Source organism: Variovorax sp. FW305-3-2-15-B-LB1, assembly GCF_058787635.1.
This window is the reverse complement of record NZ_JBYSZY010000021.1, coordinates 1-57,395: the sequence shown is the minus strand read 5'-3', so window position 1 is coordinate 57,395 and position 57,395 is coordinate 1. Positions and strand designations below refer to the sequence as shown.

General features: G+C 64.3%; 52 protein-coding genes (1 of these 52 running past the window's edge). 30 read left to right on the top strand and 22 right to left on the bottom strand.

Annotated elements, in window-relative coordinates; genetic code table 11:
- On the top strand, positions 1–772 hold the end of the coding sequence (locus AC3WQR_RS15335; protein WP_492742610.1) for a methyl-accepting chemotaxis protein. It extends 1,556 nt beyond the left edge of the window; only the last 772 of its 2,328 coding nucleotides appear in the window; its start codon lies off the left edge, out of view; its stop codon occupies positions 770–772.
- Between the two features lie 31 nt (positions 773–803).
- Complete coding sequence (locus AC3WQR_RS15330; RefSeq protein ID WP_492742608.1) at positions 804–6,824, top strand: hybrid sensor histidine kinase/response regulator; 6,021 nt, start codon at positions 804–806, stop codon at positions 6,822–6,824.
- 68 nt (positions 6,825–6,892) lie between these two features.
- Here the strand turns inward: AC3WQR_RS15330 and AC3WQR_RS15325 are convergent, their stop codons facing one another.
- A complete protein-coding gene (locus tag AC3WQR_RS15325; RefSeq protein ID WP_492742606.1) occupies positions 6,893–8,395 on the bottom strand; it encodes a cryptochrome/photolyase family protein in 1,503 nt (500 codons plus the stop codon).
- Between AC3WQR_RS15325 and AC3WQR_RS15320 the strand changes: the two genes are divergently transcribed.
- From AC3WQR_RS15320 to AC3WQR_RS15295, 6 genes are all read left to right on the top strand, one after another.
- On the top strand, positions 8,396–8,995 hold the full coding sequence (locus tag AC3WQR_RS15320) for a YqgE/AlgH family protein (RefSeq protein WP_095948042.1): 600 nt from the start codon (positions 8,396–8,398) through the stop codon (positions 8,993–8,995).
- A complete protein-coding gene (gene ruvX, locus AC3WQR_RS15315; protein WP_159272906.1) occupies positions 8,992–9,450 on the top strand; it encodes a Holliday junction resolvase RuvX in 459 nt (152 codons plus the stop codon). Before AC3WQR_RS15320 ends, ruvX begins: the two co-directional genes overlap by 4 nt.
- Complete coding sequence (gene pyrR, locus AC3WQR_RS15310) at positions 9,447–9,944, top strand: bifunctional pyr operon transcriptional regulator/uracil phosphoribosyltransferase PyrR (protein ID WP_139704795.1); 498 nt, start codon at positions 9,447–9,449, stop codon at positions 9,942–9,944. The genes ruvX and pyrR overlap by 4 nt, the downstream gene beginning before the upstream one ends.
- Positions 9,944–10,906: an aspartate carbamoyltransferase catalytic subunit gene (locus tag AC3WQR_RS15305; protein WP_056577783.1), complete on the top strand. Its 963-nt coding sequence runs from the start codon at positions 9,944–9,946 to the stop codon at positions 10,904–10,906. The genes pyrR and AC3WQR_RS15305 overlap by 1 nt, the downstream gene beginning before the upstream one ends.
- 139 nt (positions 10,907–11,045) lie before the next feature.
- On the top strand, positions 11,046–12,329 hold the full coding sequence (locus AC3WQR_RS15300; protein WP_307637999.1) for a dihydroorotase: 1,284 nt from the start codon (positions 11,046–11,048) through the stop codon (positions 12,327–12,329).
- Between the two features lie 56 nt (positions 12,330–12,385).
- Complete coding sequence (locus tag AC3WQR_RS15295; protein WP_095948045.1) at positions 12,386–13,132, top strand: lysophospholipid acyltransferase family protein; 747 nt, start codon at positions 12,386–12,388, stop codon at positions 13,130–13,132.
- 304 nt (positions 13,133–13,436) lie between these two features.
- Here the strand turns inward: AC3WQR_RS15295 and AC3WQR_RS15290 are convergent, their stop codons facing one another.
- Positions 13,437–14,234 (bottom strand): IclR family transcriptional regulator, encoded by a 798-nt coding sequence (locus AC3WQR_RS15290; protein WP_492742604.1) that lies wholly within the window; start codon positions 14,232–14,234, stop codon positions 13,437–13,439.
- A 191-nt stretch (positions 14,235–14,425) separates the two neighbouring features.
- On the opposite strand from AC3WQR_RS15290, the gene AC3WQR_RS15285 reads away from it, so the two are divergent.
- From AC3WQR_RS15285 to AC3WQR_RS15240, 10 genes are read left to right on the top strand one after another with little or no spacing between them, the layout of a single operon-like run.
- Entirely contained in the window at positions 14,426–16,180 is a 1,755-nt protein-coding gene (locus tag AC3WQR_RS15285) for an FAD-dependent oxidoreductase (RefSeq protein WP_492742602.1), read from the top strand.
- 33 nt (positions 16,181–16,213) lie between these two features.
- On the top strand, positions 16,214–16,990 hold the full coding sequence (locus AC3WQR_RS15280; protein ID WP_139704791.1) for an SDR family NAD(P)-dependent oxidoreductase: 777 nt from the start codon (positions 16,214–16,216) through the stop codon (positions 16,988–16,990).
- A 60-nt stretch (positions 16,991–17,050) separates the two neighbouring features.
- Positions 17,051–18,250, top strand: coding sequence for an ABC transporter substrate-binding protein (locus tag AC3WQR_RS15275; RefSeq protein ID WP_492742601.1), 1,200 nt, complete (start codon positions 17,051–17,053; stop codon positions 18,248–18,250).
- A 58-nt stretch (positions 18,251–18,308) separates the two neighbouring features.
- Positions 18,309–19,232, top strand: a complete 924-nt coding sequence (locus AC3WQR_RS15270) for a branched-chain amino acid ABC transporter permease (RefSeq protein ID WP_062469725.1) — start codon at positions 18,309–18,311, stop codon at positions 19,230–19,232.
- Positions 19,229–21,010: a branched-chain amino acid ABC transporter ATP-binding protein/permease gene (locus AC3WQR_RS15265; protein ID WP_492742600.1), complete on the top strand. Its 1,782-nt coding sequence runs from the start codon at positions 19,229–19,231 to the stop codon at positions 21,008–21,010. The genes AC3WQR_RS15270 and AC3WQR_RS15265 overlap by 4 nt, the downstream gene beginning before the upstream one ends.
- A 20-nt stretch (positions 21,011–21,030) precedes the next feature.
- A complete protein-coding gene (locus AC3WQR_RS15260) occupies positions 21,031–21,741 on the top strand; it encodes an ABC transporter ATP-binding protein (protein ID WP_492742598.1) in 711 nt (236 codons plus the stop codon).
- 28 nt (positions 21,742–21,769) lie between these two features.
- Complete coding sequence (locus AC3WQR_RS15255; protein WP_095746773.1) at positions 21,770–22,738, top strand: MBL fold metallo-hydrolase; 969 nt, start codon at positions 21,770–21,772, stop codon at positions 22,736–22,738.
- 1 nt (position 22,739) lies between these two features.
- Positions 22,740–23,663: a DMT family transporter gene (locus AC3WQR_RS15250; RefSeq protein ID WP_492742596.1), complete on the top strand. Its 924-nt coding sequence runs from the start codon at positions 22,740–22,742 to the stop codon at positions 23,661–23,663.
- Between the two features lie 9 nt (positions 23,664–23,672).
- On the top strand, positions 23,673–24,857 hold the full coding sequence (locus AC3WQR_RS15245; RefSeq protein ID WP_492742595.1) for an NADH:flavin oxidoreductase/NADH oxidase: 1,185 nt from the start codon (positions 23,673–23,675) through the stop codon (positions 24,855–24,857).
- A complete protein-coding gene (locus AC3WQR_RS15240; protein ID WP_492742594.1) occupies positions 24,854–25,573 on the top strand; it encodes an EthD domain-containing protein in 720 nt (239 codons plus the stop codon). The genes AC3WQR_RS15245 and AC3WQR_RS15240 overlap by 4 nt, the downstream gene beginning before the upstream one ends.
- Here the strand turns inward: AC3WQR_RS15240 and AC3WQR_RS15235 are convergent.
- Positions 25,536–25,937 (bottom strand): hypothetical protein, encoded by a 402-nt coding sequence (locus tag AC3WQR_RS15235; protein ID WP_492742593.1) that lies wholly within the window; start codon positions 25,935–25,937, stop codon positions 25,536–25,538. The two genes, AC3WQR_RS15240 and AC3WQR_RS15235, sit on opposite strands and share 38 nt — an antisense overlap.
- Positions 25,938–26,126: 189 nt before the next feature.
- Between AC3WQR_RS15235 and AC3WQR_RS15230 the strand changes: the two genes are divergently transcribed.
- A complete protein-coding gene (locus AC3WQR_RS15230) occupies positions 26,127–26,663 on the top strand; it encodes a hypothetical protein (RefSeq protein WP_492742592.1) in 537 nt (178 codons plus the stop codon).
- Between the two features lie 69 nt (positions 26,664–26,732).
- Entirely contained in the window at positions 26,733–27,116 is a 384-nt protein-coding gene (locus AC3WQR_RS15225; protein WP_307696962.1) for a hypothetical protein, read from the top strand.
- Between the two features lie 1,190 nt (positions 27,117–28,306).
- Here AC3WQR_RS15225 and AC3WQR_RS15220 read toward each other — a convergent pair.
- A complete protein-coding gene (locus AC3WQR_RS15220) occupies positions 28,307–29,029 on the bottom strand; it encodes a ThiF family adenylyltransferase (RefSeq protein ID WP_492742590.1) in 723 nt (240 codons plus the stop codon).
- A 149-nt stretch (positions 29,030–29,178) separates the two neighbouring features.
- Positions 29,179–29,511 (bottom strand): hypothetical protein, encoded by a 333-nt coding sequence (locus tag AC3WQR_RS15215; RefSeq protein ID WP_492742588.1) that lies wholly within the window; start codon positions 29,509–29,511, stop codon positions 29,179–29,181.
- 432 nt (positions 29,512–29,943) lie between these two features.
- Here AC3WQR_RS15215 and AC3WQR_RS15210 point away from each other — a divergent pair, with 432 nt between their 5' ends.
- Positions 29,944–30,585 carry a hypothetical protein gene (locus AC3WQR_RS15210; protein WP_492742586.1) on the top strand — a complete coding sequence of 214 codons (642 nt, stop codon included), beginning with the start codon at positions 29,944–29,946 and terminating at the stop codon, positions 30,583–30,585.
- Between the two features lie 17 nt (positions 30,586–30,602).
- On the opposite strand, the gene AC3WQR_RS15205 is transcribed toward AC3WQR_RS15210, so the two are convergent.
- From AC3WQR_RS15205 to AC3WQR_RS15165, 9 genes are all read right to left on the bottom strand, one after another.
- Positions 30,603–31,298 carry an Nmad2 family putative nucleotide modification protein gene (locus tag AC3WQR_RS15205; RefSeq protein WP_492742585.1) on the bottom strand — a complete coding sequence of 232 codons (696 nt, stop codon included), beginning with the start codon at positions 31,296–31,298 and terminating at the stop codon, positions 30,603–30,605.
- Between the two features lie 24 nt (positions 31,299–31,322).
- The gene (locus AC3WQR_RS15200) at positions 31,323–32,174 is read right to left on the bottom strand and encodes an Nmad3 family putative nucleotide modification protein (RefSeq protein WP_492742583.1); all 852 of its coding nucleotides are present in this window, start codon (positions 32,172–32,174) and stop codon (positions 31,323–31,325) included.
- A 155-nt stretch (positions 32,175–32,329) separates the two neighbouring features.
- Positions 32,330–33,634: a 5-methylcytosine restriction system specificity protein McrC gene (locus AC3WQR_RS15195; protein WP_492742581.1), complete on the bottom strand. Its 1,305-nt coding sequence runs from the start codon at positions 33,632–33,634 to the stop codon at positions 32,330–32,332.
- A gap of 4 nt (positions 33,635–33,638) precedes the next feature.
- The gene (locus AC3WQR_RS15190; RefSeq protein WP_492742579.1) at positions 33,639–34,814 is read right to left on the bottom strand and encodes an AAA family ATPase; all 1,176 of its coding nucleotides are present in this window, start codon (positions 34,812–34,814) and stop codon (positions 33,639–33,641) included.
- 515 nt (positions 34,815–35,329) lie between these two features.
- Positions 35,330–37,561, bottom strand: coding sequence for an Eco57I restriction-modification methylase domain-containing protein (locus AC3WQR_RS15185; protein WP_492742577.1), 2,232 nt, complete (start codon positions 37,559–37,561; stop codon positions 35,330–35,332).
- Entirely contained in the window at positions 37,558–38,652 is a 1,095-nt protein-coding gene (locus AC3WQR_RS15180) for a DNA adenine methylase (protein WP_492742575.1), read from the bottom strand. Before AC3WQR_RS15180 ends, AC3WQR_RS15185 begins: the two co-directional genes overlap by 4 nt.
- On the bottom strand, positions 38,649–38,888 hold the full coding sequence (locus AC3WQR_RS15175) for a hypothetical protein (RefSeq protein WP_492742573.1): 240 nt from the start codon (positions 38,886–38,888) through the stop codon (positions 38,649–38,651). The genes AC3WQR_RS15180 and AC3WQR_RS15175 overlap by 4 nt, the downstream gene beginning before the upstream one ends.
- A 298-nt stretch (positions 38,889–39,186) precedes the next feature.
- On the bottom strand, positions 39,187–40,764 hold the full coding sequence (locus AC3WQR_RS15170) for a protein NO VEIN domain-containing protein (RefSeq protein WP_492742572.1): 1,578 nt from the start codon (positions 40,762–40,764) through the stop codon (positions 39,187–39,189).
- A 131-nt stretch (positions 40,765–40,895) separates the two neighbouring features.
- Complete coding sequence (locus AC3WQR_RS15165; RefSeq protein ID WP_492742570.1) at positions 40,896–41,537, bottom strand: hypothetical protein; 642 nt, start codon at positions 41,535–41,537, stop codon at positions 40,896–40,898.
- A 250-nt stretch (positions 41,538–41,787) separates the two neighbouring features.
- Here AC3WQR_RS15165 and AC3WQR_RS15160 point away from each other — a divergent pair, with 250 nt between their 5' ends.
- The 8 genes from AC3WQR_RS15160 to AC3WQR_RS15125 all read left to right on the top strand — a co-directional run bounded on the left by AC3WQR_RS15160 (position 41,788) and on the right by AC3WQR_RS15125 (position 50,349).
- Positions 41,788–43,602 (top strand): 3'-5' exonuclease, encoded by a 1,815-nt coding sequence (locus AC3WQR_RS15160; protein WP_492742568.1) that lies wholly within the window; start codon positions 41,788–41,790, stop codon positions 43,600–43,602.
- Positions 43,599–44,291 (top strand): PIN domain-containing protein, encoded by a 693-nt coding sequence (locus tag AC3WQR_RS15155; protein ID WP_492742566.1) that lies wholly within the window; start codon positions 43,599–43,601, stop codon positions 44,289–44,291. The genes AC3WQR_RS15160 and AC3WQR_RS15155 overlap by 4 nt, the downstream gene beginning before the upstream one ends.
- Position 44,292: 1 nt before the next feature.
- Complete coding sequence (locus AC3WQR_RS15150) at positions 44,293–44,880, top strand: GIY-YIG nuclease family protein (protein ID WP_492742564.1); 588 nt, start codon at positions 44,293–44,295, stop codon at positions 44,878–44,880.
- A gap of 68 nt (positions 44,881–44,948) precedes the next feature.
- Positions 44,949–46,367, top strand: coding sequence for an HNH endonuclease (locus AC3WQR_RS15145; protein WP_492742562.1), 1,419 nt, complete (start codon positions 44,949–44,951; stop codon positions 46,365–46,367).
- Complete coding sequence (locus AC3WQR_RS15140) at positions 46,364–46,954, top strand: hypothetical protein (protein ID WP_492742560.1); 591 nt, start codon at positions 46,364–46,366, stop codon at positions 46,952–46,954. Before AC3WQR_RS15145 ends, AC3WQR_RS15140 begins: the two co-directional genes overlap by 4 nt.
- Before the next feature lie 27 nt (positions 46,955–46,981).
- Positions 46,982–47,131, top strand: a complete 150-nt coding sequence (locus tag AC3WQR_RS15135) for a hypothetical protein (RefSeq protein ID WP_492742558.1) — start codon at positions 46,982–46,984, stop codon at positions 47,129–47,131.
- Between the two features lie 132 nt (positions 47,132–47,263).
- Positions 47,264–49,078 (top strand): ATP-dependent nuclease, encoded by a 1,815-nt coding sequence (locus AC3WQR_RS15130; RefSeq protein ID WP_492742556.1) that lies wholly within the window; start codon positions 47,264–47,266, stop codon positions 49,076–49,078.
- The gene (locus AC3WQR_RS15125; protein ID WP_492742554.1) at positions 49,075–50,349 is read left to right on the top strand and encodes an ATP-binding domain-containing protein; all 1,275 of its coding nucleotides are present in this window, start codon (positions 49,075–49,077) and stop codon (positions 50,347–50,349) included. The genes AC3WQR_RS15130 and AC3WQR_RS15125 overlap by 4 nt, the downstream gene beginning before the upstream one ends.
- Positions 50,350–50,711: 362 nt before the next feature.
- On the opposite strand, the gene AC3WQR_RS15120 is transcribed toward AC3WQR_RS15125, so the two are convergent.
- The 3 genes from AC3WQR_RS15120 to AC3WQR_RS15110 form a co-directional block, all read right to left on the bottom strand.
- Positions 50,712–51,779 carry a helix-turn-helix domain-containing protein gene (locus tag AC3WQR_RS15120; RefSeq protein ID WP_492742552.1) on the bottom strand — a complete coding sequence of 356 codons (1,068 nt, stop codon included), beginning with the start codon at positions 51,777–51,779 and terminating at the stop codon, positions 50,712–50,714.
- 6 nt (positions 51,780–51,785) lie between these two features.
- Positions 51,786–52,427 carry a hypothetical protein gene (locus AC3WQR_RS15115; protein ID WP_492742550.1) on the bottom strand — a complete coding sequence of 214 codons (642 nt, stop codon included), beginning with the start codon at positions 52,425–52,427 and terminating at the stop codon, positions 51,786–51,788.
- Between the two features lie 339 nt (positions 52,428–52,766).
- Positions 52,767–52,889: a YgjP-like metallopeptidase domain-containing protein gene (locus AC3WQR_RS15110; protein WP_492742549.1), complete on the bottom strand. Its 123-nt coding sequence runs from the start codon at positions 52,887–52,889 to the stop codon at positions 52,767–52,769.
- Positions 52,890–53,275: 386 nt separating this feature from the next.
- Here AC3WQR_RS15110 and AC3WQR_RS15105 point away from each other — a divergent pair, with 386 nt between their 5' ends.
- The gene (locus tag AC3WQR_RS15105; protein WP_492742547.1) at positions 53,276–53,554 is read left to right on the top strand and encodes a DUF3303 domain-containing protein; all 279 of its coding nucleotides are present in this window, start codon (positions 53,276–53,278) and stop codon (positions 53,552–53,554) included.
- 934 nt (positions 53,555–54,488) lie between these two features.
- Here the strand turns inward: AC3WQR_RS15105 and AC3WQR_RS15100 are convergent.
- The 5 genes from AC3WQR_RS15100 to AC3WQR_RS15080 all read right to left on the bottom strand — a co-directional run.
- A complete protein-coding gene (locus AC3WQR_RS15100) occupies positions 54,489–54,992 on the bottom strand; it encodes a TubC N-terminal docking domain-related protein (protein WP_492742546.1) in 504 nt (167 codons plus the stop codon).
- Entirely contained in the window at positions 54,992–56,197 is a 1,206-nt protein-coding gene (locus AC3WQR_RS15095; protein ID WP_492742545.1) for an AAA family ATPase, read from the bottom strand. The genes AC3WQR_RS15100 and AC3WQR_RS15095 overlap by 1 nt, the downstream gene beginning before the upstream one ends.
- Positions 56,194–56,616, bottom strand: a complete 423-nt coding sequence (locus tag AC3WQR_RS15090) for a hypothetical protein (RefSeq protein ID WP_492742544.1) — start codon at positions 56,614–56,616, stop codon at positions 56,194–56,196. Before AC3WQR_RS15090 ends, AC3WQR_RS15095 begins: the two co-directional genes overlap by 4 nt.
- A complete protein-coding gene (locus AC3WQR_RS15085; RefSeq protein WP_492742543.1) occupies positions 56,603–57,049 on the bottom strand; it encodes a hypothetical protein in 447 nt (148 codons plus the stop codon). Before AC3WQR_RS15085 ends, AC3WQR_RS15090 begins: the two co-directional genes overlap by 14 nt.
- A 4-nt stretch (positions 57,050–57,053) precedes the next feature.
- Positions 57,054–57,395, bottom strand: a 342-nt coding sequence (locus AC3WQR_RS15080; protein WP_492742542.1) for a helix-turn-helix transcriptional regulator, incomplete at its 5' end; no start/stop codon positions are given.

Genomic DNA, 57,395 nt, shown 5'->3' with positions numbered 1-57,395 from the left:
ACTGCTCGCCGCCTCGACCGAACAGCTGCGCGAAATTCGCGAAACCGGCCAGTCGGTGCTGACCATGGCCGAGCGAATCAACGGCGTGTCCTCGCAAGCGCAAGAGTCCGCCACGGTGGCGCGCCAGTCGCTGCAAGCCGCATCGTCGGGCCTGCAGGCCGTGCAGAACGCCATCGGCGGTATGAACTCCATCCGCGACCAGATCCAGGAAACCTCCAAGCGGATCAAGCGCCTGGGCGAATCGTCGCAAGAGATTGGCGAAATCACCGAACTGATCTCGGACATTACCGAACAGACCAACGTGCTGGCCCTGAACGCCGCCATTCAAGCGGCATCCGCCGGTGAAGCCGGCCGAGGCTTCTCGGTGGTGGCGGAAGAAGTTCAGCGACTGGCCGAACGCTCCGCAGACGCCACGCGCCAGATCTCGGCGCTGGTGAAGGCGATTCAGACCGACACGCAGGACGCGGTGGGCGCCATGGAGCGTTCCACGCAGGGTGTGGTCGAAGGAGCGAAGCTGTCCGACAACGCGGGTACCGCGCTGTCCGAGATCGACCGCGTGTCGCGCCGACTCGCTGACCTCATCGAGCAGATTTCGCAGTCCGCCTCCCGCGAGGCCGATTCGGCCAACGTGGTGGCCGCCAACATCCAGCACATTTTTGCGGTGACGGAGCAGACCGGAGAAGGCACGCGGACCACGGCCCAGCAGGTGCGCGAGCTCTCGCAGATGGCCGAAGAACTGCGTCGCTCCGTGGCCCGTTTCAAGATCGCGTGACAACAGATAGATAAGAACGGCGAGCAACCACGTGTCGATTCAAACCCCTGCCACGGCCCCCCTCGCCGGCAACATGCCGGCCACCGAAGACCTCGGGCCGCTGGCCTGGGTGCTGGGAGAAATCCAGAAGTCCCTCGACGGTGTCGGCAAGTCGCTGCGGCGTTTCGTGCGCGACGTGGGCAGTGCCACGGAGCCCGAGAGCGGTCCGCTGCAGATGGCCCGCCAGCAACTGCACCAGGCCGTCGGCGCGCTGCAGATGGTCGGCCACAGCTCGCCCGCCCTCGTGCTCGGCACCATCGAATTCGCGGTGCAGGGCTTCATCGCCGAACCGCAGCGCTGCACCGAGAGTGCCGTGCACAAGATCGAGCGTGCCGGCTTCGCCGTCACCGATTTCCTCAGCGCACTGCTGGCCGGCAAGGCCGTGTCGTCGGTGGCGCTGTTCCCGCAGTACCGCGACGTGCTGGAGCTGGGCGGCAATGAGCGCGTCCACCCGGCGGACCTGTGGAGCACCGCCTGGCGGTGGGTCGAGGTCAAGCCCGCGCTCACGCAGGCGGCCCTGGCCTACGACCCGGCCGTGCGTTCGCGGCTCGACCGCGAGGTGCTGCAGCTGGTCAAGAGCGGCGACGCGCAGGCCGCGCGACGGCTGCATGCGCTGTGCCTGGGGCTCGGGCGCGGTGCGCTGCTGCCGCGCGTCGCGAGCTTCTGGACGCTGGCCGCGGGCTTTTTCGAAGCCCTTGCGCTGGGCCTGATTCCCGCCGACACCTACGTCAAGCGCGCCGCCTCGCGCGTGCTGCTGCAGTACGCCACGCTGGCGCGCGGCGACAGCGTCGTGTCCGACCGCCTCGGCCAGGACCTGCTCTTCTTCTGCGCCCAGGCCGTGCCCGGCGCGCAGGACGACGCCGCCACGCTGCGCACCGTGCGCAGCGCCTGGGGCGTGACGCAGGAGCCGCGCGTCGACTACACCGTGGTGCAGTTCGGTCGCTTCGACCCGCTGGTGCTCTCGCAGGCGCGCAAGCGCATCGAGACCGCCAAGGAAATGTGGTCGGCGCTCTCGGGCGGCGACATCACGCGCACGCGGCAGGTGGCCGACACCTTCGCGCAGCTCGGCGAATCGCTGCTGAAGCTGCACCCGCCGAGCCAGCCGATGGTGCAGGCGCTGACGCACGCCGTGGACGCCTCGGTGCGTTCCGGCCAGCCGCCCGACACCGAACTGGCGATGGAAGTCGCCACCTCGGTGCTGTACCTCGAAGCCGCGCTCGAAGACCTCGATCCCAGCGATCCGCAGCTCACGGCCCGCACGCTGCAGCTGGCCGGCCGCATCGAACGCGTGCGCGACGGCGGCCGCTCCGAGCCGCTCGAGCCGTGGATGGAGGACCTGTACCGCCGCGTGAGCGACCGCCAGACCATGGGCACCGTGGTCGACGAGCTGCGCAGCCACCTGAGCGAACTCGAGAAGTCGCTCGACCAGTATTTCCGCCGCCCGGCCGAAAAGCCGCTGCTGCGCACCGTGCCCACCCAGCTCATGCAGATGCGCGGCGTGTTCTCGGTGCTGGGGCTCGAACAGGCCGCGCACACCGTGCAGCGCATGCGCGACGACGTCGAGCAGATGCTGCAGGTCAACCGCTCGCCCGTCGAGGAAATGGCCACCTTCGACGCGCTCGGCAACAACCTGGGCGCGCTCGGTTTCCTCATCGACATGCTGGGCTACCAGCCCGCACTGGCCAAGCGCCTGTTCGTGTTCGATGCCGAAGCGGGCGAACTCAAGCCGCTGATGGGCCGCCAGGCCATCGACGCCGCGGCCCCGGCCGAAGGCGCTGCCGCACCGGCCGCCGAGCCCGTGCTCAGCATCGAGGAAGTCGACGCACAGATCGCCTCCAAGCTCGCCGCGCTGGCCACGCCCAACCGCAAGACCAAGCCGTCGCCGCTGGAGGAATTCAGCCGCAAGGCCGAGAGCTGGACCACCAAGATCACGGGCCCGTCGGCGCTGCCCGACACCGAGGTCACCGAGCTCGAAGAAGACGACCTGCAGAACATCTTCCTGGACGAAGCCCGCGAAGTGGTGGGCAACGGCCTGGCCGCCATCGCCGCGCTCGGCAACCGTCCCGGCGACACCGAAGAACTCACCATCCTGCGCCGTGCGTTCCACACGCTCAAGGGCAGCTCGCGCATGGTCGGCCTCACCGACTTCGGCGACGCCGCCTGGTCGCTCGAGCAGGTGCTCAACACCTGGCTGGCCGACCAGCGCGATGCCACGCCCGAGCTGCTGTCGAGCACCGAGCGCATGCTGCGCGATTTCAGCCAGTGGGTCGAGGCCATCGCCGCCGGCGATGCGGGCACCTGGCACTCGGCACCGTTCAGCCGTGTGGCCAACGCGCTGCTGGCCGGCGAGCCCGTGCCCGCACCGGTGCGCGTGGCCGACGCCGAAGCGCTCGCGGTGGCCGCGCGCCACATCGCCGCGGAGCCGGCGCCGATCCTGCTGCCGGAGCTGCCTGAGCTCCCCGACCTGTCGCTGACGCCGCAAGATGTCGCAGCCCCTGACGCCACGTTGGATTTCTCCGATTGGCAGCAGGCGCAAGAAGCGCCACACGCACCGACCAAGCCTGTCACACCTGAGCCCGACGACGATTTCGCCTCCACCGACTTCCTTGACTTCGAAGGCAAGCAGAGCACCGCACCCGCGCCGCTCGAAGCGCTGCCCAGCGGCGACGATTTCGATTTCCTCGCGCCCCCGAAGACGCATGCACCGGCCGAGCCCGCCGTGTCGCACGCCGAGCCCGAGCCCGCCCCGGAAATCGAAGCGACGGTGCCGACCGCGTCGGGCCTGCCCGATCTCGAATGGGCGCCCGAGCCGCTGCCGCTGGCTGCTGCTGAGCCTGTCGCCGAGACGGTGGCACCTGTCGAGGTCATCGAAGCGGCCGAAGAACTGCCGGCGCTGGAAGTGCCGGTCGAACTGCAGCCGGAGCCGGAACCTGTGTCGGCGGCCGTCGAAGCCGCCCCCGAGGTCCCTGCTGTCGTCGAAGAGCTGCCAGCCGCCGTCGTGGCCGAACCGGAGCCCGTGTCAGAGCCCGAGCCCGTGCTGGCCGAGGCGGTTCCCGAGCCCGAGTCTTCCATCGCCCCGAGCGCCGAAGACCAGGTCAAGGTGATCGGCCCGCTGCGCATCGGCATCGCGCTGTACAACGTCTACCTCAACGAAGCCGACGAATGGTCCCGCCAGCTGGCGACCGACGTCGGCGAATGGGCGCTCGAAACCCACGAGCGCCTGCCCGACTCGACCATCGCGCTGGCGCATTCGCTGGCCGGCAGCTCGGCCACCGTCGGCTTCCACAGTCTGTCGGGCATGGCCCGCCTGCTCGAATCGGCGCTGCAGCACCTGCAGATGCAGGGCAGCGGTACGCGCGAGCAGGGCGTCGTGCTGGTCGCCGCGGCCGACGAGCTGCGTCGCCTGTTGCACCAGTTCGCCGTCGGCTTCCTGCGCGATCCGTCCGAAGCCACGCTGCAGGCGTTGCGCGAAATCGCCGCCGCGCCGATGCCGCCCGAAATCGCTGCGGCCCGCTTCGAGACGCTGCTGCCCAAGCAGGTCGTCGCCAACGACGCCTTTGCCGACGTGGTACTGGACGACAACGAAGACGCCATCGACCTGGCCGACGCGGTCGACGTCGACCTGTTCCCGATCTTCGAGGAAGAGGCTGCCGAACTGATGCCCCAGCTGGGCGAGGCGCTGCGCCAGTGGTCGCACCACCCCGACGACGCCGCGCCGCGCGCCTCGGTGCTGCGCACGCTGCACACGCTCAAGGGCAGCGCACGGCTGGCCGGCGCCATGCGCCTGGGCGAGCGCGCGCACCGCATGGAGTCCGAGATCGAACTGCTGGGCTCCCAGGGGGCGGAGCGGGCCGACATCGAGAAGCTGCTCACGCGCCTGGACACGCTGCAACACACCTTCGACGCCCTGCGCGCGGCCGACGACGCCGCCCAGGTCGAAGTGGCCCAGCTGATCGCCACCGCCAGCCCGACCGCACCCGCCATCCAGCGCGTGCAGGCGGCGCCCGAGGTGCGCGAGTCGGCGAACGACGACCAGGCCGAAGCGGCTTCTGCCGAATCCGCCGTGGAAGCCCCGTCGTCCCTGCTGCCGCGCCCCGCGCCGGCCCTGCTCGCGCCGCTGCGTGCAGCGTCGGGCCAGGCGGTGCGCATCCGCACCCAGCTGCTCGACCGCCTGGTCGCGCAGACCGGCGAGGTCATCATCACGCGCTCGCGTCTCGAGGCCGAACTGGGCCAGCTGCGCGGCTCGCTCGCCGACCTCACGGGCAACCTCGACCGCCTGCGCCAGCAGCTGCGCGACATCGAGGTGCAGGCTGAAAGCCAGATGCAGTCGCGCCTGGCGCAAGCCAAGGATTCGCAGCAGAGCTTCGACCCGCTCGAGTTCGACCGCTTCACCCGCGTGCAGGAACTTACGCGCATGATGGCCGAGTCGGTGAACGACGTGGCCACCGTGCAGCGCACCTTGCAGAAGACCGTGCAGGCCACGGAAGACGACCTGAGCGTGCAGGCGCGCCAGACCCGCGAACTGCAGCGCGGCCTGCTGCGCACGCGCATGGTGGAGTTCGAAGGCATCTCCGACCGCCTGTACCGCGTGGTGCGCCAGGCCTCGAAGGACACCGGCAAGCAGGTGCGCCTGGACATCGTCGGCGGCTCCATCGAAATGGACCGCGGCGTGCTCGACCGCATGACGCCCGCCTTCGAACACCTGCTGCGCAACTGCGTGGCGCACGGCATCGAGGATGTGGCGGCGCGCGAGAAGGCCGGCAAGGACGCCAGCGGCCTCATCGTCATCGACCTGCACCACGAAGGCAACGACGTGTCGGTGAGCTTCCGTGACGACGGTGCCGGCCTCGACCAGAAGCGCATCGCCGAACGCGCCCGCGCCCTCGGCCTGCTCGGCCCCGACCAGGACCTGTCGCCCGAGGAAGCCACCGAGCTGATCTTCAAGCCAGGCTTCTCCACGGCAGGGCAGGTGTCCGAACTGGCCGGCCGCGGCATCGGCATGGACGTGGTGCGCGCGCAGATCGCCGCGCTCGGCGGCCGCATCGAAACGCACAGCACGCCGGGCCAGGGCACCACCTTCAAGCTGGTGCTGCCGCTGACCACCGCCGTGACGCACGTGGTGATGCTGCGCGCCGGCGAGGTGTCGATCGGCGTGCCGTCGAACCTCGTGGAACTCGTGCAGCGCGTGAGCGGCGCCGACCTCGAGGCCGCCTACCTGAACCACAGCTTCGCCTTCGGCACCGAGCAGGTGCCGTTCTACTGGGCAGGCGCGCTGCTGCAGCATTCGATTCGCAGCGAGCACGCCGCCACCAAGAACAACACGCTGGTGATCGTGCGAAGCGCGGCGCAGCGCGTAGCCCTGCATGTGGACGAAGTGCTGGGCAACCAGGAAGTCGTGGTGAAGAACCTCGGCCCGCAGCTCGCGCGGCTGCCCGGCCTGGCCGGCATCTCGGTGCTGGCTTCGGGTGCGGTGGCGCTCATCTACAACCCGGTGGCGCTGGCGGCCGTTCACGGCGACCAGGCGCGTGCGCGCCAGACCGCCGCGCTGGCCGCGCCGACGCATGCCGCTTCGGTGGACACCGGCGCGCCGCAGACGCCGGCCGCCTTTGCCCCGGTGGTGCCGCAGATCCCGCTCGTGCTGGTGGTGGACGACTCCATCACCGTGCGCCGCGTCACGCAGCGTCTGCTGCAGCGCGAAGGCTATCGCGTGTCGCTCGCGGCCGACGGCCTGCAGGCGCTCGAACGGCTGCAGCAGGAGCGCCCGGCCGTGGTGCTGTCGGACATCGAGATGCCGCGCATGGACGGCTTCGACCTGGCTCGCAACATCCGCGCCGACGTGGCCCTGGCCGAGCTGCCGATCATCATGATCACCTCGCGCATCGCCGAGAAGCACCGCGAGTACGCCCGCGACCTGGGCGTGAACCACTACCTGGGCAAGCCGTACTCGGAAGAGGAATTGCTGCGCCTGGTGCGTGCCTACACGAGCGAGCCGGCCGCGTTGGCGGTGGCCTGACCGGCATCGGCCGCGCCGGCAGTCGGCGCGCAAAAGAAAAGGGCCCTTCGGGGCCCTTTTTTCTTGGCTTACGGCTTTTGCAGCGCTTTGGCCCGCGCCACCGCATAGCGCTGCATCGTCTTCTCCCGCGCCTCCGCGTGGTCCACCACCGGCTTCGGGTAGTTCTCGCCCAGCCTGACGCCTGCGGCCTCCAGTTCGACCGGCGATGCCAGCCACGGCGCATGGATCGCCACGTTCGACAGGCCCGCGAGCTGCGGCAGGTAGCGGCGGATGAACTTGCCCTCGGGGTCGAAGCGTTCGCTTTGCGTCACCGGGTTGAAGATGCGGAAATAGGGCTGGGCGTCGCAGCCGGTCGAGCTGGCCCATTGCCAGCCGCCGTTGTTCGAGGCCAGCTCGAAGTCGTTCAGGTGCAGCGCGAAGTAGCGTTCGCCGCGCCGCCAGTCCAGCCCCAGGTCCTTGCACAGGAAGCTCGCCACCACCATGCGAAGCCGGTTGTGCATGTAACCGCTCTGCCGGATCTGCAGCATCGCCGCATCGACCAGCGGGTAGCCGGTGCGGCCCTCGCACCAGGCGTCGAACAGCTGGTCGGCGTGCTTGCCGTGGTGCCAGGCGATCTTGTCGTACTCGGGGCGGAAGCTCTTCGACTCGCCGTTCGCATGCACGTGCGGAAAGTGCGCCAGGATCTGGAAGTAGAAGTCGCGCCAGACCAGCTCGCTGAGCCAGGTCGCGGCGCCGGTGTTGCCCTGCAGCGCCAGCTGGTGCGCCACGCTGGCCAGCTGCCGGATCGACACCGTGCCGAAGCGCAGGTGCACGCCCATGTAGCTGGGCCCGCGCACGGCCGGGAAGTTGCGCGCCTCGTCGTAGCGGTCGATGCGCTCGAAGAAATCCTCGAACAGCGCGCCGGCGCCGCGCGTGCCGGTGGGGATCTCCAGCGTCTGGAGGTTGGTGCTTTCGAAGCCGATCTCGCCCAGCGTGGGGACGGGCCCATTCAGGGCCGGGGGCGGCGGAGCGAGCGCGTCGGCGTGGCTGCGCACGGGGTACGACTTCAGGAAGAACGAATCCACCTTCGCCAGCCAGGCCCGCTTGTACGGCGTGAACACCGTGTAGGGCAGGCCGGCCTTGGTCATGACCTCGTCGCGGTCGAAGACGGTGCTGTCCTTGAAGGTGTGGAAGCTGATGCCCGTGTTGGCCAGCGCGCCGAGCACGCGGGCGTCGCGTGCCAGGGCGTCGGGCTCGTCGTCGCGGTTGGCGAACACCGCCTGCACGTCGAGCGTGTGGGCCAGCGCCGGGATCTCCTCGGCGGCCACCGCGTGCCGCACGATCAGCCCGCTGCCCAGGCCGCGCAGCTCGGCTTCGAGCTCCACCAGCGATTCGCGGATGAATTCGACCCGCCGGTCCGCCCGGGGCAGGGCGTCCAGGATCGCCCGGTCGAACACGAAAACGCAGACCACCTGCCGGCAGGCCCGCAGCGCCCGGTACAGCGCCGCGTTGTCGTCTACCCGGAGGTCCCGGCGAAACCACATGAGCCCTTTGGGATAGGTCTTGTCGACGGCCAGTAAAATCGGGGGCATATGGCTGCCGATTCTGCCCCGATGAACCTGACGCATCACTTTCTGATCGCGATGCCGGGGATGGAAGACAAAACTTTCAACCGCAGCGTCGTTTACCTCTGCGAACACAGCGAGCGCGGTGCGCTCGGGCTGGTGATCAACAAACCCAGCGATATCAACCTCAAGGTGCTGTTCGAGAAGATCGAGCTGCACCTGGCCCGCCCCGAGCTGGGCGACGCCCCCGTTTTCCAGGGTGGCCCGGTGCAGACCGAGCGCGGCTTCGTGCTGCACGAGCCGGTGTTCACCCAGGCCGAAAAACCCGAGGAATCGGTCTACGCCTCGACCATGACCATCCCCGGCGGGCTCGAAATGACCACCTCCAAGGACGTGCTGGAGGCCCTGGCCACCGGCGCCGGCCCGCGCAAGGTGCTGGTCTCGCTGGGCTATTCGGCCTGGGGCGAGGGCCAGCTGGAGTCCGAACTAGCCGAGAACAGCTGGCTCACCGTGCTGGCCGACCCGGCCGTGATCTTCGACACGCCGGTGGAAAAGCGTTACGACAAGGCGCTGATGCTGCTGGGGCTCGAAGCCTGGACCTTGTCCCCGGACGCGGGCCACGCATGAGCGACGTCATGTCCGACGCGCCCGCATCCGCCCCTGCTTCCGTTCCCGCTCCCGCCGCCGTTCCTGCGCATTTCCAGAGCTTCCTGGCCTTCGACTTCGGCGCCAAGCGCACCGGCGTGGCCAGCGGCAACCGGCTGCTGCGCACGGCGACCCCGCAGGCCACCATCAAGGCCGAGGGCGCCGACGCCCGCTTTGCCCAGGTCGAGGCCCGCATCAAGGAATGGCAACCCGACGCATTGGTGGTCGGCGTGCCCTACCACCCCGACGGCGCCCCGCACGAGAACACCCGCCGCGCGCAGAAGTTCGCGCGCCAGCTGCGCGGCCGTTTCAATCTCCAGGTGTTCGAGGTGGACGAGCGCTACAGCACCACCGAGGCCTTGTCGTCCGGCGCCCGCGATGCCGACGCCGCCTCCGCCTGCATCATCCTGGAACAGTTTTTGAGGAGTCTCCCGTGAGTTCAATCCCCGATGCCGAAGCGCTCTACACGATGCTGCTGTCCGGCGTGAAGGCGCTGATGCGCCCCGAGACGAAACTGGTGGGCATCACCTCCGGCGGCGCCTGGCTGGTCGAGCGCCTGCAAAAAGACCTGGGCCTGGCCGGCGCCCCCGGCGTCATCTCGTCGGCCATGCACCGCGACGACTTCGCGCGCCGCGGCCTCTCGGCCAGCGCGCAGACCGCGTTGCCCTTCGACGTGAACGGCGCCGACGTGCTGCTGCTCGACGACGTGCTCTACACGGGCCGCACGATCCGCGCCGTGCTCAACGAGCTGTTCGACTTCGGCCGCCCCGCCTGCGTGCGGCTCGCCGTGCTGGTGGATCGCGGTGGCCGCGAACTGCCCGTCGCCGCCGACTTCGCGGCAACGACGCTCAAGCTGCCCGACACCCAATTGCTAGCCCTCGCACGCGCCGACGACGGCGCCTTCAGCCTCAAGGTGGAGGACAACAAGTAATGCTCTACAAGCGAAATCCGCAGCTCAACAAGAACGGCGAGCTGATCCACCTGCTGTCGATCGAGGGCCTGCCCAAGGACATCGTCACGCACATCCTCGACACGGCCGCCAACTTCACGAGCGTGAGCGACCGTGAGGTGAAGAAGGTGCCGCTGCTGCGCGGCAAGAGCGTGTTCAACCTGTTCTTCGAGAACAGCACGCGCACGCGCACCACCTTCGAGATCGCGGCTAAGCGCCTGAGTGCTGACGTCATCAACCTGGACATCGCGCGCTCCTCGGCCACCAAGGGCGAGTCGCTGCTGGACACCATCGCCAACCTGAGCGCCATGGCCGCCGACCTGTTCGTGGTGCGCCACAGCGAGTCGGGCGCGCCCTACCTGATCGCGCAGCACGTCGCGCCGCACGTGCACGTGGTGAACGCCGGCGACGGCCGCCACGCGCACCCGACGCAGGGGCTGCTCGACATGTACACGATCCGCCACTACAAGAAGGACTTCTCGAACCTCACGGTCGCGATCGTCGGCGACGTGCTGCACTCGCGCGTGGCGCGCTCCGACATCCACGCGCTCACCACGCTCGGCTGCGCCGAAGTGCGCGTGGTCGGCCCGAAGACGCTGGTGCCCGCCGATATGGCCGGCATGGGCGTGCGCGTATGCCACACGCTCGAAGAAGGCATCAAGGACTGCGACGTCGTCATCATGCTGCGCCTGCAGAACGAGCGCATGAGCGGCGCGCTGCTGCCCTCGTCGCAGGAGTTCTTCAAGACCTTCGGCCTCACGCAGGAAAAGCTGCAGCTGGCCAAGCCCGACGCCATCGTGATGCACCCGGGCCCGATCAACCGCGGCGTGGAGATCGACTCCGCCGTGGTCGATGGCAAGCAGAGCGTGATCCTTCCGCAGGTCACCTTCGGCATCGCGGTCCGCATGGCCGTGATGAGCATCGTGGCAGGGAACGAAGCATAGACATGTTGCTCGCCCCCAGTCTTCGCGCACTTCGTGTCGCTTCGCCAACCCCCTACCGGGGGCAACACCAGTGGCCCGGCAAAGCCGGTTCCACGGTGTTTCCCGAAAAGGCCCTGACTGCCACCGGAAGTACAGACGCATGAACATCCTCATCACCAACGGCCGCGTCATCGACCCCGCCTCGGGCACCGACAAGCCCACCGACATCGCCATCGCCGACGGCAAGATCGCCGGCATCGGGCGCGCACCGGCGGGCTTCAAGCCCGAGCGCACCCTCGACGCCACGGGCTGCATCGTCACCCCCGGCCTCGTCGACCTCGCCGCGCGCCTGCGCGAGCCGGGCTACGAGCACGAAGGCATGCTCGAAAGCGAAATGGCCGCGGCCATCGCGGGCGGCGTGACCAGCCTCGTGTGCCCGCCCGACACCGACCCCGTGCTCGACGAGCCCGGCCTGGTCGAGATGCTCAAGTTCCGCGCCGAAAAGCTGCAGTGCGCGCGCCTGTTCCCGCTGGGCGCGCTCACGCGCAACCTCGCCGGCGGCGTGCTCACCGAGATGGCCGAGCTCACCGAGGCCGGCTGCATCGGCTTCGGCCAGGCCGACGTGCCGCTGGCCGACACGCAGGTGCTGCAGCGCGCGCTGTCGTACGCCAGCACCTTCGGCTACACCGTGTGGCTGCGTCCGCAGGACCGCGACCTCGGCAAGGGCGTCGCGGCCAGCGGCGCGCTCGCCACGCGGCTGGGCCTGGGCGGCGTGCCGGTGGCGGCCGAGACGATCGCCATCTTCACCATCATCGAGCTCATGAAGAGCACCGGCGCGCGCGTGCACCTGTGCCGCATCTCCAGCGCCCGCGGCGTGGCACTGGTGCGCGAGGCCAAGGCGCAGGGCCTGCCGATCACCTGCGACGTCAGCATCAACTCGCTGCACCTGGCCGACACCGACATCGGCTTCTTCGACAGCCGCGCGCGCCTGAACCCGCCGCTGCGCCAGCAGGGCGACCGCGACGCGCTCTCGGCCGCGCTGGCCGACGGCACCATCGACGCGCTGGTGTCCGACCACACGCCGGTCGAGGCCGACGCCAAGACGCTGCCTTTTGCCGAAGCCGAACCCGGCGCCACCGGACTCGAACTGCTGCTGCCGCTCGCGCTGCAGTGGGGCGAGCGCAGCGGCGCGGGCCTGGCGCGCGCCATCGAGGTGGTCACCTCGGCGCCGGCGCGCCTGCTGAACGCGGCCGACGCGGCCAGCGGCATCGGCCGCATCGCCGAGGGCGGCGTGGCCGACCTGTGCATCGCCGATCCGTCGCTCGAATGGCAGGTGGTGCCCGAGGCGCTGCGCAGCCAGGGCAAGCACACGCCGTTCTCCAGCTACCCGATGCAGGGGCGCGCGCGCCACACGCTGGTGGCCGGTCGCGTCGTGCACGGCTGAACGACGCGCCCGCCACACGGCACGCCGTCAAAAAGAAGAAGAGGGCCCGCGTCCAGATGCTGCACTCGTTGAAGGCCGGCTGGCGCCTGCTGCATGCGGCCTCGCATGCGCTGTCGGGCTGGTGGACGATCCGCTTCACCTTCCCCCGCCTGCCGCAGGACGAGCGCAACGCGCGCGTGCAGGCCTGGTCGGCGCGCATGCTGCAGATCATGGGCGTCACGCTGCGCGTGCAGGGCGAGCCGCCCGCGCACGGGCCGGCGCTGCTCATCTGCAACCACCTCTCGTGGCTCGACATCACCGCCATCCATGCGGCGCGCCACGTGCGCTTCGTGTCGAAGTCGGACGTCAAGCAGTGGCCGGTGATCGGCACGCTCTCTACCGGCTCGGGCACGCTCTACATCGAGCGTGAGCGCCGGCGCGACGCCATGCGCGTGGTGCACCACATGACCGAGGCGCTGCGCGGCGGCGACCTGATCGGCGTGTTCCCCGAAGGCACCACGAGCGACGGGCGCGGGCTGCTGCCGTTCCACGCCAACCTGCTGCAGGCCGCGATTTCCTCGGGCGCGCCGGTGATCCCGGCCGCGCTGCGCTTTGCCGATGCCGCCACCGGCGAGACCAGCCAGGCGCCGCGCTACATCGACGACGACAGCCTGCTGGCCTCGGTGTGGAACACGCTGCGCGCGCCGCCGCTGCTGGCCATCGTGCGCTTCGGCGAGCCGCAGCCTTCGTACAGCCGCGAACGCCGCAGCTGGGCGCATTCGCTGCATGAAGACGTGCAGCAGCTGCGCCGCAATACCCACTGAGCGGCACTGACCGGATCGATCCGCAAAAAAAGCGCCCCGGGAGGGGCGCTGTAACGACGCAAGAAGCGCCGTGAGGAGGAAGCGGGATCGTTCGTCGTGGCGCGTGGCCGGTCAGAGAATGCCGAACACCTTCAGCCCGATGATCACGATCAGCGGGACGCCGCAGAGCCAAAGGATGATGCTTTTCATGACCGGTCTCCGTGAGGTAGGTAGGCCTCTACGGTGGCCGCGTCTGCGGCCCGCGCGTGCGGGATAAGGCAAACCAAGCGCGTGAGCGCCTGCCTACATGGCACGGGCCGGCGGTTCAGCCCGCTTCGTCGGTGGGCACGAAGCCCAGGCGGCGCGAGATTTCGAGTGCGCAGGCCTTCAGCGGCACGGCCACGCGGCCGTTCCAGTCGCTGTCGAAGGTGGCCTCGGGGCCCATGGCCGTGATGCCCAGAACCAGGTTGTTGGTCGAGTCGAACACCGGCGCGCAGAAGGCGTCGATGCCCGGAATCGGCTGGCCCAGCGTGCGCGAGATGCCGTGCAGCCGCGTCTCGACCAGCAGCGCCTCGATCTGCGACTTCGACAGCTCTTCGCTGGCGCCGCGCCCGTCGGCCGGGCGCGTGCGCGCCAGGTCTTCGAGCATCATCTTTTCCACCACCTTCGGCGGCAGGTAGGCCGCGAACAGCCGGCCCGTGGCCGTGTAGGCCAGCGACATCACGGTGCCGGTGCGCAGGTTCACGTGCAGCGGGTGGATCGGTTCTTCCAGCCGCACCACGGTCGGCCCGAAGTTGCCCCAGACCGCAACCGCGATGCTCTGCTCGGTCTCGGACGCGAGCGCTTCGATGAGGGGCGAGGCTTCCTTGATCGGGTCGAGCCGCTGCAGCTTGGCCAGGCCCAGCTGCAGGGCCAGCGGGCCCAGCTCGTAGCGGCCGGCGCCGTCCTGCACCACGAAGCCGACCTTCAGAAAACTCACCAGGTAGGGGTGCGCCTTGCCGACCGGCACGCCGGCGGCCTTGCCGAGATCGCGCAGCGCCATGGGCGCCACGTGCCGGCCAAGCGCGACCAGCAATTGCGTTCCGATTTCGACGGATTGAATGCCACGTCTTGGCTTTTCCATGGGGCGCCCGGCGTGGGGGTTGAGAGTGGGAGCGAGTATAGCCATCAGGGTTTCTACTGATATTGTCGTGTTCAATCGACGATGACTGATCATCTGATAGTAACTAAACGACTTGACCATATCAATATCGCTGCCTACACTCCGCCGCAACTTAAGTCGTACACACAACACGAGAGCGAACAGAGGCAGAGATGGAACAGAACACGTGGGAATGCGATGTCCTCGTCGTCGGCAGCGGCGCATCGGGCATGGCCACCGCCGTCACGGCGGCGTCGCAGGGTTTGAAGGTGCTGGTGGTCGAGAAAGAGCCGCGCTTCGGTGGCACCACCGCGCGCTCGGGCGGCTGGCTGTGGATTCCGGGCACGCGCCTGGCCACCGAGCAGGGCATCCATGAGCCGCCCGGCGCGGCGCTCGACTACATGAAGCACGAGACCACGACGCACTTCGATGCGGCGCGCGTGGGCGCCTTCCTCGACATGGGCCCCAAGGCCATCGACTTCTTCACGCGCCAGACCTGCGTGCAGTTCGACATGCCGGCTGTCTTCCCCGACTACCACGCCGAAGCGCCCGGCGGCCAGCCCGGCGGGCGTTCGATGGTCACGCGCCCGTTCGACGGCCGCGAACTCGGTGCGCGCATCAAGCACCTGGCGCCGCCGCTGCCCGAGCTCACGGTGTTCGGGATGATGTTGGGCTCGGGCCCCGAGATCAAACACTTCATGCGGGCCTTCAAGTCGCCGACTTCGTTCTGGTACGTGACCAAGCGCCTGACCCGGCACTTCCTGGACGTGGTGCGCCACGGCCGCGGCATGACGCTGACCAACGGCAACGCGCTGGCGGGCCGCCTGGCCAAGGCTGCGATGGACCTGGACATTCCCGTGTGGCTCTCGTCGCCCGTGAAGAAGCTCGTGGTCGAGTACGACGGCGTCTCGGGCGCCGTGGTGCAGCACGAAGGCAAGACGGTGCGCATCACCGCCAAACGCGGCGTGGTGCTGGCCTGCGGCGGTTTCCCCTACGACGTGGAGCGCCGCAAGCAGCTGTTCCCGCACGCACCGACCGGCAAGGAGCACTACTCGCCGTCGCCTTCGACGAACACCGGCGACGGCCTGCGCCTGGCCGAGGCCGTGGGCGGCCGCGTCGACGGCACCATCCCGCACGCCGCGGCCTGGGTGCCGGCCTCGGTCACCACGCGGCCCGACGGCAGCAAGGGTGTCATGCCGCACTTCATCGACCGCGCCAAGCCCGGCGTGATCGCGGTCACGCCCAAGGGCAAGCGCTTTGCCAACGAAGGCAACTCGTACCACGACTTCGTTCAGGCGATGGTCAAGGCTTGCGAAGGCGAGCCCGAGGTCACGGCCTGGCTGCTGTGCGACCACAAGGCGCTGCGCGACTACGGCCTGGGCTGCGTCGCGCCCGCGCCGCTGCCCATCGGCCGCCACCTGAAGACCGGCTACCTCAAGCGCGGCGCGAGCATCGGCGAACTGGCCAAGGAAATCGGCATCGCCCCGGCCGCGCTCGAAGCCACCGTGCAGGAGTTCAACCAGGGCGCGCGCACCGGCGACGACCCCGCCTTCGGCAAGGGCAGCAAGGCCTACAACCGCTACCAGGGCGACGCCAACGTCACGCCGAACCCCTGCGTCGCGCCGCTGGACAACGGCCCGTACTACGCGATCAAGCTCGTCATCGGCGACATCGGCACCTTCGCCGGCCTCGTCACTGATGAGAAGACCCGCGTGCTCGACGCCGACCGCCAGCCGATCAAGGGCCTGTACGCCGTCGGCAACGACGCGGCCAGCGTGATGGGCGGCAACTACCCCGGCGCGGGCATCACGCTCGGCCCGGCGCTCACCTTCGGCTATGTCGCGGGCCTGCAGGTCGCGCAGGCCGAGGCCGCCGTGCCCCTGCACGTCGAACAGCGCGAAGCCGTGGCCGTGCCGCGCGGCGCCTGATCCCGTTCCGATAGTCAACCCAAGGAGCCGACCATGCCCTTTCCTCCTCACGTCGCACCGCGCCTGCTCGAAGGCCGTCTCGCGCTGATCACCGGCGCCGGCCAGGGCAACGGCCGCGCGCTCGCGCTCGGCCTGGCCCAGGCGGGCGCGCGCGTCGTCGTCACCGACATGAACGAAGCCACCGTGGCCGAGACCGCGCAACTGGTGCGCAACGAAGGCGGCGAGGCCTGGTCGTTCGTGCTTGACGTCACCGCGCCCGAGGCCTGCCAGGCGCTGGCCGCGCGCGTGGCGCAAGAGGTCGGCCATGTCGACCTGCTGGTGAACAACGCCGGCATCATCATCCGCGAGACCACCAGCAGCCCGAACGCCGCGGCCAACTGGAAGAAGACCATCGACGTGAACGTGCACGGCACCTTCAACACCACGCTGGCCTTCATCCCCGTGCTCAAGCAGACGAAGGGCTCGATCATCAACATCGCCTCCATCGCCGCCTACGCAGGACAGGCCGCGAGCCTGGGCTACTCGCCCTCGAAGGGCGCCATCAAGATGCTCACGCAGTCGCTGGCGCAGGAACTCGCGCCGGCCGGCGTGCGCGTGAACGCACTGGCACCCGGCGTGATCGAGACGCCCATGACCGCCGCCACGCGCGAGAACCCGCAGCGCCTCGAGTCGTTCATGACGCGCATCCCGCTGGGCCGCGTCGGCCAGACCGAAGACCTGGTGGGCCCGGTGATCTTCCTGGCCAGCGACATGTCGCGCTACGTCACTGGCATCACGCTGCCGGTGGACGGCGGCTTCCTCGCCGTCTGAGCCACGCCCCTTCCTTTTCGATTTCCCGTTCCCCGTCCGTCAACCCTTAGGAGACAAAGAATGAAAACGATCCGTCTGTACAAGACCCTGCTCGCGACCGCCGCCTTCGCTGCGTTCAGTGCCGGTGCCTACGCGCAAGACATCAAGCTCGGCTACAACGGCGACCTCTCGGCCTCGCCTTCGGCGCAGAGCGGCCAGGCCGCGGTGCTGGGCATGGAAGCGGCCATTGCCGACCTGAACGCCGCCGGCGGCGCGCTCGGACGGAAGTTCACGCTGGTCACGCGCGACGACGTCTCGGCGCCGCCGAAGTCGATCCAGAACATGAGCGACCTGGTCGACAACGAGAAGGTCGTCGCCGTGTTCGGCCCCACCAACTCGGGCAACGCCATGGCCTGGAAGCACATCGCCAACCAGAAGAAGATTCCGGTGCTGGGCAACGTGGGCTCGGGCACCGACATCACCAAGCCGATGAGCCCCGGCGCCGACAACTACATGTTCCGCGTCTCGATGGTCGACCGCGAGCAGGTCGCCGCGCTCATGGCCTACGTGAAGCGCAACACGGGCGGCTCCAAGGTCGTGGGCCTCATGGCCGAGACCACCGGCTACGGCCAGGGCGGCCTGAAGGACATGGAAGAAATCGCCAAGCTGCAGGACATCAAGATCGCGGCCACCGAGCGCTTCGGCGTCGGCGACACCGACATGACCTCGCAGCTGAGCAAGATGAAGGCCGCCAACGTCGACACCGTGGTGGTGTGGGCGCAGGGCACGCCCATCGCGCAGCTGGTGCGCAGCATGGAGAAGATCAACTACTTCCCGCTGACGCTCACCTCGTGGGCGGCCGACAACATCACCTTCTACGACGCGGCCGGCAAGGCGCTGGCCGAGAAGCCGATCTTCATGCGCACCGTGAGCGAAACGCGCACGCCCGTGCAGCAGAAGCTGTTCGACCGCATCGGCAGCAAGCTGAAGGCACCGGGCTCGTTCTCGTTCGCGCTGCATGGCTACGACTCGGTGCTGCTGCTGGCCCAGGCCATGAAGCAGGCCAACAGCACCGACGGCGCCGCCGTGCGTGCCGCGCTCGAAGACCTGAAGACGCCGGTGCAGGGCGTGCTCAAGACCTACGAGAAGCCCTTCAGCAAGACCAACCACGAAGCCCTGACGGCCAAGGACCTGGTCTGGATCCGCTGGAAGGACGGCAAGCTGCTGCCCTACAGCGACGCGCTGATCGGTGCGCTCAAGCCGGCCGACTTCAAGCAATAAACGTCTGAGACAAAAAAGGAACGGGGCACCGCCCCGTTCCGCAACGGAGATACACACCATGGTTGAAGCGCTCCTGCAGGCGCTCATCAGCGGGCTCGCCGTCGGCGGTGCCTATGCGCTGGTGGCCCTCGGATTCAGCATCACGTTCACGACGACCAAGACGCTGAACTTCTCGCACGGCGAGTTCGTCTCGGCCGGCGCGTTCATCGGCATGAGCGCGCTGTTCCTCGTGCTGGGCAAACCGCTCAGTTCCACCACCTTCGGCGACGCCGTGCCCGGTGCGGGCGCGCAGCTGTTTGCGCTGGTCGCCGCGCTCGGCGTGATGGGCCTCTTGGGCTGGCTGCTCTACGTGCTCGGCGTGCGCCCGTTCGCGGGCCGCCCGGGCATGGCCTGGGTCATGAGCACGCTGGGTTTCGGCGTGATCCTGCAGAGCGTGGGCCTGGCCATCTGGGGCCCGAAGCCCGTGGTGGTGCCCGCGCCCGTGGGCGACACCGTGATCCGCATGTTCGGCGTGGGCGTGCGCCCGCAGGAACTGCTGACGCTGGGCGTGGCCGTGGTCGTGATGATCGGCTTCGACCGCGTGATGAACCGCACCATGATCGGCAAGGCCATGCGCGCCGTGGCGCAGAACGGCAACGTGGCCAGCCTCATGGGCATCAACACCAACGCCATGATGATCGGCGCCTTCGTCGTCAGCTCGGCGCTGGCGGGGCTGTCGGGCTTCCTGCTCGCGCCCATCGCGCAGGCCTCGCTCTTCATGGGGCTGACCGTGGGGCTCAAGGGCTTCTCGGGCGCCATGATCGGCGGCCTGAGCAACCCGCGCGGCTGCGTCATCGGCGGCTTCCTGCTCGGCGTGCTCGAGTCGATGGTGAACCTCTGGCAGGCGCAGTGGCGCGAGGTCGCGGTGTTCGCGCTCGTGATCCTGGTGCTGGCCTTCCGGCCCACGGGCCTGTTCGGCCGCTCGACGGTGGAGAAGGTATGAAGCGCCTTGCCCATCCCGCCGCCGTGGTGCTGGTGGCGGCCGTGCTGTGCGGCCTCGTCTCGCTGTCCGGCAACGACTACTACCTGCGCATCGCCTTCATGATGTGCGTCTACTACCTGTGCGCCGCCGGCATGAACGTGCTGGTCGGCTATGCAGGCCAGAAATCGCTGGGCCAGGCCGGGCTGTTCGCAGCCGGCGCGTATGCGGTTGCGCTCATCACCTCGCGCACCGAGCTGAGCCCGTGGCTCGCGCTGGTGATCGCGGCCGTCGTCTCCGGCGTGTGCGGCGTGCTCATCGCGCTGCCCTCGCTGCGCGTGAAGGGCCCGTACCTTGCGATGGTCACGCTGGCCTTCGGCATCGTGGTCGAGAAGCTCGTGGGCGAATGGACCGACGTGTTCGGCGGCGCGCAGGGCATCTACGGCATCCGCCCGCTGACTTGGAACGGCCAGCCGCTGAGCAGCGTGCAATGGGTGATCCTGGGCATCGTGCTCAGCGCCGCGCTGCACCTGCTGCTGCGCAACCTGCTGCAGGGCCGCTTCGGCCGCGCGCTGCTGTCGCTGCAGGCGGACGAGATCGCCTCGTCGTCGGTGGGCGTGCGCGTGTACCGCGCCAAGGTCATGGCCTTCGTGGTCGCGGCCGTCACCTGCGGCATCGCGGGCGCGCTCGTGGCGCAGCAGAACCAGTACATCAACTCCGACTTCATCACCTTCCACCTGTCGATCTTCATCCTGCTGCTGGTGCTGTTCGGCGGCGCGGGTTCGATGTACGGCCCCATCGTGGGCGCGGTGCTGCTCACGGCGACCGACGCGCTGCTCGCGCGCTGGCCCTCGGCGCAGCACTTCCTGTACGGCTTCCTGCTGCTGTTCGCGCTGTACGTGATGCCGGGCGGCGTGGTGGGCCTGTTCAACAACTGGTTCCTGAAATCGCGCCATCGCGGCGAAGGGGCGGCCGGCAACGGCATGCCGGGGCAGATCGGTCCCGGCGGCGAAGGCGAGCTGCTGGTGGTGCAGGGCGTGACCAAGTCGTACGGCGGCGTGAAGCCGGCGCAGGACGTGTCGTTCCGCCTGCAGCGCGGCCACATCCATGCGCTCATCGGCCCGAACGGCGCCGGCAAGAGCACCATGATCAACATGCTCACCGGCGTGGTCGAACCCGACGCGGGCGTGATCCGCTTCCTGGGCCGCAACATCGTGGGCCAGCCGGCGCACACCATCTGCTGCCTGGGCATGGGCCGCACCTTCCAGAACCTGCGTTTGTTCGCCGACCTCTCGGTGCTCGACAACGTGATGCTCGGACGGCACAGTCGAATGAGCAACGGCTTCCTGTCGTCGCTCGTGGCCTGGCCCACGGCCGGCAAGCAGGAGCGCGCCACGCGCGAGCGCGCGCTGCAGCTGCTCGACCTCGTGGGCCTGGGCCACCTGGCGCACTGGCCCGCCGGCAGCCTGCCCTACGGCCTGCAGCGCCGCGTGGAACTGGCGCGCGCGCTGGCCACCGAGCCGCAGCTGCTGCTGCTCGACGAGCCCGCCGCCGGCCTCAACCCGCAGGAAACCGCCGAGCTCGGCGAACTGCTGGTGCGCATCGGCCAATGCGGCGTGTCCATCCTGATGGTGGAGCACCACATGGACCTGGTGATGTCGATCTCCGACCACGTGATCGTGCTCGACTACGGCGTGAAGATCGCCGAAGGCAAGCCGGCCGAGGTGCAGTCGAACCCGCGCGTGGTCGAGGCCTACCTGGGCGTGGACGACGAAGAAGACATGGCCGCCGTGCCCGCCTGAGCCAGAGGACCGAAACCATCATGTTGAAAATCGAATCGGTGAAGGTCTCGTACGGCGCCATCGAGGCCGTCAAGGGCGTGAGCCTGGAAGTGCGCGCAGGCGAGGTCGTCACCATCATCGGCGCCAACGGCGCCGGCAAGAGCACGCTGCTCAAGAGCATCGTCGGGCTGGAGCCCGTGGCCTCAGGCCGCGTGCTCGTGGACGGCAAGGACTGCACGCACGTGCCCGCGCACCAGCGCGTGGGCCTGGGCGTGGCGCTGTCGCCCGAGGGGCGCGGCGTGTTCCCCGACCAGACCGTGCGCGAGAACCTGATGCTGGGCGCCTATTCGCGCCGCAACGACAAGGCCTTCGTGGAGCGCGCCATCGAACGCGAGTTCGCGCGCTTCCCACGCTTGAAAGAACGCGCGCATCAACTGTCCGGCACGCTGTCGGGCGGCGAGCAGCAGATGCTCGCGATTGCCCGCGCGCTCATGAGCGAGCCGCGCCTGCTGCTGCTCGACGAGCCTTCGCTGGGCCTGGCGCCGCTCATCATCAAGGACATCTTCGACGCCATCCGCCAGCTGCGCAGCTCGGGTCTCACGATCCTGCTGGTGGAACAGATGGCCAAGCAGGCGCTGGGCGTGGCCGACCGCGCCTACGTGCTCGAAACCGGCTGCATCACGCTCGAAGGCTCCGGCCGCGAGCTGCTCGACAACCCCAAGGTGAAGTCGGCGTACCTCGGCACGCACTGACTTTCCCTCTCACTTCAAAGGACCACTCATGACCACCAAGAAATTCGCCAGCCAGGCCGACCTCGAAGAAAAGAAGGTCTCGTTCACTCGCCTCTCGGAGAACGCCTACGCCTACACCGCCGAGGGCGACCCCAACACCGGCGTCTTCATCGGCGACGAGGCCGTGATGGTGGTCGACACCCAGGCCACGCCCGCGATGGCGCAGGACGTGATCCGCCGCATCCGCGAAGTCACGCCGCTGCCCATCAAGTACGTGCTGCTGAGCCACTACCACGCGGTGCGCGTGCTGGGCGCGTCGGCGTACTTCAAGGAAGGCGCCGAGCAGATCCTGGCCAGCCGCGACACCTACGACCTGATCGTCGAGCGCGGCGAGCAGGACAAGGCCAGCGAGATCGGTCGCTTCCCGCGTCTGTTCCGTAACGTCGAGTCGGTGCCCGCTGGCCTCACCTGGCCCACCATGACCTTCGACGGCACCATGAGCGTGTGGCTCGGCAAGAAGCTCGAGGTGAAGATCGCGCAGGTCGGCCGCGGCCACACCAAGGGCGACACCATCGCCTACCTCGAAGACCAGAAGATCTGCTTCGCCGGCGACCTCGTCGAATACCAGAGCACCGCCTACGCGGGCGACTGCTACTTCCGCGACTGGCCCACCACGCTCGATCGCCTGGCCGGCTTCGGCTTCGAGAAGCTGGTGCCCGGCCGCGGCGCCGCACTGGAAAACGCCGCCGACGTGCGCAAGGCCATCGCCTCCACGCGCGCCTTTATCTCCGACGTCTACACGCTGGTGAACAACGGCGTGGCCGAAGGCAAGTCGCTCAACGTGATCTACAAGGAAACCGTGGCCGCGCTGCGCCCGACCTACGGCCACTGGGTGATCTTCGACCACTGCATGCCCTTCGACGTGACCCGTGCCTACGACGAAGCCACGGGCCACGTGCATCCGCGCATCTGGACGGCCGAGCGCGACATCGAGATGTGGAACGCGCTCGAAAGCTGAGGTGAACCAACCTGCGCCCTCGCACGGCGCCACGCCCGCGTCCGTGCAGGGCTGGATGCTGCTCGCGATGCTGGTGTGGGGCGTGAACGTCTCGGCCGTGAAGGCGCTCACCGGCTCCTTCGAGACGCTGCCGCTCGCGGCGCTGCGCATGGGCGTGGCGTGCATCGCGCTCAGCGCCATCGTGCTGTGGCGGCGCGGCGGCATCCCCAAGCTCACGGTGCGGCAACTCGCGGTGATGGCGGGCTGCGCCTTCCTCATGGTCTACGGCAACCAGATCCTGTTCGCGCAGGGGCTGCTGCGCTCCACCGCCACCAACGGCGCACTCATCATGGCGCTGAGCCCGCTGGTGTCGGCGCTGATGGCCGCGCTGGTCTTCGGCGAGCGCTTCACGGCGCGCCGCATGGTGGGCGTGGCGCTGGGCTTCGCGGGCGTGGCGGCGGTGGTGCTGAGCCACCCGGGCGCGGGACTGTCGAGCGCCGGCATCGGTGACCTGATGCTCGCGCTGTCGGTGGTGAGCTTCGCGGTCGGCGGCGTGGGCGTGCAGCGGCTGGCGCGGCAGGTCGATCCGCTGTCGATCAGCTGGGTCATCTACCTCATCGGCACGTTCATGCTCGTGGTGCACACCCTGCTCGGGCCATCGCGGCTCGGGGCGGCGCAGCTCTTTCCCGGCCTGTGGCCGTGGGCGCTGGTGCTGTTTTCGGGCATCGCGGCCACCGCCGCGGGCAACCTCATCTGGAACCGTGCGATCTCCGTCATCGGCGTGGCGCGCACGGCCGTCTTTCTCTACTGGGTGCCGGTGTTCGGCGTGCTGTTCGCGGCGCTGCTGCTGGGCGAGGTGCTCACCTGGTGGCACCTGTTCGGCTTTGCCGCGGTGATGAGCGGCACCTGGCTCGGCACGCGGCCCGTGGCTGCGCCGGCCCCTTGATTCCTTCACATGCCTGATTCTTCTCTTCCCCTGCTGTTCCAGCCTTTGCCGTTGCGCGAACTCACGCTGGCCAACCGCATCGTCATCTCGCCCATGTGCCAGCACGCCGCCGAGCGCGGCCACGCCACGCCGTGGCACCTGGTGCACCTGGGCAAGTTCGCGCTCGGCGGCGCGGGCCTGATCCTCACCGAGAGCACCGCCGTCGATCCGCGCGGGCGCATCGGCACCGCCGACCTCGGTCTGTGGAACGACAGCCAGATCGCGCCGCTGAAGGCCGTGGTCGACTTCGTCCACGCGCAAGGCAGCGCCATCGGCGTGCAGCTCGCGCACGCGGGCCGCAAGGCCGGCAGCGAGCCACTGTGGGAGGGCGGGGCGGCCATCGACCCGGCGCGCATGGCGGCCGACGACGAGCCGTGGGAGCGCCTGGGCCCCAGCGCGCTCGCGGCCGGCCCCGGCTGGTCGGCCCCGCGTGCGCTCGATGCCGCCGACATGGCCGAGCTCGTGCAACGTTTCGTCGATGCGACCGTGCGCGCCGACCAGGCCGGCTTCGACGTGGTCGAGTTGCACTTCGGCCACGGCTACCTGGTGGCGAGCTTCCTGTCGCCCAACGCCAACCACCGCGACGACGCGCTCGGCGGCAGCCGCGAGAACCGCATGTCGCTCGCCTTGGAAATCGCGCAGCGCGTGCGCGCCGCATGGCCCGCCGGCAAGCCGCTGTTCTGCCGCCTCTCGGCCGTGGACGGCACGCTCGACGGCTGGAGCCTCGACGACTCGGTGGTGCTCGCGCGCGAGCTGAAGCGCTGCGGCGTCGACGTGATCGACTGCTTCTCGGGCGGCCTCACCGAAGAGACGCGCGCGCTGCCGGTGCCGCGCGGCCTGGGCTTCCAGGTGCCGTTCTCTGAACGCATTCGGCGCGAGGCCGACGTCGTCACGCAGGCCGTCGGGATGATCGTCGACGCGCAACAGGCCGAGGCCGTGCTCGCCGCGGGGCAGGCCGACCTCGTCGCGCTCGGCCGCGAAGCCCTGTTCGACCCTTACTGGCCGCACCACGCGGCCGCCGCGCTCGGCGCCGATCCGCAGTACCAACGCTGGCCCGTGCGCCACGGCGTGTGGCTCGCCAAGCGTGCGCCCGGCCTGGCGCGTGCGCGCGCCGAAGCGCAGAACGCGCCACCCCACAAGGAGACCGACCGATGACCGACCCCACGACGACGACCCTGCGCATGGGCCTGATCCGCAAGCAGCCCGGCTGGACCGACGAGGCCTTCAGCCGCCACTGGCGCGAACGCCACGGCCCGCTCGTCGCGCAGCTGCCCACGCTGCGCGCCTACCGCCAGAACCGCGTGACCGACCGGCTGCAGCGCGGCATCGACTTCGCGCGCGGCCCGTGGGACTTCGATGGTTTCTCGCAGCTGCAGTTCGATGCGGCGGCGCAGGCCGATGCGGCCTTCAACACCGGCGAGCTGGCGGCGGAGATCCGCGCCGACGAGCGGCACTTTCTGGGTGGGCTGCACATCGTGACGGTCGAGCAGACCGAGGTCATTGCGCCGCCATCGCCCGCGTCGTCGGCGGGGCCGGCGATGCTCAAGCGCATCTCGACCCTGCGCCGCCCGGTCGCACAGTCCGAAGAAGACTTCCGCCGCGAATGGAAGGTGCACGCCGACCACGTGCGCCGCATGCCCGGCGTGGCCGGCTACCGCCAGAACGTGGTGGTCGCGCGCGAGTTCGAGAAGGGCACGCCCTGCGGCTACGCCGAGCTGCCCATCGACGGCATCGTGGAACTGTGGTTCGAGAACACCGACACGCTGAACGCCGCGTTCGCCTCGCCCGAAGGCCAGCGCACCATGGCGCACGCCAAGACCTTCCTGGCGGAGATCACGGCCTTTGTGGTGGAGGAGTTTCGGGTGGTGTGAAGGCCGACGCGAGCCCGTAGTGCACCGAGGTGCTCAGGGCCGGGATCACCGGGTGGTGGGAGACAGGGTGCGATGCGCGCGCGGGCACCGTGCCGATGGGCGCGATCTCGCGGGGCCGCTGCACCGGCGGGGCTTCCGGTTCGTCGCTGCGCCCGGGCGGCTCGGGCAGGAACACCCCGCGCCGCAGCGACCAGATGCAGGCGCCGAGGCGCAGCAGCTTCTCGACCTTCACGTCATGCGCCGGATCGTCCGGCGACTCCTGTGCGATCAGCTCGCCCAGCTGCGTGAGTGCGTCGGCGGGCGTCAAGCCGCGCCCGATCCGTGCCACTTCCACCATGGCCGCCAAGGCCTCGGTCTTGTTCATCGCTTGCCCCCTGTTGTTTGTCTCTTGCTACGAAGGAAAGCATGCCGTTACGCAGTGCATCCAAAAGTAGTCCGGCGCGCCGTCGGGTCGTCGATTGAAATCTCGTCCGTGCGCGGGGCGGGGCGTACGCGGGGTGTCGCTGCCTTAGCATCGCACGGCACCACAGCAAGACCAGGGGAGCGCCGCACCATGTCACCCAGAGCGATTCGCTCGTGCGCATTCGCCATCGCCGCCGCTGCAGGGCTGAGCGCTTGTGAAACACCGTACCGTTTGCCGACTGCGCAGGAAAGCCGGGCACAGGTCACCGTCGAGTCGAAGGACGACGTGGTCATCAACAACCTCAATGCAGAGGGCTGCTACCGCGGACGCACCGAACTCAAGGGCGCGATGTTCATCCGCGCGGGGGAAGAGGCGCTCATCGAGTACCACGGCCGTGCCGCGTGCCGGATTTCGTTTTCGTTCCTGCCCGAGGAAGGCAAGCGCTACCGGATCGTCGGGCAGTCGTTCCGGAATCTGCGCGAACGCTTCGAGGCGCGGCGCGAGATCGAGAGCAAGCAGGGCATTGCGTACGAAGCCTGCGGAGTGAACCTCTATCGGGAAGAGGAGAACGCGCAACTCGTTCCGATGAAGCCGCAGCGGCGCGTCATCAGCGCGCTGCCGACCTGCGCGAAGTTCATCACGCCGGAGGAGTGGCAGAAGATCCGGGTGCCGCCGCCGTTCAAATAGGTGGGTGACGTCTCCTCCATGCGGATCGAGCCACTACGATCGGGGCTCAAAAATCTTGGAGGACGAGGAATGTTGAGAGTTGTATTGGCTGCGCTGGCTGCTGGCGCTTTGTCTGCTTGCACGACGGCCCCCACGACCGCGGCGAAGCCGGATACGTTCTGGACCGTGCATCACGGTACCTACAACAAGGCCGAGCAGCCTGAGTTCATGGATTGCGTTTTCGATGGATTCCTGGGCGCGCAGAACACCGCGATCGCCACGCATGTCCGGCAGACCAAGCGGGCTTTCGGGTACCGGGTCGACGTGATCGCGCAGGCGTTTCAGTACATCGTGGCCGACATTCACGACGACGGTACGTACGAACTGCGCCGTTCCAAGTACTCCGACATGCTCCCCTTCAGCAAGGAAGTGGACGCTTCGGCGGCGTGCCTGAAGAAGTTCGCGACCTCTTGAGCGGGCAGGAGTGGGGGGCTTTCGGGCGTCTCGCCTCGACGGTCCATGAGACGGCGCGATGCGGCCTCATGGTGCTTCGACAGGAATCGAAAAATGTCAAGAAATCGCTATGAATATTGGACTCCTTGAATTTTGAGAAAAGACGTACCAACAAAAGCACCAACAAATTTCACTGCGTCGCTCGGGCACCTCGTCGATTCGGGCGCTAAGCCAGATTTGTCGACGTTGGGGGTGGCGAGCACTCCCTTCCGTCGAAGGCTAGGACCAGTCGTCCGCACATAGTTCACCCATTCGGCCAGCATGCAGCCCGTCAGCGGCATGCCGGCCCGCGCGAAAGAGACGCTGGGCGAACGGGCGGGACGCACAATCGTCATATGGCCCCATCCCGCTCCTCCAAGACGCTTCGCGGCTACGTCCAGCTGGGCCTCCTCCTCCTCCTCCTCCTCCTCGGTGAGGCCAGCGGCCCGGCGCTCGCGCAAGCCTGGCGAAGCTGCGTGCCGGGTTCGATCGGGCCTGGGGGGTGCGATTCCATTGGGCCCGGAGGCGGCATGTCCATCGGCCCGGGTGGTGGGCAATCCATCGGACCTGGTGGGGGCCTGTCGATAGGACCTGGCGGGGGCCAGTCAATCGGGCCTGGTGGTGGTCAGTCGATCGGACCCAGTGGGGGCCAGAGCCTGAACAGGGATCGCAGCTACGGGCTGAATCCCGATACCTTGCGGCCCTATTCTGATCAGACTCCCCAACTGCCAAATCGGGCCACGAACCCGCAGCCAATCCTCCTGGGCAACGCGGTCCGCAACGGAGCTTCCCGCGAAGAGGTGCTGCAGGCCCTCGGCGCACCGCAGCGCCGGGAGACCAAAGGAACGAAGGAAGCGTGGCATTTCTGTCGAACAGGCACGACCGTTGACCAGTTCGTAGCCGTTGTGTTCGACGGAGGCAGGGCCGTCGGCACGCGCAATTACCAAGTGACCTCGGACGAAGCCGGTTCGACCGGTGCCTGCGCGAACTTCGCTCGCTCTGTTTTGCCCTAATCTCCCGATTCGGCCAGATCTGTTTCGGAGCGCAGCTGATTCGCCCTAGGGCATCATCATCCGATCCCGCACGAAATCACCTGGCTCGTCGTGATGGCGAGCAAGATTAACGTGCATCGCCGCAGAGGGCATCTAACCCTATTGGTCGTTGAGACCAGATCAAAGAAGAGTCCTGCGATTGCGATAGTCCAAGCCATAAGGTGCGCCGGGACGTCCCCGACCAAGGACGATTTCTGCACAGCATCGAGCTGCAATCTCCAAGTTCTGGAAGCCGATACTGGGTGCGACGCCGCCGGAAACACCCTGCCAGTGCGGCATCGAGGAGGCTGCTCGTGTTCGCCTGATAGGTGGGCGCACCACTGAAATGCCCAGCGCATACCCGCACGCCCACACTGGCACTTGATGCCCCAACTGCTCCTCTAGAAGTGCGGGAAGGATCGGAGGATCATCGCCGGCGCAAACAACCAGGCTGCAATCTTGGATCATTAATATGGCTCGTGGGTCGAGGGCATCTAGAGCAAGGCGTCGCACTTGTAGGTCCCTGAATCTATCTTCAAGCGCGCGCGACAATACTTCAACTTTGGGAAGGCCGACGTCGCGAAGCGTATAGAGAAGCTGGCGAGATAGGTTTCCTTCCTCGACCACATCTGGGTCTACAAGCACGAAGCGGCGGACGCCTAAGCCTGCAAGTAAGGCGGCCACAGTGCTTCCGATGCCACCGCAGCCGACCACAGCCACCTCTAGGGTGGTCAGCCATTCATGGATCTCCATAGCATCTACTGGCCCGCAGATCGCATCCAGAAAGGCGAACCCGCGATTGCGTGTCGTGTCAGCTTGGACTTGCTGGATTGCACTACTGAATTCGACAGGCAGCTTGCGCATCGCGCCGCTTGAGGTCAGGGCACGCCGGATTGCATGTGCACTGAGATCAGCGGTCTTGTACCAGCCACGCGGCCCCAGTACCTCGAACCGCCGTGCCGTATAGGAGTAGAGCGTCGATGGGTGAAACGTCCAGCCCGCTGTGGGGTTGGTCAGTTTTTCAGCGGTCCACTGCTCAGCAACTTTTTTGCTGCCACCTTCTTTGCCGGGGCCTTCTTAGCGACGACCACCGTGGCCTTCTTTGCCGAGGCCTTCTTGGCGACGACCACCGTGGCCTTCTTTGCCGGGGCCTTCTTAGCGACGACCACCGTGGCCTTCTTTGCCGGGGCCTTCTTGGCGACGACCACCGTGGCCTTCTTTGCTGGGGCCTTCTTGGCGACGACCACCGTGGCCTTCTTTGCTGAGGCCTTCTTGGCGACGATCTTCTTCACCGGATTTTTCTTGGCTGCCACCTTTTTCGCGGGAGCCTTCTTTGCAGTTGCCATGATTTTTGATGTCCTTTTTAATTGATGAATCGATATCGCTGAAAGCGCGCCCAGCGTGTCACTGCATCTGCTAGAGCCCTTGTGACTCTGACTTATCGTGTCCCATTGTTGCGCGGTATGAATGTATCAGCACGCATCTTTGGAGAGGCGACTTGAAAGCGGCCATGTTGTATTTGATCAACGTGCGCTTCGTTCAAGAAAGCGCCTCTGCCGTGATTGAAAATGAAAAAAATGGATTGCGCACTAGCCTTTCTGGCTGGGACGGCTAGTGAGGGATGTCTGCCGGGCCCTGGGGGTTGGCGCGCTCGGACGTTCATCGCTTGCAAGCTCGCCCTTAGAGACAACCCGACCGATGCGGTCTTGCTTGCCAGACGCCCATCGTGGTAGAAGGCCGTGACTACCGGGCCGGTTAGGCGTCGCAGACACTCACCCATGTACCAGGCACACCCCAGCCGCGTCTTGACCGAGCTCTTTGCTCGAAGACCGTACCAGGGCGTCCCGCCAAAGACAGCCAGGTTCTTGTTTGTCGGGTTAGACGCGAACTACGCCGCCGACGTGGAGCAGAGCACAATCTTTCCCGCGTTGCGCTCCTATCACGAGGACGGGCCAACTTTTTGGCGCAAACACGGCGTCCACCATCCGTTCCTGTTGCCTGAGTACAGGGGGGACGGAAGGCGCTATCACCGAATCTTCGCAAAGATCGGCTTTCGCCCCGAGCATGCCGACCTTGTGTCATTCATCGAGTTGCTTCATCTCCCAACAGTTGGGCGCAGCACTCTGGTTCGCGAAGACCTCGATTCGACCCACCTAACCTGGCTCGAGAAGATCATATTCACGGGCCAGGCAAAGTACGTGTTCTTGTCAGCCGGTGTCGTGCGGCTAGTGAACGACACCGGGAAGTTCCGCGAACTTGAGAGGCCCAGCGGTTGGTCGGGATCGCTGCGCACCCTCTACGAAGACGCTGCGCGCACGATCTTCTTGCACCTGCACTTCGCGAACTACGGGAAGTTCGAGGCGCAGCTGCAGGATGAAGCTCGCGACATCGCTGCGCTGCTCCCACCCAGCGACGCCTAACATGTCGCTCAGTATGGCTACTTGCTGGAGCAGGAGTTGTTCTGCGCCGCCGGTGCCGCCTTGCGTGTGGGCCTGCAGTGGGCGGCGATCCCCGGCGGCGTGGTCCACAAGCATGGGTCGGCGTTGATGCCAGGCTTGATGCCCCTGGCGCGAAAGAGCAGCAATATCGACTGCACGAAGTCTTCCGGCAACGCAGACAAGCGCGCCTTGTCGATACGCTGATTCCCCAGCACCGAGCCCCAGCCGCTTTCAGGAACGAAGCACTTGCGACCGAGATACCAGAAATCGGCGCAAATCAGTGCATTGATGCCGCTCACGTCGTGGGCAAGGTCTCCAGACTTGTGGTGCAGATTTCTCACTTGGGCGTAGGCCCCGGCGGCGTCGTGATGGTAGATGTTGTCGCCGGCGCGCTCGATCTCATGCGGGCTGTCGATCTTGTTCTTCTTGAGCGCGAAACGCGGATCCTCAAAGTAGCTCCGCAAGGCCATCACCTCGCTGACCCGGGCCAGATAGATCAGACCCATGTAGGGAATTTCGACCCCATTGGCGCGGGCCAAGCCCACCAGGTTGGCGGAGGCGAATCCGGCCACCCAATCGCCGGGCTGGCGGGTGCTCCTGATCTTGACCATGCATGTGGCCAGCGTCAGCACGCCGTGGAACGGATTGGGTGCAAAACCGCTGTCGTGCGTGAGCTTGTATCCCCTGATTGCCATCTTCGTGCCTCTCGCCGATCGCGTTCAATTGCCGTGCGTTTCGATGAGCCCACGGAGCCAGTCTTCCCCTTTCGGATGCTGGCCCATGTCGAGAATGAATTCCTGGCCTTTGCCCACGGTCTGCAGCCGCACGCGGTCGCCGGCGGGCTCCCACCGTGTTGGGGATCCGTGCATCGACATGGGCGGCATGTGCGCGCCGGGGGTTATCCAGGCGGGGAGGAGCCACCTAGAGCGGCTGCGCCCTGGTTCAGTCAATTGCAGCGGCGTCCCCCAACGCCGGAACAGGCCCGCGCCTGCGGCCCCAGTGGGCTGCCCGCGAACTGAGAGCGTTTCGGCGGCGACATAGAGGGTATTGTTCGCGCCGATGACGTCGCCATGCTGAACATGCGGATGGTCGGCCAACCAGGGATAGCGCTTTGCGACATCGGCCGGACTAGATACCTTGATCACATCACCGACTTGCAGCCAGCCGAACAGGCTGTGAATGTTCGGCGCACGTCGAACATAACGCCAGCGCCCCTGCTGCTGCTCGACCTGGCGGAACCAGCCGAAGAACAGGAACACATCGCCGACGCCCACGCCTTCGTTGGCCAAGTGAGACTGGGCAGAGCCCACTTGACCAAATGTCGGGCGCCAGCCAGCCTCGCGGAGCACGCTGCCGTCATGCAGATCCGGATCCAGATGGACGTTCTCTATGCCCGTCACCAGGTCGTTGAGCAAATCCGTGAGCGGCTTGCCGCGAAACGACAACTGTGTCACGGGCCGACCAAACCGCGAGGGAATGGGGAATGAGGTGATACCTCCATCGGGCAGGATCGGGCTGGCCACGCCGCCATACTGTGAGTCGAAGCCCTTGCGGCTGAAAATGATCTTCAAGATTGTTTCCAAATCAACGGCTGCCGCTCATTTCCATGCCAGCCTGAAGGTCATGAAGACGGGTTAGTCCGAGTTCCTCATAGATGCGATCACGGGTGCTAGACCAAATAGGGCCAGAGTCCCAGTCCAGGCTCGCGGGCATAGATCCTCGAAAGTTAAACGAAGGCGGTCGAGACTCCAACGGCCATGTTGGCAGCAAACGTCCTGAGGCCCCCTGTCTTGGAGATCAGACGGCTCTCGATCTGAACCCCCACGATCTGCACAGCATCCACCTGCACTTTTTCAAACACCGCGCAGGTGCCTACAGGTTTCGGTTTATTCCCTGGTAGAGCAGGGTAGGCGAGCACCACCAGGTTGCACGTCGTGGCCCTGGCAAAGGCCAGAGCCTCGTAAATGTCGGACTCTGAAATGCGAAGCTGGCCCTTCTCTACGTGGCCCTTGTACTTGGCATCCAGAAGCATTCTGGGCCTGGTGCCATCGGACTCGATCACGCAATCAGGGAACACTGACAGCTTGCTCGTGGCACCCGTGCTCATCTTGATCTTGCTGCCCAATGCGAAGCCCTTCTGAGGCACCACGGCGGAGCGCCCAAAGCCTAGCCGGGAGGCAATCGTCAAGAGGTCCTCCCAAACGCGCCAGGTGGCCACCAAGTAGCCAGGAGCATGGGCTTGGCCCTGTTTGTAGTTGAGGCCCAAGCCGCCGAGTACATCGACTGAAAGTTCGTGTAGCGGCTTCCAAGCCCTGTGTCTCGCTGAAATTGGCTTTCTGCGTCCTGCAGGAACGCTCTGAGGCGAAAGGTCTTCGATGAGTCGCACCAAGGAACCGGCGGCAAGGGGATCGCTCACTTCCGGCAGAAGCTCTTTGGCTGCAGCCACGACGTCTGCGTTCCAACCGTTGCGTCGATCAAATCGGATCAGTTCTTGCTCGAAGCCATCGGGCGAAGGAAATATGAGATCCAGAGGATCGGGATCTCCATCAATGCCGAAGTCTGCCTCCCGTACCCTCCGGTAGCTGCGTAGCGGACGGCGCTTGCGTGCGTCGTACATGCTCGTGATGGATCGGGCCACCAATGTGGAAAGGTCGCGCGGCGAGCCGCCAGACGCAGCGAGCCGCTCCGTTGCCAGCAGGCGACCATGGCGTGATAGCGTAGAGAGAAAGAAAAAATCCTCCCGCCAGGCGGTATCGGCATCATCAAGTCCCAAAAATTTCGGCGCCACTTCCAGTTCGAGCGATGGGGCCAGTCGGATGAGGCCCGCAAAGTCGATTGCACGCGCTCCATTGGCATCCACACTGATGGGGTTGTATTTCAGCCTCAGGCTCGACGCAGCACGGTTGCCAGCATCCGTCAGAACACCGTTGGCCTTGGCGCGATCTACCCCAAGGGCAGAGCCAATGGCACGGCTCAGGTCAACAGGTACGCCGTACTCGACAAGGGATAACCGCGTTCGAATATGAGCCATCACGCTACTCTCTGGCAAAGCCCCTCAGCGCAGGATAGATGTTGGCCTCAGAAAAGTTCGGGGGGCCTTCCAGCCTGAACCGAAGATCGTCTGCAAAGGTGGTCTCCGTGAGCTTGAATGGGTTGTAGCTGGGACCATCCAACGCATTGAGGACAGCGGCAATGCCGCGGGTGTCCCCAAAGAACACTTCCTCCACGTGAGCCCTCACCTTGGCCCAGCCCACACAGAGCACGACCAGCGCCTCTTGAAGCGCCAAGGTCTGAGGCTTCACGTCCGACATGAGTACTCCGTGCCCGATCTGGAACTCAGCGCCACGGCCCAAGGCAATTTGCTCGTTCACGGCCACCCAGGCACGTACCGAAGCCTCCAATGCATCGACGACAGCAACAGGGGCGTCGAGCAGTGGATCGGCGCCCCTGGCACCGAGGTCATAAAAATCCCTGAGGGCTTTCTCGTCGGGCTCCAACCGCAGTGGCTCCCAACGCCTCAAGAAAGCGACGTCCAGAGCCTCTACCGAAGCATCGGCCTGGTTCATAGCCGCCAAGATGAAGAGGTCGTGAGGCAAGGCGTACTCGACCACATTGCCATCGGCAGGATTGAGCATTTCAAAGTATTGAGTCTCGGCACGCTTGGTCCCGTCAGGTGCTAGGCGTTTGTCGGACTCGATGGCCACAATGGAACCGCCGAAAACCTGCACAGCCGGGCCACGGTTGATCTCATCGATGATCAGTAGCGCTGCGCCGTTGTCAGTCTTGGCGTGCTCACTGGCCCGATACAGCGTGCCTTTGACGATGGCAAAGTCAGGCTCGCCGTCTTTCTTGTTCACCGCAGGGGTGATGCCCGACACAAAGTCGCGATACTTAGAGTTCTGATGAAAGACCGTCCGAAAGACCTTGCGCTCCGTCTTCATGGGCGCAGGAATGTCTTTGACAGGACCTCCTGTAGCAGGCGGAATCGGAATTCCACCCACGGGGTTGAGCTTCGGTGGGCCGCCCGCAGGAGCAATGCCAAATGCTGTGTCAAAGGCTATAGCAACCTCTGCCAAGAGCTTAGATTTGCCGGTCCCAGGTGGACCAGACACCAGCACATTGCGTGAGCGGGCCAGCAGCTTTAAAGCCTGTTTGCATTCTTTACTTGCCATTGCAAAACCTACCCGCGTTTGTGAAGTCGCGGTATCCAATTACCGCTCGATTCGTTGCGCGCTGTGCATCTAAGCAATCCAGCAACTCTTGAGCCACTACAGGATCCCAAGTTCCTGTGGCGCGAAGAGTCGCCTCTTCAGCGAAGTATGGCCACACCGACTGGTCGTGAAGTTGAATCAGGAGTAGTAGGACTCGGTTGCCCAAGCCGCCTGGCGGTATTCGATTGGTATCAAAACAGGAAAACTTAGGAACCTGAGAAATCCACCCCTCACTCGGACGGGACCTCGTAGGCGACATGAATTCGGCTGCTCTTGAAACAGCCTGCGTTACACCTGGTTCGTGCCACCAGAATGTGCCTTGATGTACTGTCTTTCCTCGCTTTGTCACCTTCGTTGGAAAGATCAAGTCAACAACAGGCAATACTGCATCGTATGGAAATCGGAAGTCTCTCGCACCTCCCCCTGAAGCGGAATCATTTGACTCCCCGTCGGCCTTCCGTCGATCCCCCTCAACGATCTCCTTGTAAAGGATTCGCGCAACTTGATTCGCGCTGCTAGCCATGATTTCGAACTCCTTCTTCTTCGATTTCTTCGCCACCTAGGGCAAGCTCTGAGGGCACATAACCCACTGCCCCCAACTCCCGTGCCTCCATCGCACGGCGCGACCAAACTGTAGACCGGCTTGCGGTGCGCTTTGCCATCGCAGCCAAAACACTGTCTCTGGTGATCGTGGACTTTGCCTCTCCTGGAAGTCCGATTTGGCCCCGATCCAAAATCGGGAAGTCTTCGAGCACCAACTCCATGTCCCTCAAGTCGAGCCCATATGCCACGGCAACTTCGGCATCAATCTCACCTCGAAGCTGCGCCATGCGCTCGTAGGTTTTTCGGGTGGCGCCAGCTCCTTCAAGCAAGCGAATTTCAAGCGCAGCACTCACGAGCCTTTTCCACGGCAAGCCATCCTTGACGAGCTTGGGCATGGGCAAGCTTTGCAACAGAAAGTAGTTCACCGTAGTTGTGAGCACGCGCCGAAGCATCCAGTCAAAGGCAAAGCTGTTGGCAATGGACAGCCACACCAGAAGTCGCTCTTCCGAAGGGTCATCGGGAAAAAGGATCGTGGGCACCTTGTTGCCGCAGACCACACCCGCAGGAATTAAGGAGGCCATGAGCGAGCGCTCATTGGTCTGCCCCGCAATGTCGCAAAACCCCACCCGAAGCACAGCGGCTCGATGTTGGTTGGCCCGAGGCACATCCGAGAGACGAATCCAGAATTGAGGCGAGAGCCGTGAGCCCCCAATGGGGTAGGCTTCCCACAGGGCACTGCGACCCGTGCCGGAGACATGGCCCTTCACACCAAATCGGTGGGCCTGCACCATTCGGCCCTCCACCAAGGGCAGGCCCCCCGCAGTGGAAAAACTCAGGAATTTGGGCCGCTCCTTGGTCATATCGACCTCCCGGCAGAACTTCGGTGTCCAGCCGCAGCCAGGCTCTTCCCATGAGGTGCCAGCCTCAGAAATCTTCGAGAAGAGCTTCCACTCGGCAGGGCTTCTAACCTCAGGCAGGCTCAGGTCGTGCCTGATGGCTGCCAGTGCAGCACGGCCAATCATTGCGGTGCCCGTCGTTTCCAAGGCCGTGGGCGTGCCGCGCTCGTGGAGCAGTTGGATCGGTTCGCGTTTGATCTTTTCAGAACCCGCCTTCACCAGGGCCAGAGCCAGAAACTTAAAGCGCGTGTCGATGGCAAAGAACCTGGCGCGATTGTCGATGATCGACAAGGACACGCTCTGGCTGGCGTCAAAAATCTTCTGACGCATGGCCTGGGTGCCTTGCGATCGGATCAGCCCACCAGGGATGAGGGCTGCCACGATGCCCTGCGCTTTGCAGAGGTCAAAGAAGAGGTCCGTGAAGGCGATGTAGAGGTCAGGCTCCCCATAGCCAAGGTCGGGGTAGCGTGCGAGCAGCCTTCGAGAGTAGATCGCGACCTCCTCACGCTGGGCAGCAAACCGCTCTTCATCGAGCCCATGAATCTGAGCTCCGTAGTGCCGCTGTGTGCCCGTGGACCTCAAGAACTCGTGTCGTGAGAGCTTGACCTTCTCCCAAGGCGGGTTGCCAATGACGGCATCAAAGCCCTCAGGTGCCATCGCTGCCCAGACTTCGCGATCAGCCATCAGGCTGTCCCCACAGTACCAACGGGCTCTCATGAATTTGAGGGCCGCCAAGTCGTCGGTGAACGAGGCCAGGCTCAGAAGGGCTGCACGAAGGGAGTTGGCCGATAGGTCTGCAGCGCACACTCCATGAGAGAGCCAATGGGCGGTCTTGGCCCGATCCATGCCACATACAGCATGGGTCAAGGCAGCCAGCAAAATTCCCGCGCCACTTGCAGGATCAATCACCTTGCTCTTGTGAGTCAATTTGGGCGCCGCAAGCTGTGCAAGGCGTGTGGCCAAGCGAAAGTCGGTGTGATAGGCACCCGTGCTCTTTCGGTCCTGCTCTTGCAAAGCTTCACGTGCCAAGGCACTAAGGGCCAAGGAGGGGTGGATGGGTGTCCGTTCAATGGCGCTGGCTACGGTCGCAGCAAGCTCCAAGAGCTCGGCTGCAGGCTTCGTGCTACGCACCCCGAAGGCCTCGTGAAAGGCAGCCAGATCAAAGCCACCAAAGCGGGCAGAGGCGGCCTCCAATACTTGAAGCCGAAGCTCAAAGCTTGCAGGCCCATGCCCGCCACCCACAGCCCTGGTTAGAGCTGCTTCTGCTGGGGCCAGGTACTCAGCTTCAACCGGCCGAGGAGCGCTCATGCATAGCTCTCCACCAGGATGGGCTTGGTCGCCTTGAGAGACTTGTTCTGGTTCTTGGGAAGTTGACCAAGAGGTCGCTCCACCACCACCAAGAATTCGTTCACATCCGAGGCCGTGCTACTGGCGGCCTTGTTGGGTCGGTAGCGACCGATGGCTCCCAGCGGGTGCATGGTGAACTTGCCGATCGTCGAGAGCTCGGCCTTCATGTCCTCCATGCAGATGTGCCCTTCGCTGCTGTACGACAGCAGCACCTTTTGGGCTTTCAAGTCGTTCACCAGACGGGAGAGCGTCTTGAGAGCTCGGGTCTTGTAGCAAAAGTCCGAGGCACGGTCCTTCCAAGGCCGAAGACCCGCAACGCCCTCGACTTCGGGCTCATCGCCCAGGGCTACAGTTTCAAGGATGTGATAGTAGCTGGCGTACTGCCGCTTGGTGTACGGAGGATCGAGGTACACGAGGTCTTGGGGACCGTTGGGCACGTCGAAAACATCGCCCACCATCGCCTCCACTCGCACACTGGTGGATTTGAGCTCCCTGCACCGCATGGCGATCTTCTCTTGGGACTGGTTGGTCCACTTGGAGAGGAAGCAACCAAAGGTGCCCGCAATGTTGGCCACACGGTTCAAAGCTCCAAACATGTCCGCAATCAGTAACCGCTCTTCGACCTCGTCGATGCTGCCCGCCTCGCTCCACCCCGCGATCAGTGCCCGCATTGAATCGATTCGACCTGCGTTCTCTTCGGTGAAGTACCTGCGTTCGATGCCGCACGAATCAAACGAGGCAGGGCTGTACATGCTCCACATGAAGCCGTGCACAGCTTTTGCAGCGTTGAGCTTGGCGATGGCGTTGGCGTAGCCTCCGAGCTTCTTAAAGGCTGCCTGCTCCTGGCTGATGAGCCGTGCCCCAGCAGAGATCACCGCAGAGTGCAGGTTGTCATTGATCCTCACGTTCCAGCCAAGCTCAGCAGCGGCTTCGGCCACAACGCCCGTCCCGCAGAAGGCATCCACAAAGAAGGCCCCCTCTTTCGGGGGGGGCATGTAGGCGGCGATCTGATCGACGAGTCTGGACTTCGAGCCGATGTAGCGAAAGGTCATGCTGCCGCTCCCACGTGAGCCCTATGGTCTGCACGTGCCCGCTTGTGGGTGGGAGATGGGGCTGCTTTTTGGCCTGCTGGCACGATGCCCTTGCGGTCGCAGTATTTGCCCAGCAGCACTTCGAGCATGTTCACCATGCTTCGCTGCTCGTGGTCAGCGGCCTCTTTCAACGCCTGCTTGAAGGTTGGGGAGACTCGCAGGTTCAAGGTCTCGCTTTTGGTGTCAGTGAATCGCATGGGATGCCCCGCAAGTGTCTGTGCAGTTGCGTTAGTGTACAGACGTCCAGCACTTTGTCACGGCCACCGTCTGGCAAAACGGAGATTGGGTTTGGGCGTATGTATAGGAGCCGGCTGCAACGAGGGTTGAAGTCCCATCAGCGCTGAAGAAACACACGCCATTCGAGTGCGTTCATTTCAATGCTCCATTGATGAAATAGAAGTCTTTGAGATGCACGTGCAGCCGGCATCACGTGACTCGCACCGCGCGGCTCGATGCTTTTCGGGCACCTTGAGGCCTGGGTCAGCCGACGACAGGCTAGAGAAATGCGCGCACTGCAATCAACTCCTGGAATTGCAGGAGCTGCCCGCCGGCACTTCGCCAGGATTCACTTTCTGCGTGAAAGCGGAAGATATGCGCCAGTGGCCGCTGTGTGAGTGCCCCAGTGACCACGAAGATCACGTAACGTTCACGATACTCCTGCAGTTTCCGGTACTCGTTGGGCGTCAGCTCCACGTTCACCCCCTGACCAGATAGCCCCTTGACCTCGACGCGCAGTGTGCCTTCGACGTCCTCGGCTTCAATGTCCCATCCGAGAGCGGCCTTGGAGACGTCGATGCTGCCGTCGTAGTACCTCAGGGCCATGTCCATTGCGGCCTTTTCGACGGCCAATCGCTTCTCGATGTCCGTCTGGCGTGGGCTGCCCCGAGGTTTCCCGCCACCGGCACCGGCGCGCCGGTTATCGATGCTGGCAACCAGCGCGCGAATCTCCGCGACCTTGTCGGGGTGCTCATCGGCGTACCAGAGAGGAGATTGCCCTACGCCGCCCGACACGGTCTGCGCTGTCGGCATGACTACCGTGCGATCCGCTACAGGCAGAACCACGGCATCAGCCTTCTCCGCTCGGATGGACGCTTCGACCGTGAGCCCAGCCCGGCGGTGCGAGTAAGTGGGTTGTCGATGAACCCGGGCGTGCTGGTACCAGCCAACCACCTTCAAAACGTCTTCCGCCGGATCGCGGGAGAAGAACACCACCAGGACCCCGTCAACATGGTCGGCGCCGGCTGGCGCTCCTAGCCGCTGGACGGAAATGCTCGAAGAGCGGGGGATATAGCCGTAGACCTTGCCGCCGGTATCGGCGAAGTTCCATTGTTCGTGGGCGTTGGACGGCGAGTTGCCGAGGCGTCCGAAGTACGCGAAGTTGCCGGCAGAGACCGGATCGTCGGCGGCCCTGCCTTCGTAGCGCTTCATCCAGGCGATGTTGATGGCCAGAAAGGGACCGTCGCTGGGCCGGCTGCCGCTTGCGTCCCTCTGTTCAGAGTGGTGGCCGCTTTCCCACATTTCCCATCTCGCCCGCGCGGCCGCAATTTGTGCTGGCGTCGGTGTCCACGGCTGGTCACCACGCAAAAGGACTGCATATTCCTCGCCGGTGGTTTCGCCGGGCACGATCACCACCCGCCACGGGGTGCGATCGGCGACGCGGAATTCGACCTTGGACGTCACGTCTTGAAAGACGAGCTGCTCTGCCGCGATGCGGTTCACCTGCAGGATTCCCAGGAGTGGCGCGTTCTGCCCGGCACTTTCCCTCAAGATCGAAGACCTCCGCTCGGCTCGCGCGGCCTCGCCCGACTTCCAGGGCTTGCCGCTACGGCGCTCCTCAGCGTCGAGCTTCTCGACCGTCAGCCAGCGCTCACGATCGACAATATGGATGTCTTCCGCCCAGACGGTCATCACCGAGCTGCGGCCCGTGCGGCGCCACGACCAGCTGTACGGCTCTCCTTTTATTCTCCAGTCCACGCCTGCGCGCTGCAGAACATCTGTCACGTTCTTGTCGGCGCGCTTCAGCCGCTCTTCGTCCATGTCGGCAAAAACCACGGGATCGATTTCTTGTTTCATGCACTTCTTTTTTCTCAGCACGGCGGCTGTCGTAAACCGGAATCAAGCGAAGTGGAGGAGCCTCCTTGGGCAGGCGCTGGAGCTTGAACATCCTGGTTCATTCCTCCTGAGGCTTGAAGAAAATCGCCGCCTCATCCCTGTGGCAAAAGCCATGCAGCGATTGGCGGCCTGCCGCCAAAGCGGGTAATTTCTGCGGCGATAGCGTCCCGCCCCTCTTTCAAGCATTGGAGATTGAGCTCCAGATACGGCAGATATTCCTGTTCAACCGGCTGCACACCTGGATAGCGCGCGATTTCTTGCAAGTTTTCAGCTGCCGCTTTAAGCCGGTATCTGATTTCGAGAACTGATCTAACGGCAAGATAGCTCGGCAATCGATGAGCTTCAACAGCGTCCGCTGCGGCCACATACCCGTCGAACTGTTCATCATCGTGCCATTCATTGGCCCACTCGATGGCGTCTGTCTTGATCGCTTGATCTGCTTCGAGGATCTGCACAACAGCGACATCCAGTAGGCCAAGCACCACAGAAAGGTCGCGCTGGGCGGTGCTTTGAGCCAATTGTTCTTGAAGTTCAAGATTCCGCCTGGCCTGTTGATCCCCAATCCACACGGCAACGAGGATCGCGGCAACGGAGCCGATCGCCTGGACCCAAGCCGCCGCAGTTTGGCCAAAGGCCACCCCGTTGATCAGCTCCCCTCCATACGCTCCGACTGCATTGATGTAGGACGCAGCAGCGACCACCGCAAGCCAGAAAGCCCTCAACTTCCATTTCATGTCTATTTCTTTCATCCGAGGATGGATTCGACGCTTTGTCGCTTGTTCTTGAGTGTCGATCGCCGATCGGTCCATGAGCGCCTGCGAATGAGTGGCTGCTGAGACTTGGCCACGAAGGTTGAAAACGTTGGCACAGGAATCCGCAGGCGCGCAACCACATTGGCGCTCAATGTGCTTGACTGTATCTGCATGTGACGGTACGTTGCGGTCTCTCCTTGTCCCTGTCGACTGCCGGGCGACCGAATCTTCCATGGCTGTCTTGATTCCCGCGTTAAGCACCTGCGTCGCCCGCATGACGTCCGGCGAGCGCCGCCTGGCGGAGCGCTTGCAGCAGAAACTCGATGAAGACTACCTGCTGTGGTTCGACGTTCCCATCGGGCCCAGACAGTGCCACCCCGACTTCGTCGTGCTGCACCCGCGTCGCGGCTTGTTGATCCTCGAAACCAAGGACTGGCGCCTGGACACCATCCAGAAGGCCAGCCGCGGTGACTGGCTGATTGCGCCCGACGGCGTTCTCAAGAGCGTTCCCAATCCAATCGAGCAAGCGCGCCATCAAGCGCTGCAAGTCGTCGATGCCCTCAAGCGCGATGCGCAGCTGATCCAGCATGAGGGCAAGTGGCAAGGCATGCTCACCTTCCCATGGAGCTATGGCGTCGTCTTCACGCGCATCACGCGCAAGCAGTTCGATACCGCCGGCCTCGGAAGCGCGATCGAGCCCAACCGTGTGGTCTGCTCCGATGAAATGCTGGAGGACGCCGAGCCAGAGGCTTTCCAGAGCCGGCTTTGGGACATGTTTCCGCAGCTCATGCGCGGCACGCTGTCGCTGCCCCAGATCGACCGCGTGCGTTGGAACCTCTTTCCCGAAGTGCGCGTCCCCGAGCAAGGCGCACTCTTCGACGATGAGGACGACAAGGCAGCCATCCCGGATTTCTTGCGTGTGATGGACCTGCAGCAGGAACAGCTGGCGCGCAGCCTCGGCGACGGCCACCGCGTAATCCACGGCGTGGCAGGGTCCGGCAAGACCATGATCCTGGGCTATCGCGCCGAGTACCTGGCCAAGGCCGCCACCGACCTGCACAAGCCGGTGCTCGTGCTTTGCTACAACGAACCGCTGGCGGTCAAGCTGCACGCCACCATGCAAGCCAAGGCATTGGCAGACCGCGTCCATGTTCGCCACTTTCACAAATGGTGCCGGGATCAGCTGGTCGCGTTTGGGCAACCGCTGCCGCCCAACAACCTGGCAGTGGGCGCCAAGATGGACCAGATGGTGCGCAACGTCATCGACGGCGTCGACCGCAAGATGATTCCGTCAGGCCAATACCTGGCGGTGCTGGTCGACGAAGGCCACGACTTTGCGCCCGAGTGGCTCAAGCTGGTCACCCAGATGGTCGACCCCACGACCAACAGCTTGCTGCTGCTGTACGACGATGCCCAGAGCATTTACGACAAACGCCGGGGCAAGCCCTTCAGCTTCAAGAGCATGGGCGTGCAGGCGCAGGGCCGCACGACGATCCTCAAGATCAACTACCGCAACACCCGGCAGATTTTGCAGACGGCGAGCGCGATGGCGACCGAGCTTCTGCGGCCTCAAGAGAAGGACGACGACGGCGTGCCGCTGGTCCAGCCGGTGAGCTGCGGCCGGGACGGACCGGAGCCCATCGTCATCGACTTGCCGAGCACCCGGGCGCAGGCTGACCGAATCGCGGAACTCATGGCCAGTGCGCACAACGAAGGGCACGCCTGGGGCGACATGGCGGTGCTGTGTCGAAGTTGGGCGCTGATGGACGAATGCGCCAAGGCCCTGGACCGCCGTCGCTTGCCGCACAAGGTGCGCAAGGGCACGAACGATTTTGACCCCGCCGCCGACACCATCAAGGTGATGACGCTTCATGTCAGCAAGGGGTTGGAATTCCCGGTCGTCGCGGTAATGGGTGCGCGCCAGGCGGTGTCCGGCCAAGAAGTGCTCGACAAGGATGACGACGCATTGGAGGAGATGCGATTGTTCTATGTCGGCGCGACCCGCGCGACATCCCGGCTTATCGTGGCCAACGCCATCCGGCAGTGACGAAGACCTACCTGCTGATCGATCTGCAGAACCGGCAACCTGCGCCGGAACACGTCGCGTCTTGGATGGGGGCCAACGGCGAGGCCTGGATCTTTTACGGTGAACATGAGATCGGTCTGCTCGCGCAATACATGGAACTGGGCGATCGAGTTTCCCTTGTCGACATTTCCAAGCCTGGAAAGAACTCGCTCGATTTCCACCTGGTGCTCTATCTGGGCTACCTGGTCGGCCGGCACGAACCAGGGGCGAGTTTTGTGATCGTCGCTGCCGATGGGGACTACGACCCCGCGATCGTGCATGCCCGATCGAAGGGGCGGCAGGTCGAGCGTGTGGAAGTCTTGGGCGCGCCTGTTGAAGTCAAATCCCTGACACCCCAACGGGCAACTTTGTCGCCGCCCCCGCTTGCGTCGGACCCTCCGGCCGGCAACGCGGTCGCGCGCACCCCACTCGCGCTAAAGGTCAAGAAGTCGAAATCCGTCGTTCAGATTTCCGCTGAAATTCTCAAGGACTTTGTTGAGGCGGGAAGGCCAAAAACGTTGAGTGCACTCGAAAAGAGAATTCAGTGGCGTTTCGGACCGAAACCCGCACCTGAAAAGGTCGCTGATGTGATGTCCGCACTGGCTGCGTCGGGCGTAATCAGGATCGCTGACGGATCGCTGAAGTATGGGGAGCGAATCGTTCGCGACTGAGGTGGAATTCAAACAAATGGCTCATCTTTCTCTTCAGCAGCAACAGTTCCTTGCTGCTCACAAGATCTCCCCTTCGCTTGTGTTCGATGGCTCAGGATTGAGTGCATCAGACAGGAAAGCGGAGATGAAACGCATGGGCCGCTTCTTTTATTACGGAGGCTCCCCATGCAGGTCTGCTGGCCACACGTTGAGAACAAAAAGTGGGCATTGCATCCAGTGCGATACATCCAAAATCTCCTTCCAGCTCCGAAGTGCAGCCGCAGGCTATGTCTATCTGGCACGCTCGCCTGCAACAGAGTACATAAAAGTCGGCTTCAGCGAAGCCGACCCCGATCTACGTACGAGTTGGATTCGGCAAGAGGGTTACGGCAATATCCGAGACTGGGAGATTGATCGGAGCGTGAAGCTTGAAAAGGATGCGGGGAAAACTGAGTTTGGGATTCACGCTGCACTTGCCGAATTCCAGCATTCCGTTCGATACCAAAAGACTGCAGGTCTTGTTGTTGAGTGCCGGGAGATTTTCAAATGTTCTCTCGCGAAAGCTAGGGAGGCCTTTGAGTTGGAAGTCATTCGATACCGAGCTTCGTAGTTGGCAGGCTTCGTCTGCCACCGCGCAAAAATAAACGATTGAACTCAAAAACTGCAGGATAAAAACGTATGACCTTGACTTCCGCCCAAAAAAGAAAATTGGAGGATGAAGCGCTCAAAGCTTTTTTGGGCAGCGTCGGCACACTGGAGAACGGTTTTCGAGTTAATACCTCGGCAGGCCAAGTGTCCGCGGTCTATTGGAGCGCTCTGGACCCAAGCAATGAGGTGGAGATCGCATTGGCGCCTGCCCGCCTGACCCAGCACTACGACGCTCGAACCCTCCATGCCTGGCTCGAGCTTTTGAAAATCGAGCATCCATCGCCCTGTGCCATTCACAAACATGGAAGCGACTGGCCCATCTTCGGGTTTACCTTTGCCGCTGCGCTAGGGTTCTTGGGGGAATGTTGGCAGATGCGCAAGGGCCTGCTCTCGCCGAGTCGCCTAAAGGCGATCCGTGCGCAGTTGGCAATGCGAACGCCCGAGCACGATGCGGCGGCGGACGTCGAGATGGAACTCGCGCGGCTTCTACCGACGAAGCCCTATGCGGTGATCGATCTCGTTCGCTCGGCCGGGATCTCTGTTGAACCGTGGCACATGAAGATGGATGGCACGCCGGCTGTGAATCCTCGCAGCAATCCTGCGTACTGCTACAACTGGTCGTTTGGAGGCGCGCAGGAGCCCGCGCTTGCATGCTTGTGGCATGCCTCAATGAAAGTAGTGGACGGGAGTATCTCGATTAGCGAGAACTTGCGCGATCTGGGGCTGCGATTGGAGCGGATAGCCAAAGACCCGATCCGCCTCAGGGAGCACAGAGATCGCGCGCGGCAACAGGCGGCGCGAGCTCGGAAGCTCGACGATCTCATTCGCCGATGTGCAGACGCCGGTCAGGAGATTCGTGTCATCGTCAATGAGGGCGATATGCGCAGCGAGGCTGACTTGGGTGAAGACAGCTCCTTCGTGCGGGTGCGCCTACTAGATTCACAGCCGTGGCAGGTCGCTGCCTATGACCCACACACGGGCGCATGCACGCTGCGGCGAGTCACCAAGGCGCGCTCGAAAGCTGCCCGTGACCCCGAGATGGAAGCCACGGTGCGGTTTGCTGATCAACACGATCTGGGCTCGGACCGACCCGATCGCGTGAACGTGACGTCCACTGCGGTGCGCCGAGATCGTGCCGTGCGCATGGCGGTGCTGGAGCGCGCCCAAGGCCGGTGTGAACTCTGCGACGTTTCGGGGTTTGCCATGGCTGATGGCCGGCTCTATCTTGAAACCCATCACGTTGAACCCCTAGCCGAGGACGGCGCCGACAGGGTTTCGAATGTCGTAGCCCTTTGTCCAACGCACCATCGTGAGGCTCATTACGGTGCCCGGCGGGCGCAACTGCGAGCAGAACTGGAGGAACTGCTGCTTCTGATGCAACCTGCCAAAACGGAGGAGCCGCAATTGCTCCGCGGCCTAGCGCAACAGCAGGCAAGAGAAGTGTCATGAACAACTACGGTGAAGAGTGGGCGTACTGGTACCTACGGCTCAACGGGTTCTTTCCGCTGGCCAACTTCGTGGTTCACAAGGACGAGGTCGTGAAGCATCGAGCCGACGTGGACCTACTTGCCGTCAGACCGCCCCACGTGTTCGAACAAGTGGGCGGCCAAGTCGACGATTGGGATCCGTTGTTGACGAATACCTTTGACTTGTCGCGCACGCTTGGCCTAGTGTGCGAGGTGAAGACCGGAGGCTTCGACGATCAGAAGCTTTTCCGCGACGACATTGTCGATCGGGCCGTGAAGCGCCTCGGTTTCATGCTCTTGGAAGAAGCGGACGCAGTCGTCGATCAGCTTCGAACCAGCGCCGTCGTCCAGGCGGGATCGGCGACCGTGGCGAAGGTGCTGTTCACGACCGAACCGCACCCCGACAATGGCTACTTGAACATCACGCTGGACCAGATCGAAGCGTTTGTTGAGGCGCGTGTGCGTTGCTACCCCCACGAGAAGTACATGTCGCGCATGTTCTTCCCGTCGCATCTGTTCCAGGACGCCATCCGCCGCGTGTACCGCGAGATCGATGGGAACCCTGGCTGAGCCTGCCGCCAGTTGCTCCGCCACGCCATGTACGACAAGGTCCCCGTCAAAGTCCTTGAGCAGATCTTCACGCTGCTTGAGCGCAAGAACCAGTGCCGAAACCCGGGGTCGATCAATGGCTTTGCCGACGTATGTTCAGCAATCGCTGGACGTTCCGCTGGCAGCTCGATGACATGATCCGGTGCATCGACAGCCCCTGCCATTTCGTAGTCGTGCGGCCGTCCGCCTGCAGTACTGGGCCGGCCGTGCCCGAGGGCTGGGTGCACCACAATGGAAGGACATCCAAAACGCAAAAAGCGGAAGGACTCTATGCAACTGGCGTCGCTGAGCATCCGAAAATTCCGTGGCATTCGGGAAGCGGATATGACGCTGACCGAGCACAACGTGTTCATCGGTGCCAATAACAGCGGAAAGACGACTGTCATCGAGGCGCTGGCCCTGTTGTTCGGTCGGGACCGAATGGTGCGATCTCTCACAGAGCACGACTTCTACGGCGGCAACCCCGGGCCGACCGATCGCATCAGGCTGATCGCCACCATCGTCGGGTTCAAAGGCAACGACGCATCGAAGCACACCGACTGGTTCGGTCCCGACCGAGCCGTGCCGAAGTGGCTGCACGCAGAAACCGGCGAGCTGTTGCCGGAGCCGGCGAGCTCGAAGTCTGTTTTGGCTTGCCAGGTGGGTTTCGCGGCGCGCTTTGATCAGATGAGCCTTGATGTCGAGACTGTTCGCTATTTCGTGGACGACGTCGAAGTGGACGTGTTCGAGGACGACTCCTACCCGACCGTCCCGTCACGGCTGCTGCGGGAGGTAGGGTTCTTTCTTGTGCCAGCCAGCCGCACCTGGGATCGGGTAATTTCATTTGGCAGTGAGCTGTTTCGGCGCGTCATCACCAGCGGCGATGGGCTACCCTCGCAAGCCATCTTGAGTGAGCGGGACAGGCTGCGGACACCAGCAAACCCGGTAGAGGCTGATCCCAAGCTGGCCCCGATCGTGGATGAACTCAATGAAGAACTGAGGGGATTCTTCCCCCAGGCTCCGAGCTTGCGGTTGCGATTGACCTCAACGGACAGTGACGGGGTGATGGAATCTTTGGTGCCGCACTTCGCGTTTGGGGATGCGGCTCCGAACATTCCCGCGCGGCGGCACGGAACGGGCCTTGTCTCGATGCAGAGCTTGCTGTTGCTCTTCCATTTCGGACGCCGCCGCGCTGCGGCTGGCCAAAGCTTCTGGATGGCACTGGAAGAGCCAGAGCTCCACATTCCTCCCCCGCTTCAACGGCGTGTCGTGCAGAGGCTGCAGTCGCTCTCGGCCCAGACCTTCATCACATCGCATTCGCCCACGGTAGCAGGCGTCTCCGACCCAAAGGCGTTGCATGTTCTTCGCAACGTAGGCGGCAAGCTGACCTCGACCCCACTAAGCACCGCATCATCACTGGCAAGCGACGCCAACCCGATTCGACGACTATTTGAGATCCATCGCCAGGAAACGATTGCTGCCTTAATGCACGACTGCCTGCTGATCCCGGAGGGCACGATAGACGTCGAGATTCTCAATCTGATGGCTATGGCTGTTGATTCCAGCCAGACCTGGGAATCTGGTTCTGACTCGCGGTTCCTCACGCACGTTGGTATCGTGCGGACGACGGATGCCCAGGTAGTCCCAACCTTTAGGCGACTTCAACCTCTGCACCCTTGCATCATCTGCCTGGTGGATGGTGATGATGCTGGAGACGGGTACATCGCAGGACTGTCGTGCGGTTCGCCGCCGCCATCCAAAGCATTGCGATGGCCAGACGGCTGGGCCATCGAAAACGCCTTCGGGTGGGTTCTCGACGGTGATCCTTCCCTCGCGATGACCATCGAGGGCATTGAACCTGCCGCTATGGACACTGCCGACTTGGTCGCCCGTTTGAAGTCCAAGGACAGAAATGCTGGAGGGCTGAAACAGGACCGGCCCGCTTATGAGGCCGTCGCCCAAACCATTGCCAGATCGGAACCAGCTCGCTTGAGGGGCTTATCACTGCTGAACGCCATGGCGTCTGAGTGCCTGGGTAACGATAGCGAGATGTTCGTCGATCATGCCCAGATCAACGACCTGCGCGTGCGGATCTTTGTGTCATGACGCCATGGGCGGTCAGTGGCGCAGCAGGCTACGGCAAGACCTACCGGCTTCTTCAAAGGACCACTGAAGAACTGCAATCGTGCCCTCTGGGGCCGGGCCAGGCAGTCCTGGCGCTCACGTTCATGCATGGGGCTCGACAACGGCTCGAGCAGAAGCTCCGGGCAATCGCTGAACTGCGAGGAAAGTACCAGTGCGTGACCGTGGACGGCTTTGCACGTTCATTGCGATGGCGCTGGCGATTGTTGGCTAGAGGGATTGGCCAACCGTCGACCGACACCGTGGACTTCGATACCCAATGCTCTCTCGCAGCGGAGTTGGTGATGCGACCAGTCGTCGGCGGCTGGTTGGCAATGGGCTATCCGTGCATCCTGCTGGATGAGGCTCAAGACCTCGACCCACATCGCCTGCAGCTCGTCAAGGCGCTGTCGACCTGCAGTCGTATGCTTATCGCCTTCGACGATTTTCAGTGCCTCAGACAGGAGCTTCGGCCCAGTCCGGTGTCAGTCTGGCTTCCCACGGTATGCGACCCGGAGGTGCTGGCGAAACCTCAACGTTGCAAGGTGCCTGCGCTGCTTGATGGCGCGACAGCCCTGCGCTCAGGCCTCCCGCCGGTAGAAGGCCCTGGTCTGAAAATCGCCGAGTGTGCGAGTGCGGGTCAGGCGGCAGCGCTGATCGCTGCCACTCTTCACTACGCAAGATTGAAGTTGCCCAATAGCAGCGTCGCGGTGATCACGCCATCGCGCAAGGCCGGATACGCCGAAGAGCTCGTCGAGTTGGTGTCGACAAAGCCATGCGGAAAAAGCAAGTTTGGGCCATTCAAGCTGAGGTGGGAGGCCGGCGAGTCGCCATTCCTGCACAGCGTTGAACAGATGGCGTTCGACGGCGTGAAGCCCTGCGAGGAAGTTCTGCAGACGCTGCTTTCGACTGAAGAAGGTACTGCTCGGGATGCTCTTGCGCGGTGGGTCATCCGTCAACGCGACGTGGCCGGCCGTGAGCACATCGGTTTTTTTGATTTGCTTGGACAGACACGCAGGATTCTGGCTGTGACGCGGGCTCGGGCGAATCGATCCGATAGCGGTCGTCGCGCGATCACTGTTCACCAAGCCAAGAATCGGGAGTTCGACATCGTCATCGTGATCTGGCCCTACACGGTTGCTCAGGACAACGAGGGCAAGCGGCGGCTTCTGTACAACGCCGTGACCCGCGCCAAGCTTCAATGCTCGGTGATCGTGCAAGGTGTAGGCAGCACAGGCAAGGCGCCATTTCAATAGAGCGTCTCACGGTCGCGCTGTCCCTCAGGCGGTTCGGAAGTGCTCCGGCGCTTCGCGAGAATGGGTATGCTTCTCCCCCAGCGACGCAGCATCGAAGCAGGCGAAACCCGCGCCATCAACGTGTTGATTTCCATGGAATCCTGACCCGGTATTGGGTCGCTTCTGGATGGAAATCAACACACCATCCTCACCGCGCGCTCACGGACCTCGGGCGAGAACTTGTTCGACTTGTTCATGGCTTCATATTCTCAAGAGTTGAAGCCTCTTCAAAACCCTGGGGCGATTCACGACGCCAAGCCGTTGCAGATGACTTCAATCTTGCGAGCAACGCCCCCGCGCGCGCTTACGGAGAAAATGGGCTCTCAGACGATTGCCAGCGTTGGCCTTTGACGCGGGATTTCAGCTGGTTGCTGCATCACCAACTCGCCGACCAGCGCCTCGATCTCGTCCGCTGGAACATGAAGTGACTTTGCTATCGAATCTCTGGTGACGCCTTCTTTCCAGAGTTCTGCGAACACCATGCGCCACAGCACAGACTTCTCCCTGGGCCGCCCGTCGGGCTCGGATGTTCGATAACCCCGATGACTGATTTGCTTGCAAAGATCTCGATAGTGCCAATCAGAGATGAGTTTGGCATCGAAAGCCGTTCGAGCTAGGGCAGCGACAGAAACGCCCCAACGCGATTTCGCAGCTACCAGCTGCTCCAGGGATCGGACTCGCTGCAGATGCCCGATGAGATCCCCCCGATTGATAAGAAACGCCGAAGCAAAAGCATCCGCGTCGCGTTCAACATCGCGACTGCTGCTGGCGCCGTGCATGTGCAACACCAGATGTCCAAGTTCGTGCGCTGCGTCAAAGCGACCGCGCTCAGCGGACTTGAATGTGTTCAAAAACACAAAGGGTACGTTGTTCCGCCAGCACGAAAATGCGTCTACATTTTTATGCTGCTCAGCCAGCGCAAAAACGCGCACGCCTTTGGCTTCGAGCAGCTTGACCATATGCTCGATGGGCTGGGCGCCAATGCCCCAGTGGCTCCGCAGGGCCTCGGCCGCCGCAATCGGATCTTCGTCTCGTAGATCCAAGAGTTGAGGTTCCGGAAGGGAGAACTTCTGGGACACCCATTGATGAAACTCGAAAGCAATGGCGCCAGCCGCCAACGCAGCGTCCCGCTGACGCGCCGTCAAGCTGGACAAACTGCGAAAACTCACTGCCTCGGTCGTCAGTTCCTCGCAGTCATTCAAATAGAAAAACTCGACCGGATACTCCAAGGCTTCAGCGAGCGCGCGGACTGTGTCCATGCCAGGCTCCCCGGTATCACCCACCTCCAAGCGGGTGAGAGTCACCGCAGTAATTCCGGACTTCTCAGAAAGTTCCTTCTTGGTAAGTTGACGCCGCTTTCGTGCAATCGAAAGCCGGTTAGCGTTGAACATACGTAATCACTTCTTTGCAATCCGAACTTCAAAGTCGCCGTTGTCGCCATCATCCGGGCGCTGCGTGTCGGTGGGGGTCGGGTCGAGATCCTCGTCGACGACAAAGATGCGTTTGCTGAACCCGTCGAGCTGCGCGCCCTCAAACACTTCAGGGCAAGAAACCTCCGCACGCAGTTTTTTCGCCCCCGTACTCACGCACAGCATCCATACAGTGGGCACTACACCGCTGGGAGTCGAAGTGGCCTTCGCCGGAGCATCGAACAACTCAACCTGACGCCCGTCATGGATAAGCTTGCGAGAGGCTTCCCCCTTGCCCGAGATGGCTTGCGGATCCCGCTCAGTGCAGGCCGTGTCCACATTCTGGAAGCAAAGCTGGATGCCCAAGGTGTGATTGACGGTGGATTCCACGTTGCCGGCGCGGCTTACGCGCCAGCCCTGAGGCAGCAGCTCCAGGCGAATCTGGCGCACGCCTCTGATGTAGGCAAACATTCCCGGTGTACTGCACGGATCGATTGCCAAAGCTTCCGCTTTCGCCGCGGCGACCGCTTTGGCAACGACGGTGACGATTTCTGCCGTGAGCCCAAGCGCACCAAGTTCTTGGCGCACCTGCCACGGCTTGTCGATCAGGATGGGATTGCGATCCAGCATTTGAACCTCGTGTTAATTTTCTCGTCCTACATTGTAGGTTGAAAAAATTAACATTGGGGAAATTTTCTCTCCCAGCATCAAAGGAACGCATTTCCTGAGCCGCCCGACCTCCTCCAACCGAGAGAGAACGCGACCGCGGCATAACCACGAGCATTCCCTGTGTCCATCGCCAAAGGCTCCATCAGCGTGCTCATCGGCCGGTCCAGCCGTGCAACGCGCCATAGTTGGTCACGGGCGTGGGCGCGAAGGGCATTTGGCATGCCGCTGCCCCTTTTTAAGTCTCTGGCCGATGTCGCCGACAGCGCAGGGCGCTCTTGCCTATCGTAGGCTGGAGTCCCTCTAGCGCCCCCCATGTGCGGCAAGCCAGGCCCTGCGCTGTCCGAAATCCGGCATCGCGCGCTCGACCGGCCGCCAGTACCCCGGCGTGTGGCGCGGCTCGTGCAGGTAGGCCATCTCGTGCACCACCACCTACTCCGCGACGCGCGCAGGGGTGGAAGCCGATACCTTGATGGACGGGTGCAGTTCCTGTTCCTACTGGCCGTGTGCCACCAGCCGCTGGCGAGCTTCTAGCCCCTGATGCCTTCGGCCGTTGAACGACGCTGCGCCTCTTGATTGAGTACTGAAAACAAAGGTTAACAAAAACCCTTATAGACGAACCGTTTCGAACCTAAGCTCAGCTCTCCACTACGGCCAAAGGCGAGCCCATGACGTCTGCGGTTTGTGGTTTGTGGTTTGTAGATTTGGGCGTGATCGACTATCGATGACTCGGGGTCTCATCCAACACCCGGTGATGCTCGCGCGGCACTCGCACGCATCGCACCTTCAAGTGCCAGAAGCGGAAGAACATCATGCTTTTCATTGGCCATTGGCGCATTGCTTCCGGCAATCGCAACGCTGTCATCGAGCGCTTCGCGAAAACAGGTGGACAGCCCCCAAAGGGTATTAAGCTGCTCGGGCGCTGGCACGATGTGGCTAACGGCACAGGCATCAGCATCAGCGAGGCAGACGATGCTTCCGCGATGGCACGCTGGGTTCTCGAGTGGTCCGATCTGATGGACATGGAAGTACATCCAGCCTTGAACGATGAGCAGCTGGGCGCCGTGCTAGCCGGACTTCAACCAAAGTAGCCCGTTGCTTTTAGGCGCGGGCAAAGTGAGCGACGTCCCCACCCCAGCCGCGCCTTCTTGGGCGCCTAATCGACCAGCGTCAGCCCGCGAGGCGGGTGCGCTGCGCCTCAATGGGTTTTCGCAGTTTGTGCACTGCATAAAAAAGGATTGGCGCGTCGATTCGCAGGCATCAGAAATGCCTCTCAGCGACCGAGTCGCCGCCTTGGCACATGCATTCGCGGGACAAGCATGCGACCCGCTCGTTCATTGTTTTCCTCCCTCTGTAGCGGCAAAGCCGGCATCGAACGCCGCGAGAGCGGCCACTTCGGCGGGCCTCGGTGAAGGGGCCGCATGCCCTGCGTGGACGCGGACATATGAAACCTATGGAAGGATGCGCTGCAACCCGCACAGATGCAGGGATGGACCACATACTGCCGACCTTGCGTTCCCGTTTGCACCCCTGCGTTGCAGTGGTGCCTCTCGCGCCAACCACGATGAGCAGCCGCCCGTCTGCCCCGGTCGTAGCCCACGAAATGATGACAAATTTCCCAAGTGGGGTCCGAGAAAGCGCTCATGTGCAGTCCACTACCGAACGTTGCCGTGGGGCAGCCAGCCCCCGAAGCACCCAACGAGAACGAACTGTTGGTGGGGGCGGGCGTCGCGTGTTTCGGAATCATGTGCAGCTGCATCGGTTCACCTGCTGGATCATCAAGGCTTCAGCCAACCGTCTTCCCACCTGTGAAGAGGTGGACCGCGCGATTACTTTTCGTGTCCTGCGAGGAGGGGGGTGACCCCGTGTGGAGAGAGGCCTACGGGCGCGAGCCTGTCGAAGCAGGAGGCCGTCTTTGCATGCTATTCGGGCTGCCTAACAAGATGATCCGCAGCGAGCTGAGCTCGGGACAAAGGTGCGTTTACGAAGCGGCGGCGGCGCTCTACGCCAAGCGCGCATAAGGGACTAGGTTCGCGGATCCTCCTTGGTCCGCCCTGCGTCGAATCCGGCGTAGCGCTGGGGCAGCGCCAGCAGGCTGGCCGGCAGAGCCTGGGTGCCTACGGCTGCGCGCCGCCACGCGCCGCAGCGCCGGCCGCTCAGGTGTGCGCACTCCAAGCACAGCCGGCGGTCGTCGCCGTCTCGATCACGAACCACCAGCTTGTCAGCCAAGGCTTCAGCCTCGATCAGGGAGAGCCCCTGGTCGGTGAACCTCACCAGGCGCACGGTGAAACGGCCGATCTCGGCGCCGTTCATTGCGTTCGAATGCGGCCAGCACCAACGGTCAAGATCAGCCCCGGGGTTGTTCTCGACCGCCAGCCAGCGCATCAGGTCCGCCTTGCGGGCACGGATCAGTTCGCGCAATTCGTCCGTGAGAACGCTCGCTGGCGTCACCTTCAAGGCTTGGCCAGTCGCTGTCAGGGACAGGCCAACAGCGCGAAGGGTGTCGATGAAATCCTGTACGGGCGCCATCAGAACACCTCCGCATCTTCGGCATCAGACTCGCCATTCAGCGGGCTGCTGCGGGTCGCAAACTGCTCAACTTGCTCAACTTGCTCAACTTGCTCAACGTTGGAATGTTGAGCAAGTTGAGCACCTTGGGTGCGCGGCGGGGGCAGTTCCCAGTACGAAGTCCCGCCAGGGCCTTTCGTCTTGACAACCCGCAGTGCTTCATCCGCCCGCCTTACCGACGCCCAGGACACGCGCGCACTGGCGGCTGCCGTTCTCACAGTGTTCGAAGGTGTCGGGCCATTGGCCAGAACCTGCCGAACGAAGCGGGCCGCGGCATCGACAGCGCCTTTGCCTTCCGCGCCACCCTTCTCGTTCGGATCGGTGAACAGTTCCTGCGCCGTGCCGGCTACAGGTTGTCCCCATTCGATGCGGCTCGCCGGAATGCCGGGGAGCGCCTCGGTTTGCTCGATGCGGTATTCGAAGCCACCATCGTCCGGCCCGATGTTGGACTTGCCCCGCGCCAGGATCCGGCGATCCTCGCCGGCCTCGCCCTTCACCTTCGCGGCCACCAGCACGACGCGGGCCACGGCCGTGAAGGCGATCGAGCCCACGACTCGGGCGGCGGGATCCGTACCGGCGCCACCCTTGCTGAAGTGGCTGATGCCCAAGACTGACGTGTCGAGCCGGCTCGCGAGATCGACGAGAGGTTGCAGAGCGCGGCGCACCTCGGTGTTCTTGTGGCTGTCGCCAGCCACGGCGGAAACGACAGGATCGACGATCAGCAGCTTCACACCGCCGATGGCGCGAGCCTGCCGTTCGAGGGCCGCCATGTCGCGTGCCGGATCGAAGGACTGCACCTCCCCGTTGATCCGGGTGCCGCTCACAAAGTAGCAGCGGCTTGGATCACCCTCGGCCGCGATCAGCCGAGGCAGCAGGGTGTCCTTGGGATCGTCTTCACCGCTCCAGATCAGCACATTCCCCGGGGCACAGGCGGGGCCATCCGGCCAGCGTCCGCCGCTAGTGACGATTGCCGCCAGGGCGATGGCCAGGGTCGTCTTGCCCTGACCGGGCGCGCCCGCAAGAATGTGCAGCTTGCCGAGCGCCATCCACGAGAGCCACAGCCACCGGATCGGCTCGGGTTTCAGATCAGCGCCATTGACGAGTACCACTTCGTCAAGCTCTGGGACCTGCGGCATGGCTGCCCACAAGGGGGTGTGGTCCATCATGCAACCTTGCGCGCAAGTTTGATGCGCTGCTTGGCAAGGTTTTCGCGGGCCGCGTCCGTGGGGCCGATGGCTTTGCCCTTCGCGCGGTCGTACGCGATGAAGTAGAGCACTTCTTGCTCGAATTCGACCGCCGCGCGCAGCGCCGTGCGGGTGACGCCAGCCGCAGGCGGGGGGCGGCGCGTCTTGCCATTCGCGGGGAACAGGTCGGCCATCGTCACCCCGAGTTCGGTGACCACCTCCTGCGGGGTGCAGCCCGCGAAGCAGTGCAGCAGGACTCGGCCGTCTTCGCCTTCCTTGATCGACAGCGAGGGGCCGCGGTCGTCATGCGCCGGGCAGCGCGCGGAGAACCCGCGCGCGGAGGGCTTGACGGATTCGAGCTGTTGCAGGATCTGTTGAAGGAGGGGGCTAGGCGGCGACATGGCTGTCGCCGATCGTGTTCTGCTGCAGAAAGCGCTCTGCAGCGTCGATGCCGTTGAAGGTCTCGACGACGCGCCCCAGGCACACCGCTTGATAGGCGGTCCGGTAGCCGACCGTCTTTTTGCGCAGCAGCGCACAGCCAGTCATGGCGAAACGCACTGCCAGAGCGTCGAAGCGCGCCTCGTCGGGGTCGATCTGCGCGCGGAGCTTGACAACCTGCGCCTTGGCCGAGAGGCCCTCGAGCAGGGCATTTTCGAGAAAGCGGCAGAAGATCACCAGCGTGTAGCCCTTCAGCGAAGCCACCGTGACCGCCAGCTCTTCCTCAGGAGCGACCTTGCTCGAGTGGAGGCGAATGAGGTAGGCGCGGATCAGGTGCCGGCCCTCCTTGTATTGAACCGTACGCAGCGCTTTCTGTGGATCTTGGTTGGTGGTCATGACGTTACGCCTCCGCCTGGGCTGCCAGCCATGCCGTCACGTCGCCCGCGCGCCAGCGGGTGCAGCGGTTGCCGAGACGCACCGGCCGGGGGAAATCGTGGCGTGCCAAGCGGCGGTATACCGAGGACGGCGACAGCCCCGTCAGGGCGCAAACGTTCCTCAAGACGAGCAGCGCCTCGGCAATCTGCGCCACGTGCAGGGGTTGAGGATTGACCGTGCCGCGCTTGGGGCGGGCGGCCTGCGGCTTGGTGATCGGTGCTGCGTGCATGTGAGCCTCCATGAATGAACAGGAGGCCATCTTCGAAAATCGGCAGCACTCGGAATAGATGGGCGGGTTCAGAAAACC

Coding starts and splice junctions, on each gene's coding strand:
- AC3WQR_RS15265 (WP_492742600.1), top strand. CDS start 19,229: ATGAAGCGCCTTGCCCATCCCGCCGCCGTGGTGCTGGTGGCGGCCGTG.
- AC3WQR_RS15270 (WP_062469725.1), top strand. CDS start 18,309: ATGGTTGAAGCGCTCCTGCAGGCGCTCATCAGCGGGCTCGCCGTCGGC.
- AC3WQR_RS15240 (WP_492742594.1), top strand. CDS start 24,854: ATGACCGACCCCACGACGACGACCCTGCGCATGGGCCTGATCCGCAAG.
- AC3WQR_RS15295 (WP_095948045.1), top strand. CDS start 12,386: ATGCTGCACTCGTTGAAGGCCGGCTGGCGCCTGCTGCATGCGGCCTCG.
- AC3WQR_RS15320 (WP_095948042.1), top strand. CDS start 8,396: ATGGCTGCCGATTCTGCCCCGATGAACCTGACGCATCACTTTCTGATC.
- AC3WQR_RS15090 (WP_492742544.1), bottom strand. CDS start 56,616: ATGTCGCCGCCTAGCCCCCTCCTTCAACAGATCCTGCAACAGCTCGAA.
- AC3WQR_RS15105 (WP_492742547.1), top strand. CDS start 53,276: ATGCTTTTCATTGGCCATTGGCGCATTGCTTCCGGCAATCGCAACGCT.
- AC3WQR_RS15280 (WP_139704791.1), top strand. CDS start 16,214: ATGCCCTTTCCTCCTCACGTCGCACCGCGCCTGCTCGAAGGCCGTCTC.
- AC3WQR_RS15275 (WP_492742601.1), top strand. CDS start 17,051: ATGAAAACGATCCGTCTGTACAAGACCCTGCTCGCGACCGCCGCCTTC.
- AC3WQR_RS15125 (WP_492742554.1), top strand. CDS start 49,075: ATGACGCCATGGGCGGTCAGTGGCGCAGCAGGCTACGGCAAGACCTAC.
- AC3WQR_RS15130 (WP_492742556.1), top strand. CDS start 47,264: ATGCAACTGGCGTCGCTGAGCATCCGAAAATTCCGTGGCATTCGGGAA.
- AC3WQR_RS15235 (WP_492742593.1), bottom strand. CDS start 25,937: ATGAACAAGACCGAGGCCTTGGCGGCCATGGTGGAAGTGGCACGGATC.
- AC3WQR_RS15300 (WP_307637999.1), top strand. CDS start 11,046: ATGAACATCCTCATCACCAACGGCCGCGTCATCGACCCCGCCTCGGGC.
- ruvX (WP_159272906.1), top strand. CDS start 8,992: ATGAGCGACGTCATGTCCGACGCGCCCGCATCCGCCCCTGCTTCCGTT.
- AC3WQR_RS15225 (WP_307696962.1), top strand. CDS start 26,733: ATGTTGAGAGTTGTATTGGCTGCGCTGGCTGCTGGCGCTTTGTCTGCT.
- AC3WQR_RS15290 (WP_492742604.1), bottom strand. CDS start 14,234: ATGGAAAAGCCAAGACGTGGCATTCAATCCGTCGAAATCGGAACGCAA.
- AC3WQR_RS15120 (WP_492742552.1), bottom strand. CDS start 51,779: ATGTTCAACGCTAACCGGCTTTCGATTGCACGAAAGCGGCGTCAACTT.
- AC3WQR_RS15325 (WP_492742606.1), bottom strand. CDS start 8,395: ATGCCCCCGATTTTACTGGCCGTCGACAAGACCTATCCCAAAGGGCTC.
- AC3WQR_RS15210 (WP_492742586.1), top strand. CDS start 29,944: ATGTACCAGGCACACCCCAGCCGCGTCTTGACCGAGCTCTTTGCTCGA.
- AC3WQR_RS15205 (WP_492742585.1), bottom strand. CDS start 31,298: ATGGCAATCAGGGGATACAAGCTCACGCACGACAGCGGTTTTGCACCC.
- AC3WQR_RS15085 (WP_492742543.1), bottom strand. CDS start 57,049: ATGACCACCAACCAAGATCCACAGAAAGCGCTGCGTACGGTTCAATAC.
- AC3WQR_RS15160 (WP_492742568.1), top strand. CDS start 41,788: ATGGCTGTCTTGATTCCCGCGTTAAGCACCTGCGTCGCCCGCATGACG.
- AC3WQR_RS15135 (WP_492742558.1), top strand. CDS start 46,982: ATGTACGACAAGGTCCCCGTCAAAGTCCTTGAGCAGATCTTCACGCTG.
- AC3WQR_RS15285 (WP_492742602.1), top strand. CDS start 14,426: ATGGAACAGAACACGTGGGAATGCGATGTCCTCGTCGTCGGCAGCGGC.
- AC3WQR_RS15095 (WP_492742545.1), bottom strand. CDS start 56,197: ATGATGGACCACACCCCCTTGTGGGCAGCCATGCCGCAGGTCCCAGAG.
- AC3WQR_RS15195 (WP_492742581.1), bottom strand. CDS start 33,634: ATGGCTCATATTCGAACGCGGTTATCCCTTGTCGAGTACGGCGTACCT.
- AC3WQR_RS15230 (WP_492742592.1), top strand. CDS start 26,127: ATGTCACCCAGAGCGATTCGCTCGTGCGCATTCGCCATCGCCGCCGCT.
- AC3WQR_RS15115 (WP_492742550.1), bottom strand. CDS start 52,427: ATGCTGGATCGCAATCCCATCCTGATCGACAAGCCGTGGCAGGTGCGC.
- AC3WQR_RS15100 (WP_492742546.1), bottom strand. CDS start 54,992: ATGGCGCCCGTACAGGATTTCATCGACACCCTTCGCGCTGTTGGCCTG.
- AC3WQR_RS15255 (WP_095746773.1), top strand. CDS start 21,770: ATGACCACCAAGAAATTCGCCAGCCAGGCCGACCTCGAAGAAAAGAAG.
- AC3WQR_RS15170 (WP_492742572.1), bottom strand. CDS start 40,764: ATGAAACAAGAAATCGATCCCGTGGTTTTTGCCGACATGGACGAAGAG.
- AC3WQR_RS15180 (WP_492742575.1), bottom strand. CDS start 38,652: ATGACCTTTCGCTACATCGGCTCGAAGTCCAGACTCGTCGATCAGATC.
- AC3WQR_RS15185 (WP_492742577.1), bottom strand. CDS start 37,561: ATGAGCGCTCCTCGGCCGGTTGAAGCTGAGTACCTGGCCCCAGCAGAA.
- AC3WQR_RS15305 (WP_056577783.1), top strand. CDS start 9,944: ATGCTCTACAAGCGAAATCCGCAGCTCAACAAGAACGGCGAGCTGATC.
- AC3WQR_RS15175 (WP_492742573.1), bottom strand. CDS start 38,888: ATGCGATTCACTGACACCAAAAGCGAGACCTTGAACCTGCGAGTCTCC.
- AC3WQR_RS15245 (WP_492742595.1), top strand. CDS start 23,673: ATGCCTGATTCTTCTCTTCCCCTGCTGTTCCAGCCTTTGCCGTTGCGC.
- AC3WQR_RS15165 (WP_492742570.1), bottom strand. CDS start 41,537: ATGAAATGGAAGTTGAGGGCTTTCTGGCTTGCGGTGGTCGCTGCTGCG.
- AC3WQR_RS15145 (WP_492742562.1), top strand. CDS start 44,949: ATGACCTTGACTTCCGCCCAAAAAAGAAAATTGGAGGATGAAGCGCTC.
- AC3WQR_RS15260 (WP_492742598.1), top strand. CDS start 21,031: ATGTTGAAAATCGAATCGGTGAAGGTCTCGTACGGCGCCATCGAGGCC.
- AC3WQR_RS15140 (WP_492742560.1), top strand. CDS start 46,364: ATGAACAACTACGGTGAAGAGTGGGCGTACTGGTACCTACGGCTCAAC.
- AC3WQR_RS15220 (WP_492742590.1), bottom strand. CDS start 29,029: ATGCGCAAGCTGCCTGTCGAATTCAGTAGTGCAATCCAGCAAGTCCAA.
- AC3WQR_RS15215 (WP_492742588.1), bottom strand. CDS start 29,511: ATGGCAACTGCAAAGAAGGCTCCCGCGAAAAAGGTGGCAGCCAAGAAA.